The organism is Pedobacter duraquae, assembly GCF_004362245.1.
GTDB classification, from domain to species: Bacteria; Bacteroidota; Bacteroidia; order Sphingobacteriales; family Sphingobacteriaceae; genus Pedobacter; species Pedobacter duraquae.
The window spans coordinates 345,423-403,093 of record NZ_SNWM01000003.1 but is presented as its reverse complement, the minus strand read 5'-3'; the positions used below and the strand labels follow the sequence as shown (position 1 = coordinate 403,093).

Annotated in this window: 55 protein-coding genes (2 of these 55 cut by a window edge); 21 read left to right on the top strand and 34 right to left on the bottom strand. The window is 41.7% G+C overall.

The annotated features are described in order from the left end of the window. The 3 genes from CLV32_RS13240 to CLV32_RS13230 form a co-directional block, all read left to right on the top strand. Window positions 1–271 carry the end of a lipoprotein signal peptidase gene (locus CLV32_RS13240; protein WP_133556274.1) on the top strand. Its footprint begins 332 nt before the window's first position, so only the last 271 of its 603 coding nucleotides appear in the window; its start codon lies beyond the left edge, outside the window; it ends in the stop codon at window positions 269–271. A gap of 88 nt (window positions 272–359) precedes the next feature. After that, window positions 360–1,058 carry an SIMPL domain-containing protein gene (locus CLV32_RS13235; protein WP_133556272.1) on the top strand — a complete coding sequence of 233 codons (699 nt, stop codon included), beginning with the start codon at window positions 360–362 and terminating at the stop codon, window positions 1,056–1,058. Window positions 1,059–1,285: 227 nt separating this feature from the next. Next, window positions 1,286–1,600 (top strand): hypothetical protein, encoded by a 315-nt coding sequence (locus CLV32_RS13230; protein WP_133556270.1) that lies wholly within the window; start codon window positions 1,286–1,288, stop codon window positions 1,598–1,600. 67 nt (window positions 1,601–1,667) lie between these two features. On the opposite strand, the gene serS is transcribed toward CLV32_RS13230, so the two are convergent. Continuing rightward, complete coding sequence (gene serS / locus CLV32_RS13225; RefSeq protein WP_133556268.1) at window positions 1,668–2,939, bottom strand: serine--tRNA ligase; 1,272 nt, start codon at window positions 2,937–2,939, stop codon at window positions 1,668–1,670. A 32-nt stretch (window positions 2,940–2,971) separates the two neighbouring features. Between serS and rsmI the strand changes: the two genes are divergently transcribed. From rsmI to lnt, 3 genes are read left to right on the top strand one after another with little or no spacing between them, the layout of a single operon-like run. Next, window positions 2,972–3,697 (top strand): 16S rRNA (cytidine(1402)-2'-O)-methyltransferase, encoded by a 726-nt coding sequence (gene rsmI / locus CLV32_RS13220; RefSeq protein ID WP_262711521.1) that lies wholly within the window; start codon window positions 2,972–2,974, stop codon window positions 3,695–3,697. A 24-nt stretch (window positions 3,698–3,721) separates the two neighbouring features. Continuing rightward, on the top strand, window positions 3,722–4,369 hold the full coding sequence (locus CLV32_RS13215; protein WP_133556266.1) for a PH domain-containing protein: 648 nt from the start codon (window positions 3,722–3,724) through the stop codon (window positions 4,367–4,369). Between the two features lie 3 nt (window positions 4,370–4,372). Next, window positions 4,373–6,007 carry an apolipoprotein N-acyltransferase gene (gene lnt, locus CLV32_RS13210; protein WP_133556264.1) on the top strand — a complete coding sequence of 545 codons (1,635 nt, stop codon included), beginning with the start codon at window positions 4,373–4,375 and terminating at the stop codon, window positions 6,005–6,007. Here lnt and CLV32_RS13205 read toward each other — a convergent pair. Then, window positions 6,004–7,644, bottom strand: coding sequence for an NAD+ synthase (locus tag CLV32_RS13205; RefSeq protein WP_133556262.1), 1,641 nt, complete (start codon window positions 7,642–7,644; stop codon window positions 6,004–6,006). The two genes, lnt and CLV32_RS13205, sit on opposite strands and share 4 nt — an antisense overlap. Window positions 7,645–7,670: 26 nt before the next feature. Beyond that, window positions 7,671–8,336 (bottom strand): porin family protein, encoded by a 666-nt coding sequence (locus tag CLV32_RS13200; protein WP_133556260.1) that lies wholly within the window; start codon window positions 8,334–8,336, stop codon window positions 7,671–7,673. A gap of 52 nt (window positions 8,337–8,388) precedes the next feature. On the opposite strand from CLV32_RS13200, the gene gldB reads away from it, so the two are divergent. Next, the gene (gene gldB, locus CLV32_RS13195) at window positions 8,389–9,417 is read left to right on the top strand and encodes a gliding motility lipoprotein GldB (protein WP_133556258.1); all 1,029 of its coding nucleotides are present in this window, start codon (window positions 8,389–8,391) and stop codon (window positions 9,415–9,417) included. 5 nt (window positions 9,418–9,422) lie between these two features. Continuing rightward, window positions 9,423–10,220, top strand: a complete 798-nt coding sequence (locus tag CLV32_RS13190; protein WP_133556256.1) for a patatin-like phospholipase family protein — start codon at window positions 9,423–9,425, stop codon at window positions 10,218–10,220. Here CLV32_RS13190 and CLV32_RS13185 read toward each other — a convergent pair. The 7 genes from CLV32_RS13185 to CLV32_RS13155 form a co-directional block, all read right to left on the bottom strand. Then, window positions 10,213–10,926, bottom strand: a complete 714-nt coding sequence (locus CLV32_RS13185; protein WP_133556254.1) for a 2-phosphosulfolactate phosphatase — start codon at window positions 10,924–10,926, stop codon at window positions 10,213–10,215. The genes CLV32_RS13190 and CLV32_RS13185 overlap by 8 nt on opposite strands. A gap of 10 nt (window positions 10,927–10,936) precedes the next feature. Then, complete coding sequence (gene gcvT, locus CLV32_RS13180; RefSeq protein ID WP_133556252.1) at window positions 10,937–12,016, bottom strand: glycine cleavage system aminomethyltransferase GcvT; 1,080 nt, start codon at window positions 12,014–12,016, stop codon at window positions 10,937–10,939. 36 nt (window positions 12,017–12,052) lie between these two features. Next, window positions 12,053–13,144, bottom strand: a complete 1,092-nt coding sequence (locus CLV32_RS13175) for a glycosyltransferase family 4 protein (RefSeq protein ID WP_243732313.1) — start codon at window positions 13,142–13,144, stop codon at window positions 12,053–12,055. A 128-nt stretch (window positions 13,145–13,272) separates the two neighbouring features. Then, entirely contained in the window at window positions 13,273–13,884 is a 612-nt protein-coding gene (locus CLV32_RS13170) for a ribonuclease HII (protein WP_133556248.1), read from the bottom strand. Between the two features lie 48 nt (window positions 13,885–13,932). After that, a complete protein-coding gene (locus CLV32_RS13165; RefSeq protein WP_133556245.1) occupies window positions 13,933–15,081 on the bottom strand; it encodes an ABC transporter permease in 1,149 nt (382 codons plus the stop codon). Beyond that, window positions 15,081–16,217, bottom strand: a complete 1,137-nt coding sequence (locus CLV32_RS13160) for a glycosyltransferase family 2 protein (protein WP_133556243.1) — start codon at window positions 16,215–16,217, stop codon at window positions 15,081–15,083. The genes CLV32_RS13165 and CLV32_RS13160 overlap by 1 nt, the downstream gene beginning before the upstream one ends. After that, complete coding sequence (locus CLV32_RS13155) at window positions 16,195–17,172, bottom strand: hypothetical protein (RefSeq protein ID WP_243732312.1); 978 nt, start codon at window positions 17,170–17,172, stop codon at window positions 16,195–16,197. The genes CLV32_RS13160 and CLV32_RS13155 overlap by 23 nt, the downstream gene beginning before the upstream one ends. 43 nt (window positions 17,173–17,215) lie before the next feature. On the opposite strand from CLV32_RS13155, the gene ruvC reads away from it, so the two are divergent. Next, a complete protein-coding gene (ruvC, locus tag CLV32_RS13150) occupies window positions 17,216–17,779 on the top strand; it encodes a crossover junction endodeoxyribonuclease RuvC (protein WP_133556239.1) in 564 nt (187 codons plus the stop codon). Window position 17,780: 1 nt separating this feature from the next. On the opposite strand, the gene CLV32_RS13145 is transcribed toward ruvC, so the two are convergent. From CLV32_RS13145 to CLV32_RS13095, 11 genes are all read right to left on the bottom strand, one after another. Continuing rightward, on the bottom strand, window positions 17,781–18,629 hold the full coding sequence (locus CLV32_RS13145; protein WP_243732311.1) for a DUF4349 domain-containing protein: 849 nt from the start codon (window positions 18,627–18,629) through the stop codon (window positions 17,781–17,783). Between the two features lie 127 nt (window positions 18,630–18,756). After that, window positions 18,757–18,972, bottom strand: coding sequence for a hypothetical protein (locus tag CLV32_RS13140; RefSeq protein WP_133556237.1), 216 nt, complete (start codon window positions 18,970–18,972; stop codon window positions 18,757–18,759). Window positions 18,973–19,031: 59 nt separating this feature from the next. Then, entirely contained in the window at window positions 19,032–19,805 is a 774-nt protein-coding gene (locus CLV32_RS13135) for a 5'-nucleotidase, lipoprotein e(P4) family (protein WP_133556234.1), read from the bottom strand. A gap of 597 nt (window positions 19,806–20,402) precedes the next feature. Continuing rightward, window positions 20,403–21,281 carry an ATP synthase F1 subunit gamma gene (gene atpG, locus CLV32_RS13130; RefSeq protein WP_133556232.1) on the bottom strand — a complete coding sequence of 293 codons (879 nt, stop codon included), beginning with the start codon at window positions 21,279–21,281 and terminating at the stop codon, window positions 20,403–20,405. A gap of 27 nt (window positions 21,282–21,308) precedes the next feature. Continuing rightward, window positions 21,309–22,883, bottom strand: coding sequence for a F0F1 ATP synthase subunit alpha (atpA, locus tag CLV32_RS13125; protein WP_133556230.1), 1,575 nt, complete (start codon window positions 22,881–22,883; stop codon window positions 21,309–21,311). Window positions 22,884–22,931: 48 nt separating this feature from the next. Next, complete coding sequence (gene atpH, locus CLV32_RS13120) at window positions 22,932–23,480, bottom strand: ATP synthase F1 subunit delta (RefSeq protein ID WP_133556228.1); 549 nt, start codon at window positions 23,478–23,480, stop codon at window positions 22,932–22,934. A 25-nt stretch (window positions 23,481–23,505) separates the two neighbouring features. Next, window positions 23,506–24,000: a F0F1 ATP synthase subunit B gene (locus CLV32_RS13115; protein WP_133556226.1), complete on the bottom strand. Its 495-nt coding sequence runs from the start codon at window positions 23,998–24,000 to the stop codon at window positions 23,506–23,508. 88 nt (window positions 24,001–24,088) lie between these two features. Next, window positions 24,089–24,304 (bottom strand): ATP synthase F0 subunit C, encoded by a 216-nt coding sequence (gene atpE, locus CLV32_RS13110; RefSeq protein ID WP_113947677.1) that lies wholly within the window; start codon window positions 24,302–24,304, stop codon window positions 24,089–24,091. Between the two features lie 40 nt (window positions 24,305–24,344). Next, on the bottom strand, window positions 24,345–25,502 hold the full coding sequence (gene atpB / locus CLV32_RS13105) for a F0F1 ATP synthase subunit A (RefSeq protein ID WP_133556224.1): 1,158 nt from the start codon (window positions 25,500–25,502) through the stop codon (window positions 24,345–24,347). Window positions 25,503–25,519: 17 nt separating this feature from the next. Continuing rightward, window positions 25,520–25,954, bottom strand: a complete 435-nt coding sequence (locus CLV32_RS13100; protein WP_243732310.1) for a hypothetical protein — start codon at window positions 25,952–25,954, stop codon at window positions 25,520–25,522. A gap of 7 nt (window positions 25,955–25,961) precedes the next feature. After that, entirely contained in the window at window positions 25,962–26,186 is a 225-nt protein-coding gene (locus CLV32_RS13095) for an AtpZ/AtpI family protein (protein WP_133556222.1), read from the bottom strand. A gap of 111 nt (window positions 26,187–26,297) precedes the next feature. Here CLV32_RS13095 and porW point away from each other — a divergent pair, with 111 nt between their 5' ends. From porW to uvrC, 3 genes are read left to right on the top strand one after another with little or no spacing between them, the layout of a single operon-like run. Beyond that, window positions 26,298–29,141 (top strand): type IX secretion system periplasmic lipoprotein PorW/SprE, encoded by a 2,844-nt coding sequence (porW, locus tag CLV32_RS13090; RefSeq protein ID WP_449415930.1) that lies wholly within the window; start codon window positions 26,298–26,300, stop codon window positions 29,139–29,141. After that, complete coding sequence (locus CLV32_RS13085; RefSeq protein ID WP_133556218.1) at window positions 29,134–31,359, top strand: transglycosylase domain-containing protein; 2,226 nt, start codon at window positions 29,134–29,136, stop codon at window positions 31,357–31,359. The genes porW and CLV32_RS13085 overlap by 8 nt, the downstream gene beginning before the upstream one ends. 1 nt (window position 31,360) lies before the next feature. Further along, window positions 31,361–33,163, top strand: coding sequence for an excinuclease ABC subunit UvrC (gene uvrC, locus CLV32_RS13080; RefSeq protein WP_133556216.1), 1,803 nt, complete (start codon window positions 31,361–31,363; stop codon window positions 33,161–33,163). A gap of 32 nt (window positions 33,164–33,195) precedes the next feature. Here uvrC and porN read toward each other — a convergent pair whose 3' ends face one another. The 9 genes from porN to CLV32_RS13035 all read right to left on the bottom strand — a co-directional run bounded on the left by porN (window position 33,196) and on the right by CLV32_RS13035 (window position 43,498). Further along, window positions 33,196–34,080, bottom strand: a complete 885-nt coding sequence (gene porN, locus CLV32_RS13075) for a type IX secretion system ring subunit PorN/GldN (RefSeq protein WP_133556214.1) — start codon at window positions 34,078–34,080, stop codon at window positions 33,196–33,198. Window positions 34,081–34,087: 7 nt separating this feature from the next. Beyond that, window positions 34,088–35,626 carry a type IX secretion system motor protein PorM/GldM gene (gene porM, locus CLV32_RS13070; RefSeq protein WP_133556212.1) on the bottom strand — a complete coding sequence of 513 codons (1,539 nt, stop codon included), beginning with the start codon at window positions 35,624–35,626 and terminating at the stop codon, window positions 34,088–34,090. Window positions 35,627–35,667: 41 nt separating this feature from the next. Then, on the bottom strand, window positions 35,668–36,480 hold the full coding sequence (gene porL / locus CLV32_RS13065) for a type IX secretion system motor protein PorL/GldL (RefSeq protein ID WP_133556210.1): 813 nt from the start codon (window positions 36,478–36,480) through the stop codon (window positions 35,668–35,670). A gap of 45 nt (window positions 36,481–36,525) precedes the next feature. Continuing rightward, window positions 36,526–37,893 carry a T9SS ring complex lipoprotein PorK/GldK gene (gene porK, locus CLV32_RS13060; RefSeq protein WP_133556208.1) on the bottom strand — a complete coding sequence of 456 codons (1,368 nt, stop codon included), beginning with the start codon at window positions 37,891–37,893 and terminating at the stop codon, window positions 36,526–36,528. A 123-nt stretch (window positions 37,894–38,016) separates the two neighbouring features. Then, window positions 38,017–38,787 (bottom strand): uroporphyrinogen-III synthase, encoded by a 771-nt coding sequence (locus CLV32_RS13055; RefSeq protein WP_133556206.1) that lies wholly within the window; start codon window positions 38,785–38,787, stop codon window positions 38,017–38,019. A gap of 10 nt (window positions 38,788–38,797) precedes the next feature. Then, window positions 38,798–39,778 carry a DUF4271 domain-containing protein gene (locus CLV32_RS13050; protein ID WP_133556204.1) on the bottom strand — a complete coding sequence of 327 codons (981 nt, stop codon included), beginning with the start codon at window positions 39,776–39,778 and terminating at the stop codon, window positions 38,798–38,800. A 25-nt stretch (window positions 39,779–39,803) separates the two neighbouring features. Next, on the bottom strand, window positions 39,804–42,731 hold the full coding sequence (locus CLV32_RS13045; protein ID WP_133556202.1) for a DEAD/DEAH box helicase: 2,928 nt from the start codon (window positions 42,729–42,731) through the stop codon (window positions 39,804–39,806). Between the two features lie 303 nt (window positions 42,732–43,034). Then, window positions 43,035–43,307: a type II toxin-antitoxin system YoeB family toxin gene (locus CLV32_RS23475; protein ID WP_208111004.1), complete on the bottom strand. Its 273-nt coding sequence runs from the start codon at window positions 43,305–43,307 to the stop codon at window positions 43,035–43,037. Then, window positions 43,298–43,498: a DUF2683 family protein gene (locus CLV32_RS13035; RefSeq protein ID WP_133556200.1), complete on the bottom strand. Its 201-nt coding sequence runs from the start codon at window positions 43,496–43,498 to the stop codon at window positions 43,298–43,300. The genes CLV32_RS23475 and CLV32_RS13035 overlap by 10 nt, the downstream gene beginning before the upstream one ends. A gap of 169 nt (window positions 43,499–43,667) precedes the next feature. Here CLV32_RS13035 and hemW point away from each other — a divergent pair, with 169 nt between their 5' ends. The 6 genes from hemW (at window position 43,668) to CLV32_RS13005 (ending at window position 49,335) form a co-directional block, all read left to right on the top strand. Next, the gene (gene hemW, locus CLV32_RS13030) at window positions 43,668–44,810 is read left to right on the top strand and encodes a radical SAM family heme chaperone HemW (protein WP_133556198.1); all 1,143 of its coding nucleotides are present in this window, start codon (window positions 43,668–43,670) and stop codon (window positions 44,808–44,810) included. Window positions 44,811–44,843: 33 nt separating this feature from the next. After that, window positions 44,844–45,629: an SDR family oxidoreductase gene (locus tag CLV32_RS13025; protein WP_133556196.1), complete on the top strand. Its 786-nt coding sequence runs from the start codon at window positions 44,844–44,846 to the stop codon at window positions 45,627–45,629. Window positions 45,630–45,729: 100 nt separating this feature from the next. Beyond that, complete coding sequence (locus CLV32_RS13020) at window positions 45,730–46,635, top strand: helix-turn-helix domain-containing protein (protein ID WP_133556194.1); 906 nt, start codon at window positions 45,730–45,732, stop codon at window positions 46,633–46,635. 180 nt (window positions 46,636–46,815) lie between these two features. After that, the gene (locus CLV32_RS13015) at window positions 46,816–47,658 is read left to right on the top strand and encodes an SDR family NAD(P)-dependent oxidoreductase (RefSeq protein WP_133556192.1); all 843 of its coding nucleotides are present in this window, start codon (window positions 46,816–46,818) and stop codon (window positions 47,656–47,658) included. A gap of 114 nt (window positions 47,659–47,772) precedes the next feature. After that, entirely contained in the window at window positions 47,773–48,324 is a 552-nt protein-coding gene (locus tag CLV32_RS13010; RefSeq protein WP_133556190.1) for a fasciclin domain-containing protein, read from the top strand. A gap of 129 nt (window positions 48,325–48,453) precedes the next feature. Beyond that, window positions 48,454–49,335, top strand: coding sequence for a cupin-like domain-containing protein (locus tag CLV32_RS13005; RefSeq protein WP_133556188.1), 882 nt, complete (start codon window positions 48,454–48,456; stop codon window positions 49,333–49,335). Here CLV32_RS13005 and CLV32_RS13000 read toward each other — a convergent pair whose 3' ends face one another. Beyond that, window positions 49,336–49,767, bottom strand: coding sequence for a YybH family protein (locus CLV32_RS13000; protein WP_243732308.1), 432 nt, complete (start codon window positions 49,765–49,767; stop codon window positions 49,336–49,338). It abuts the gene before it with no gap. Window positions 49,768–49,938: 171 nt separating this feature from the next. Between CLV32_RS13000 and CLV32_RS12995 the strand changes: the two genes are divergently transcribed. From CLV32_RS12995 to CLV32_RS12985, 3 genes are read left to right on the top strand one after another with little or no spacing between them, the layout of a single operon-like run. Continuing rightward, window positions 49,939–51,036 carry a vWA domain-containing protein gene (locus CLV32_RS12995; RefSeq protein ID WP_133556187.1) on the top strand — a complete coding sequence of 366 codons (1,098 nt, stop codon included), beginning with the start codon at window positions 49,939–49,941 and terminating at the stop codon, window positions 51,034–51,036. A 47-nt stretch (window positions 51,037–51,083) separates the two neighbouring features. Continuing rightward, window positions 51,084–52,574: a sigma 54-interacting transcriptional regulator gene (locus tag CLV32_RS12990; RefSeq protein ID WP_133556185.1), complete on the top strand. Its 1,491-nt coding sequence runs from the start codon at window positions 51,084–51,086 to the stop codon at window positions 52,572–52,574. 3 nt (window positions 52,575–52,577) lie between these two features. Further along, window positions 52,578–53,819: a metallophosphoesterase gene (locus CLV32_RS12985; protein ID WP_208111003.1), complete on the top strand. Its 1,242-nt coding sequence runs from the start codon at window positions 52,578–52,580 to the stop codon at window positions 53,817–53,819. Here CLV32_RS12985 and CLV32_RS12980 read toward each other — a convergent pair. The 3 genes in view from CLV32_RS12980 to CLV32_RS12970 are tightly spaced (at most 9 nt apart) and all read right to left on the bottom strand, a layout consistent with a single transcriptional unit that may run on beyond the window. Beyond that, window positions 53,816–54,505 (bottom strand): response regulator transcription factor, encoded by a 690-nt coding sequence (locus CLV32_RS12980; protein ID WP_133556183.1) that lies wholly within the window; start codon window positions 54,503–54,505, stop codon window positions 53,816–53,818. The two genes, CLV32_RS12985 and CLV32_RS12980, sit on opposite strands and share 4 nt — an antisense overlap. A 3-nt stretch (window positions 54,506–54,508) precedes the next feature. After that, window positions 54,509–56,176, bottom strand: a complete 1,668-nt coding sequence (locus CLV32_RS12975) for a sensor histidine kinase (RefSeq protein WP_133556181.1) — start codon at window positions 56,174–56,176, stop codon at window positions 54,509–54,511. Window positions 56,177–56,185: 9 nt separating this feature from the next. Next, window positions 56,186–57,671: the 3' portion of a S9 family peptidase gene (locus CLV32_RS12970; RefSeq protein WP_243732307.1), read on the bottom strand. 407 nt of this gene lie beyond the right edge of the window; 1,486 of the gene's 1,893 nt are visible here — the last part of the coding sequence; its start codon lies beyond the right edge, outside the window — the gene reads right to left on this strand; it ends in the stop codon at window positions 56,186–56,188.

Genomic DNA, 57,671 nt, shown 5'->3' with positions numbered 1-57,671 from the left:
CTCGGTATTCTATGGTGTGATCTATGGTTATGCCGGCCTATTTCACGGCCGCGTGGTAGACATGCTCTATTTCCCATTACTTGAAGGCGTATTTCCAAAATGGCTGCCTATCTGGGGAGGCGAAGATTACATCTTCTTCCGTCCGGTATTTAATATTGCTGATGCAGCAATCTCTTTAGGCGTAATTCTGATCCTTGTTTTCCAAAAAAGCTATTTTAAGGAAGAAGTAAAAGACGAAATAGGGATTAATAATGAGATAGTTGAAGACTAATCTACAGTGATTAAAAATATATTTCATCTTGTTTATGGAATTGGTATGATATTTACATCAAGGGGGTAAATACACAAATCATACAATTATGAAAAGATTATTCACACTTGCTTTCGTTGCCTTACTAAGTGTAGGCGCCATGGCACAAACAGTAGATTTAAGAAAAAAGATCAGCGTAAGCGGTACCGCAGAACAAGAAGTAACACCAGATATTATTTATATCGGTATCTCTTTACAGGAGTATCTAAAAGATGGTAACAGCAAGAAAAGAGTAGATATTACTGAATTGGAAAATCAGTTGTATACCGCGGTTCAAAATGCAGGCATACCAAAAGAAAGCCTTACTGTCAACAGTCTGTCGAGCTACATGACCATAACTGAGAAAAAAAAGAATCCTGAATTTTTAGCGAGCAAGCAATATAAACTTAAGGTAACCGACCTGAATAAGTTCAACGCAATTATTGGCGCAATAGATCCTAAAGGAATTGCTTCTACAAATATCGACAGCTACGAGTATTCTAAAATCGAAGGTTTGAAAAAAGAACTTAAGGTTAAAGCATTATTGGCAGCAAAAGATAAAGCAACTTACCTGACTGCAGCGCTTGGCGACAAGCTTTGGCCTGCAATTGATATCCAGGAGGTAAGCAATGAGCAATATCCGCAGCCGATGTACCGTGTTAATATGATGATGAAATCTGCAAGTGCAGACGTTCAAAGTGCGCCGGAACTAGATTTCAAGAAGATAAAATTGAGCTACACCATGAATGTCGTTTTTGAAATTAAATAAGGTACTGTTCAAAAGACTATACAGTTTTTGCAACACAAAACCTTTTGTTTAACCATCAAAACCAAAGAAATAAAGTTGCTTAAATTAATACTCAGGAAAATAATCCTTATTTAAACACGTTTTAAGCGCCTTTTCAGCAATAGTCTTTCGAAACAACATTGAAACCTACCAGCGTTCTGGTAGGTTTTTTGTTATTTATGGGTGTATCAATAAAACTTAAAAATCATATGAAAAAATTACTTTACTCCCTGGCACTCGTATTCATGTTCAGTATCAGTGCAAGCAGCGTTATGGCAGCAGACAAAACTGACAAAAACAAAACTGAGCTTACTGTTGAACAACAAGCACAACTGACAAGAATCACCAATCGTGTGGAAGAAATCAGACATATGGATAAATCTCATTTATCTAGAGCTGAGAAAAAAGAATTGCGCAAAGAACTTAGAGAAATGAAAAGCCAGGCCCGTGCAATGGGTGGAGGTGTTTATCTTTCTGTAGGTGCTATTATCATCATCATCTTATTATTGATCCTAATCTTATAGTATCGGTCACAACATAAAAAAAGGCCTCTGAACAAATTCAGGGCCTTTTTTTATGTCTTCTATTTTATTAATCAATGTATTCGAAGCCGGTATATTTGACCAACGCCTCTGGAATTTTGATTCCTTTATCAGTCTGATAGTTTTCAAGTATCGAAGCTACTATACGTGGCAATGCCAAGGCACTTCCATTTAAGGTATGCGCCAATTGTGTTTTCCCGGTATTTCCTTTGAAACGCAGTTTCAGGCGGTTTGCTTGATAGGTTTCGAAATTGGAAACAGAAGAAACCTCCAGCCAGCGTTGTTGCGCAGCACTCCACACCTCCATATCATAAGTCATAGCCGACGTAAAGCCCATATCTCCGCCACATAAACGTAATACGCGATAATGTAGACCAAGTTCCTGCAACAAGGACTGCACGTAGCTGCTCATCTCTTCCAAAACCTGATAAGATTTCTCCGGATGAACGATCTGCACCACCTCAACTTTATCGAATTGATGCAATCGATTAAGTCCGCGTACATGTGCACCATAAGATCCAGCTTCACGGCGGAAGCAAGGTGTATAAGCAGTATTCTTAACTGGTAATTCGTCTTCTTTGAGAATAACATCCCTGTACAGGTTAGTTACCGGAACCTCTGCAGTAGGGATCAGGTATAAGTTATCTACCCCCGCATGATACATCTGTCCTTCTTTATCTGGAAGCTGACCGGTACCGAAGCCAGAGGCTTCATTAACCATATGTGGAACCTGCATTTCGCGGTAGCCTTGTGCCGTAGCGTGGTCCAGGAAAAAATTAATCAGTGCGCGCTGTAGCTTTGCACCTTTACCTTTATACACCGGGAAACCTGCCCCTGTAATTTTAACACCCAATTCAAAATCAATGATATCATATTTTGCTGCCAGTTCCCAATGCGGCAAAGCATGTTCGCCAAGTTGAGCCGGCTCACCATGGAGGTATACTTCTTCATTGTCTTCAGCACCAACACCAGGTTTCACCAGTTCGTTTGGAATATTAGGAACCTGAACGATCAGGCTAAATAACTTTTCTTCAAGTGCTGCAAGCTGTTCACCGTAACTCTTGATGGCTTCTTTATTTGATGTTGTCTCAGCTTTAAGCTTATCTGCAGCCTCTTTATTGCCAGTACGCATCAGCTCACCAATCTGTTTTGCACTGGAATTCGCGATAGCCGATAAATTATCTAAAGAAGTCTGGGATTGTTTGCGTTCTTCATCTAACTGAATGATCTGATCAATAATTTCAGTCTGTTTGAAATTACGAGCCCCTAAGCGTTCTAAAACTTTCTCTCTATTTTCGCGGATATAGTTAACTTGCAACATTATTTTATTTTTTCACCAAAGATAACAAGAGTTTGGAGAATAACACGAGCGGCAAGCTATTTCTGGTGCCCACACCCATTGGGAACCTGGAAGACATGACCTTCAGGGCAATACGGATTTTAAAGGAGGCAGATGTTATCCTGGCGGAGGATACGCGCACCAGCGCGCCCTTGCTGAAGCATTTTGGCATCGATAAAAAAGCGTATTCCCATCACCAGCATAATGAACATAAGGCAACATCAGAGATTATACGGTTTTTGTTGGCCGGGCAGAACGTCGCACTGATTTCTGATGCCGGAACACCCGCCATCTCAGACCCAGGTTTCTTTCTGGTACGGGAAGTGCTTAAGCACGATCTTGAAGTAGAGTGCCTGCCAGGCGCCACGGCATTTGTTCCCGCATTGGTAAATTCCGGTCTCCCTACAGACGCCTTTGTATTCGAGGGCTTTCTCCCCGTAAAAAAAGGAAGACAGACACGATTGAAAAAACTGGCCGAAGAGGAACGTACCATTATCCTTTATGAAAGCCCACACCGCCTGTTAAAAACACTGGAAGAATTTGAGACTTATTTCGGAGCCGATCGTCAGGCCTCAGTGAGCAGAGAACTAACAAAGCTCTATGAGGAAACCATTCGTGGCACAGTTAGTGAAATAAAATCATACTACACCAACAATATCTTAAAGGGAGAATTTGTAATTTGTGTTGCCGGAAGAGCGGAAGTTAAAAAATCCAGATCTGACGATGAAGGTTATAAATAACCCATAACTTATTAAAAACGAACGATGATTATACCAGATAAATTTTTGAGCGACGAACAGGAACCCAGAGCTGTAGAAAAAGTTGTGGGCAAACTGAATGATATGTTAAGCAGTAATGAAGAGCTGATCTATCTTGCTGTGCAGAAGAAGCCTGCGGTAAATCTTTTACCCGACTGTATTGCAGTGAGTAATAAAAGAATTTTTTATTGTGAGCCTGGCAACTTCGGGATTACCATGAACTTCAAGGATATCTCCTGGAAAAGTATTAAAGAGGTATCTTTTAAAGAAGAACTTTTCGGCTCTAAATTCATCTGCGTACCGCAGCATGGTGAAAATATAGTAACAGAGTTTATTCCTAAGGTACAGGCACGTAAGCTTTACCAGGCAGCATCAGAGCAACTCGAAAATTTCAGAGAACAGAACGAGAAAAAAGAAACCGAAGATAAAAAGGCACCATCACTGAATGCCGTCTTTGAAGATGCAATAGAAATTGAAGAATCCGTTATTGTTCCCGCTGCGGCAGAAACTCCAGCTGCTCCTTACATTCCTGTTGTTGAAGAAGAAGACGAGACTACACTTAAGCTAAGAAAATTAAAAACCTTGTATGATAAGCAACTGATCACACAGGATGAATATGAAGCCAAAAAAGCCAGTATACTGGATAGCTTTTAAGGCATGACAAAAAAACAAACGTATGGCCTCGCATTCCTCAGTGCTTTCGCACTGTGGCTGGCCTGGCCCCCGATCCCTTACACTACTCCCTTATTGCTGGTAGGTCTTGTTCCCTTGTTTATTGCATTAGCTGAAGTAAGGAAGACTATTGCTCCGAAACGAGGTAAAAGAATATTTCTAACGGCGGGCCTTACTTTTCTGGTATGGAATACCGCATGTATTTACTGGGTTTACAACGCAATCAGTTCTTATAACTCCCCTATAGTTTCATTACTGATCAGCCTGATCCCCTATGGACTGGGGGCCTTATTAATGACCTTTGCCTTCTGGCTATATTACCGGTTGAGCCTGTATACCAGTAAAGTCATAGCTTATGCCGGACTGATCAGTTTCTGGATCAGCATGGAATTCCTGCATCAAAGCTGGGATCTGGCATTTCCCTGGATGAACCTTGGTAATGGCCTGGCAGGGATGCACCAGCTTGCCCAGTGGTATGAATACACTGGAGTTTACGGTGGCTCTGTATGGATTCTCCTGAGTAATATTCTTGCTTATGAAGCCTGGGTAGCCTTTAAAACGCAGAAAGATTATTCCCGATTAAGGCCAGCAATAATCTGGATTGCCCTAATCATTATCCCGGCAGCTTATTCCCTGATCCGATATAATACCTATAAAGAAAAATCAGTCCCCCTAAATGTCGTTACGGTTCAGCCAAACATTGATCCTTATCAAAAATATGGCAGTCAAAGTTCACGCGAGCAACTGGACATCTTAACACATCTATCAGATTCGGTAGCGCAAGTCAACACCGAATATTTTATCTGGCCAGAAACTGCACTACCTACCTTTACAGACGAAGACAAAGTACGCAGTACTCCAGAATTTATTGCCGTTCAGCAATTCATTTCAAAATATAAAAACGGCGCTGTGTTAACGGGGATCGAGAGCATCCGCAAATACAACGAGAAAAAGACCATCAGTGCCAAGCAGGATCCTGCATCTGGCATCTGGTACGACAATTTCAACGCAGCGATGCAGGTAGAGAATTCTGCCAACGTACCCTTCTATCATAAATCGAAATTGGTCCCGGGTGTAGAGAAAATGCCTTTTCCCGAAACACTGGCCTTTCTGGCACCGGTATTTGATCAACTAGGTGGCAGCACCGGCGGTTGGGGCTGGCAGGAAGATCCTACAGTATTTTATGCACAGAGTGGCGTGGGGGTGGATCCCGTGATTTGTTACGAATCTATCTGGGGCGACTGGGTAAGGCGTTCGGTAAAAGATGGTGCCCAGTTTGTCGCTATTATCACCAATGATGGCTGGTGGGGAAATACATCCGGCAAAGATCAGCACATCCTCTATGCCAAGCTTAGGGCAATAGAAACACGGAGATGGGTAGTCCGCTCTGCCAATACCGGAATCTCAGGCTTTATCAACCAACGCGGCGATATTACCAAAGAAAGTAAATGGTGGACGCGTACCGCGTTGAAAGCTGATATCAACCTGAATGATGAGCTCACTTTTTATGTGAAAAATGGAGATATCATTCCCTGGTTACTTAGCCTGATCGCAATAGTACTAGCCCTAATCATCCCCTACAAAAGGTGGATCAAGAAAGAAAAACCGCAGACTATTTAAGCAAGGTATTTGCCTACAATTGGCATCCTTCTCCCCATACCGAAAGCTTTTGGAGAAACACGTAAAATTGGTGGTGTCTGGTAACGCTTAAATTCAGCATTGTTAACCAGCTTAATTACTCTTTTAACCAGTGTTTCTTCAAAACCCATGGCGATGATCGCTCTGGAACTTTTCTTTTGTTCGATATAATGCATCAAGACCTGATCCAGCGTATCGTAGTCTGGCAGAGAATCAGAATCTTTCTGATCGGGTCTTAACTCGGCTGAAGGTGGCTTAACAATCGTATTTTCAGGGATTACTGCTGCATCTTTATTGATGAACCTTGCCAGCTGGAAAATCTGGGTTTTGTACACATCTCCAATTACGCCGATTGCACCACACATATCACCATACAATGTCCCATAACCTACAGCACACTCACTTTTGTTTGACGTATTAAGTAAAATATACCCAAATTTATTGGACATAGCCATAAGCAGAATTCCGCGGCAACGGGCCTGGATATTCTCCTCCGTAAGATTAGCTGCAAGCCCTTCAAATACTGGAGCAAGCATGTTATCGAACGCATCTGCCGCTTCTCCAATCCTGATGATCTCATGTTTGCAGCCGATATTTTCAACCAGATCCAGCGCATCTTTAATGGAGTGGTCGCTCGAATATTTCGAAGGCATCAATACTGCCATCACGTTTTCAGGACCCAGGGCCCGGCACGCCAACGCACAGACGATAGCAGAGTCAATTCCCCCTGACAAGCCCAATACTGCTTTTTGGAATCCTGACTTCCTAAAATAATCCTGAATCCCCAGGATCAGGGCATCATGGATCTGCGCAATATCAGGAATAACCTGATGGGTGATTGGCTGCAGCCCTTTCAATTCGTTCTGTTCGAATGTATAAATCTTAAAATCTTCTTTGAAATAAGCCATCTCATCGATTAGGATTCCGTCCTTGTTAAAGGCCATAGAGCCACCGTCAAAGATAATCTCAGTTTGCGCACCTACCTGGTTTACATATAACAGCGGAAGATGATACTGACTCGCGTTTTTTGATAAAATTTCTACACGCTCATCATCGTGCAGATAAGAAAATGGAGATGCGGCAATATTAATCATCAGGTCTGGCTCCTGCTTAATCAATTCATCCATTGGATTATGGATATATAGCGGATTATTGTTTATATTCCATAAATCTTCACATATCGTTAACGCAATTTTTTTGCCCTTGAATTCAATGCATTCAAAGTTCATTGCAGGCTCGAAATAACGATACTCATCAAATACATCATAGTTAGGCAACAGTGCCTTTTTTACCACAGCTTTTACAGATCCATCTTCTATGAAGTACGCAGCATTATATAGGTCTTTTCCAGCAGGAAGCTCGTTTTTTACAGGGAGTCCAAAAATACAGGCTATACCTTGCGTATGCAGTGCAACTTCCTGCGCCGCCGCTTCACAAAGCTCGATAAACTCCTCAAATTCTAAAAAGTCGCGCGGCGGATAGCCGCAGATAGCCAATTCTGCAAATACCACGAGCTCTGCCCCTTCGGCTTTTGCTTTATGAATATGATCTATGATCTTTTTGGTATTGGATTCGAAATTCCCTATGTGGTAATTGAGTTGCGCCAGTGCAATTTTCATCTGCGTAATTTTTTCTGTAAGCGGTATTAAAAGAATACACCAAAGTTTAAGCCAACATAATGACTCCTAACCGTTCTATTTTTGTCACTGCTAATATCGGTAAAACCATTGTTATAGGTTAAGCCTAGTGTAAGACTCGTATGGTTATCTATATTAAATTCCGTACCACCACCAAGAATTAGTCCGGCACGGTAAAAATTGGTGATTTTCTTGATATCAGCATTATCCGCTATAGTTTGCCCACCCAGGCTTACATCTTGCTTTGCACCAATGTTAAAGTCATTTGACAGACCAAATTGCCCGTAATACCGTTGCTCTCCCACCTTTCCGGTTTTCAGTTTCAGCGTTAACGGCACCTCGATATATTGAAGTTTGTATTTTAAGTTATAGGCCAAAATATTAGTATTACCTGCAGCATGGTAAGGCGCGGGATTTATTTCAGTGCTTTTACCATTGATGGTCGTAATGGTTAACCCCGTAGAAAAACTATAATTTTCGGCAAAGTCAAAATCACCGATCAGACCATAAGAGAATCCCAGGCTGAGACCATCGCCCTTACCGTTTTCCGGTTTCAGCCAACCAAAAGTAGGGTGTGCCGTTAAGCCCAGTCTGAAATTATAGAAAGGTGTCTGTTGTGCAAAAAGGGAACTGCTTAACAATGTGAAGAGGAGTACGATAAATAATTTTTTCATGATGCGTTTGTATTTTACAGGTTTGACGCCCGATTCATTATATTTGCTTTACATGAGGTATAACGTTAAACATCTCCAAATCTATCTATTTTTTCTATGTATAGGGGCTTTTTTTTCCTGTAAACAGGGCCAGCGACCCGATGTTAGCGGAATTAATGTCGATATCAAAATACAGCGCTTTGATCGGGATCTGCTTTCATTACGCGGTGAAGGCCTGGAGAAGGCCGACCAGGAGCTCAGCAAAAAATACACAAACTTCTATGCCGATTACACGCAACGAATTGTAGGTAATGGTAGATTTAGCGGACCACAGATCTTGTCCTTGTTATACAATGATCAGGCGTATACAGATCTTAACCATGATGCAGACAGCGTTTTCAAAAGCTTTGTTCCCATTGAGAACGATTTAAATCAAACTTTTAAATACATCAAATACTACTACCCAAAAATCAAGGTTCCCCGATTCATTTCCTTTATATCTGGTTTTGAAGTGCAGACCCCTATTGGAGATAATTATATGGGCATCGGCATGGATATGTTTCTTGGTAAAGACAGTCGCTTTTACAAGGCTATAGTAAAAAATGTACCAATGTATTTGTCGCGCAGGTTTACACCAGACTATGTGGTGCCCCGGTTAACAGAGACCTTCATCCGCGAGGACATGTTTCCTGAACGCGATGAAGACAATACCTTACTGGCAAAAATGATCCATAATGGAAAAGCCTTATATTTTATGGATCAGGTGCTTGCAGAAAATGTTCCTGACACTATAAAAATAGGGTACACCACCAAACAATTGGGTTGGTGCCAGGCTTATGAAGATAAAATCTGGGCCTACTTTATGGAAAATGAGTTACTCTTCAGTACCGACTATCAGAAGATTCAGGTATACCTTAGCGAGGGACCCTTCACGCCCGGATTGGGAGAGAAAAACCAGTCAGCACCTAAACTTGGCGTTTGGGTAGGCTGGCAGATTGTACGCAAATACATGCAGGAGAATCCCAAAGTAACACTGCAGGAGCTGATGCAGGATCATGATGCAGAGAAAATATTACGTGCATCAGGGTACAGACCAAAATAAAAATTATGAAGAAAATTGGTATCGTATTGTCCGGTGGCGGAATCAGGGGTATTGCCCATTTGGGGGTACTCAAAGCATTCATCAATGCCGGCATTAAATTCAGCCATATCAGTGGCACCAGTGCCGGTTCTATTGCCGGCGCATTTTATGCCGCAGGTATTGATCCTGAAGAAGGTCTTAATATCTTCATGAAAACGAAGTTACTGCGATTTGTCAGGCCTTCTATCGGCGGACTGGGCCTGATCAATATTGAACATACCTCAGAATTATTGAAGGACTATTTTCCTGAAGACACATTTGAAAGTCTGAAGATACCTTTAACGATAGCTGCGACAAACTTTAGCGAGGGCAGGCTGGTATATTTCACCAAAGGTCCGCTCATCAGAACCATACAGGCATCAAGCTGTATTCCTGGAATTTTCAGACCAATTATGATTGATAACCAGATGTATGTTGATGGCGGCATCCTCAATAATTTTCCCGTGGAGCCGCTGATAGGAAATTGTGATTTTATTATCGGCTCGTCCTGCAATCACTTAAAATCCGTAGATCAAATTACAAACATCACCACCCTGATGGGCCGTGCAGGCATCATGTCGATCAATAAAGACATGGAACAGAAATCATCATTATGTGATGTACTGATCGAACCCAAAGGTATGGGTGGGATCAGCACATTTGATATGAAAAAGGCAGAAACCATTTATTGGCTGGCCTACGAGGAAACATTAAAAGCCATAAAGAACAACGAAAAGCTGAAGGCGTTGCTGCCAGGCAAAAAGGCAATAAGCAAGCCTATTTAAGTGCTACAAGTGCATCTCCCCGAAGTACTGGAATAGCCTCACAGATATTTAACTGGAGACAGAATTTAACATCCTCTTCAATGTTCAATGCTGCCAGCCGATGGCTGTGTGATGATTTCTGCATATAAGCACGCAGATCATGCTGAGCAAGCTGATACAGGTCTTCTGCGAGCACTGAAGAGTCATCAAACTCAGTAAAAGCAGTACGAACCATCTGAACTACCGCTCCGGCAAAGAGTGTATCTTCCAGGTTCACCTGATCTTTCCATCCGGCACATAACAGCAAAACATCTCTATTTTCTGATTTTAACCAGGTGCTCAGCGCCTCAAGATTCAGGAACGAACCAATCACAACTTCAGCAGCACGTGCACGTGCCATATGTAATGCTTTCGTACCGTTAGTAGTTGTAAGGACTACAGTTTTACCGCCCACTTTTTCCTTAGTATAAGAAAAGGGTGAATTGCCAAAATCATATCCTGCTACCACTTCACCATTTCTTTCTGCTGCAAGCAGAAAACCATGATCCTTATAGTTCAGGCACTCTTCTACTTGTGCAACAGGAATAATCGCTGTGGCGCCGTTATCTATGCCGTAAACCATCGACGAGGTTGCCCTCAGGATATCAATTACAACAACAATACTATTTTCTATCGCATAGGTTTCCAGCAATGCCGGACTTAAGCATACTTCAATCTTTCTTTTCATTTTCCTTTACCTATTTAGTAAAAGGAAACTTAACAACTTTAGCTTTGATCTTTTGGTTACGAATTAAGATAAAGATCTCTGAACCTTCTTTAGCAAAGGCTTTCGTCACATAACCCATCCCGATTGCTTTCTGTAAAGTAGGGCTTTGTGTACCAGAAGTTACTCTTCCGATTACATTCCCATCAGCATCAACAATTTCATAATCATGACGTGCAATACCACGGTCAATCATTTCAAAACCGATTAGCTTATTTACAATGCCAGCTTCTTTCTGCGCCAATAAGGCTTCGCTGTTGGTAAAAGTCTTACTGAATTTGGTGATCCATCCCAATCCGGCTTCAATTGGTGAAGTCGTATCATCAATATCATTTCCATATAAGCAGAAACCCATTTCCAGTCTTAAGGTATCTCTGGCACCCAAACCTATAGGTTTTATATTTAATGCTTTCCCTGCTTCAAAAATTGCGTCCCAGATTTGATCAGCATGGTCATTGTCAAAATAAATCTCAAAACCGCCCGCACCTGTATAACCCGTAGCAGAAACCACTACGTTGTCTACGCCGGCAAAAGTTCCTTTTTTGAACGTGTAGTATTCCATTGACGCCAAATCAATATCAGTAAGACTTTGCAGTGCCTCAGCAGCTTTAGGACCCTGGATGGCAAGTAAAGATGTTTTGTCAGAAATGTTGTGCATTTCTACCGACTCCGTATTATATTTCTGAATCCAGTTCCAATCTTTATCGATGTTGGAGGCATTTACCACCAGCATATATGTTTTTTCGTCAATTTTATAAACCAGTAGGTCATCTACGATTCCACCATCTTCATTGGGCAGACATGAATACTGTACCTTACCATCATATAACTTAGCTGCATCATTGCTCGTTACCCGTTGGATCAGGTTTAAAGCATTTTCACCCTTCAGGATAAATTCACCCATATGGGAAACATCGAACACCCCAACGGCATTTCTAACTGCTGCATGTTCTGCGTTGATACCTTCGTATTGAACAGGCATGTTGTATCCTGCAAATGGTACCATCTTGGCACCTAATGAAATGTGTTTGTCGGTTAAGGCGGTGTTCTTCATACTGTTCTTTAAATTGGTGGCAAAAGTACACAATTTTTAGGCATTCAGTAATTCATTATAGACCTTAAACATTCTTTCTGCGATAAATGAAATATCGTAGTTTTTTTCAACGGACTTTCGTGCATTGCTTCCGATTTCTTTCCATTTAGTGGGGTGCGTAATGCACTGCAAAATGGATCTGTAAAATTCATCCGGCGTATCCGCGATCAGGATATCTTTACCATGTTCGCACTCAATTCCTTCAGCAGCCATCGTTGTGGCAATAATGCATTTGCCCATCGCCATGCCCTCAAGTATCTTAACACGCATACCGCTTCCAGAAAGGATCGGCACAATCATAATGGCTTTAGAATTCATAAATTCCATGGCATCCAATACCTCTCCTTCCACAACCAGATTCTCGGAGTCATAGTCAAAAAAGTGTCTTGGCATATTTTTTCCGGCGATATAGAACCTAAGTTCGCCGGTTAGCTTCTCAATATCCGGCCATACCTCATCAAGAAACCATTCAAGTCCCTCTTTATTTGGACGCCAATCCATTGCCCCAAGATGAAACAGTGTAGGAAAACTCACCTTGGTAGGATCAGCCACATAGTTTTTAAAATCGAGCGCAACGGGAAATACATCCAGGGCTGTTTCACAGCCAAAACGGAGGATGCTATGCCTGTCGGGCTCGCTGATGGCAAATACCTGGTGGAAACGGTTAATTTGTTCCGTTTCGTAGGCTTTCAGGCGCCGGGCCAGGAATTGCAGGTACCGACGACGCGGTGTAAACATCTCTGTATTTGCTAGTCGCTCCCACACATCAAAAACTATATTATGTGCCCTATAAATCAATTTGGCCTTACTGTTTGCCTTAACAATATCCAGGTATGGCACAACAAAAAGACCCTCAAACTGGATGATGTCAAATTCATTTTCCCGGAGCAGGTTCTCCAGAAGTTTACCGGCATCTTCATCAAAGTACCGAGAAACGTTATAAGATTGATTGGAAAAGATATTGAACAAGGCGCCCCAAACATTTACACCTGTGTCAAGCTCATGTGAATAAAACTGAATGCTATCAAAAACTGGGTCGTAAATATCTTCTATATCAACCCAATCTTTAGCTGTGTTGATACTGAACAAAGTTATCTCAGCCCCCAGACCGAGTAATCCCCTTATTGTATTATATACAACGATAGGATAACCGCTTTTCGGAGGAAAAGGCACCCGATATGTCAAAAATAAGGTTCTCAATACTGTGAAAATACGAATTATAGTTCGAAATTTTCAAAAAGGCTGGCCTGAGGGTGCGTAATTGCAAAAGTTTTACGATGGTATGGGGTTAAGCCCAGCTCGAGTGAGGTAGTTCTATGTGAAATTGTAGGATATCCCTTATTCTGATGCCACTCATATTGAGGATATTCAAGTCCAATCTGCTCCATATAAGCATCACGATGTGTTTTCGCAAGAATGGACGCTGCGGCAATGTTAAGGTATTTACCGTCACCCTTAATGATACAACTGTGCGGCACATCAGCGTAAGCTTTGAATCTGTTTCCATCAATCACCAGATATTGTGGAATTACCTGTAACTGGTCTATCGCGCGGTGCATAGCAAGGAAAGAGGCATTGAGGATATTGATCTGGTCGATCTCCAGGTTATCAACAACGCCTACCGCCCAGCAAATCGCCTCCTCTTCAATAACAGCGCGAAGGCCTACCCGTTGCTTATGTGTAAGTTTTTTGGAATCTGTTAACTCTGAAGAACTGAATTTCTTTGGCAGAATTACGGCGGCGGCAAATACAGGCCCCGCCAGGCAACCTCTACCCGCTTCGTCGCAGCCAGCCTCAATCAACTCTTCCTGAAAACAGTTCAATAACATGGCACAAATTTAAACAATGGCGGATGAATGAACGATAAGAATTTAATTTTATACCGTCACGTTTTGTGATTTCACATCGAAGGCATCGCGCAAGCCAATCGCCAGCAGATTGAAGGCATATACAGTAAGCATAATTGCCAATCCTGGGAGCATGGCCAGGTAGGCGGCATCCATGATGATATATCCATAATGCTCCTTAATCATCGTACCCCAGCTTGGCATTGGCGGCTGTGCGCCGAAACCCAGAAAACTCAAGCCCGTCTCGAGCAAGATGGCAGAAGCGAAATTTGCAGAGGCAACCACCAGTATTGGTCCCGCGATATTCGGTAGAATATGTCTGGCTATCGTGCGTGTAGTAGAATAGCCAAGTGCCCGAGCAGCTTCCACAAACTCTACTTCTTTAAGCGCCATTACCTGCCCGCGCACGAGCCTGGCAACATCTACCCAGGTAGATAAACCTACGGCGATAAAGATCTGCCAGAAGCCCTTACCTAAAGCAAAGGAGATTGCAATAACGAGCAACAGTGAAGGCAAAGACCAGATCACATTTATGAACCAGCTGATAACTGCATCAACCCGCCCACCATAAAAGCCAGCCATGGCGCCCAGGGTAATACCAATAAATAAAGAAATTAACACGGCCATTAATCCTACCGAAAGAGACACCCGGATACCAAGCACAAGTCGGCTGAACAGATCACGCCCGTAAATATCCGTTCCAAGCAAAAATTTCTGCCGGTAGATATAGTTCTCACGGAACTCGTTGTTATTTACATTACCATTTTCACCAATAGCACATGTTTTACAAAGTGCTGTGATACTAAAAAGCTGTTCTTCTGCAAGCTCATCATCGCCGATGTAAGGCTTTACGATTACTTTATCTCCATCAAAACGATAGGAGGTAATGGGAATGCTTTTTATATCGGCTTCCTGCCCATAAAGCATTTTATCAAAGAAATTAACCTTTTTAACTGCCGTATTCCTACTCACAACAAGAAATTCAAAAGATCTTCCCGGCTTTTTATTACTAAGCTGCAGGTGCATGGTATTCGCCATCGGCGTATCATCGGGAATGATCAGGTAACCTAAAATGCCCATCAACATCAGGAGTGCAATAAAAATCAGTCCGCCCAGGGCAAACTTGTTCCTTCGGAACTTGATCCAGATTTTCTTTGAGGGACTATTATCTGTCGCCATTATTTAACCATTCTTCCTTTCCAGCTGTATTTGCCAGAGTTTCCGGCAATTGCTATAAATATAATATAAATGATATGCACAATGCTCAGTAATGGAACAAGCCAAAGCAATTCGCTCCTTTTAGCAAAGCGGGTAACGCCAATCAGGAAAATAAATTCTACAGCAAGCTTTACGATCAATTGCAGGCCTGCTGTTCCCAATAGCACAGGATTAAAAATCCCCATGATCAGATTAAGCACAATGCTCACATTGAAAAGCCAGATGAGTGCCCCCAGAACAATGATCGATTTATTCTTATAGCGTGTACTTTTTGATGCCCAACGCTTACGCTGTTGAATAAAGTCACGCAAGGTAGGCTTCGCCTGAGTATATACTATGGCGTCTCTATTTTTCAGGAACCCGATCTTCCCCGGATATCTCGCCGCCATCTTATGCAGCAGCAACTCATCATCACCTGAAGCCAGATCGTCTATCCCTTTGAAACCACCAACTTCATAAAAGGCATCCCGCTCATAAGTAAGGTTAGCACCATTACAGGTTGAAGGGTTTTGGTTGCCGATGGTAGAGGCCCCTAAACCAATGAGGTAAAGGAACTCCAAAGACTGACCACGCTCAAATAGCGTACGTTCGCCGGTATAGGCTACCGGAGAAGATATCATTTTATAATCGCCCGCCTGGTAATACGCAACAATAGTTTTTAACCAGTTTCTGCCCATGCTACAATCGGCATCGGTTGTAATAATGAGTTTACCTTTTGCCTGTCCTATTGCAGTTTGTATCGCTTTCTTTTTATAAGAATTGAGTGCTTTTTGCTCATTCAGGGTAATCAGCTTTACGCCTCTGTCTGCATAAGAATTAATAATCGCGCCAGTGTTGTCTGTAGAATGGTCGTCGATAAAAATAATCTCCAGCAAACTGGAATCATAATCCTGTGCCAGGAGATCTTCTATCGTTGCAGAAATACGTTCTGCTTCATTCCGGGCAGCTACAATCACCGATACAGGGATCTGTGACTGTGTATTAGTATACTTGAAAGGGACCAGCCTATGCCATCCACGAATAAAAGAGCAGACAACTATTGCATAGAGCAATGTTAAAAATAGTGCGCTATAGCTAGCTACGCTTAATATTTCCAAAAAAGTTAAGTTTAAAAACGAAATAAGATCCTAATATAGCAGGAATAATAATATTAATAAGCCAGATACTCGCCGTGCAGGCAACAACTGACGCATTTTGGTGTGTGACAAAATTAAAGAAGAACAGTGCAGTCATGCTCCTGATTCCGATATCAAAGAGATCCAGCGAAGGCAGGGCAGACTGGATAAAGAAAAGGATGCAGACCATCATAATGATATCGGCGTAATGCAGGTCTGGAATCAGCCAGTAAAACATAATGAAATACTGAGTACTGAACACCATATACCTTGCCAGACAAAAACAAAGGATCCTGAATAGCTCAGCTTTGCGATACCTGCCGAGCACAGTATAAAACTTCTTGTATTTACGTGTAAAACGCATGGACAACAATAGCCCGTTGAGCCACCTGATATTAAAATAGAAAATCAACAGGAACAGGCAGAATGCAAGGGCTACAATACAAAGTACAAGAAAGAAGAGGAAGTCCAGGTGCTTGAACCTATAGATGAAAATGCAGATAGCAACGGCACCAAATACATTGGTTAGCACAAGTTGGCCGATATTGCCCACAGCCATCGCCACTACTCCGATAACACGTCGCTTTGGCGACAAGAAGAACACCCGGCCGCCATATTCGCCAAGCCTGTTAGGTGTAAAAACTGCCCAGGTAAGGCCGCAGAAAACAGATTCAATGGCACGCCATAAACTTAAGCACTCTACATCCCTGATCAGGCGCTGCCACTTGAGGGCCTCCAATCCCCAGTTTACAAACATCATTATAGACACTGTAGTCAGAATAACCACAATTTCCAATCGGGGTATAGTCCTGATTAACGCCAGAAACCCCTTAATATCCTGATTAGCTGTAAGCTTAATATAAATGAAATAGAAGGCAAATAACACGACCGCTATTTTGATGATGGCCGAGCATGCGCTTTTAAACTTAGGTGTCAATTTTTTTGCTTTTACTCTGTGCAAATATGCTTAATATTGTTCTATGTTGGTTGAAAAAAAGGAAAGGGTGATTATGGGTATCGATCCGGGTACAGCAGTAATGGGGTACGGATTGATCCTGGAACGGGGAAGTAAAATTGAACTGATCAGCATGGGGGTTGTTAGAATGGAGCATCTGGACGACCATTTCCTGAAGCTACAACGTATTTTTGAAAAAACTGTCGGACTTATTGATCAATATAAGCCAGATGTGTTAGCCTTGGAAGCTCCTTTTTATGGCAAAAACATCCAAGTGATGCTCAAGTTGGGCAGAGCGCAGGGTGTAGCTATGGCTGCGGCACTATCCAGAAACATACCTGTGACAGAGTATGCACCTCGGAAGATCAAACAATCAATAACCGGAAATGGAAACGCTGGAAAGGAGCAGGTGGCAGCAATGCTGCAACGCCTGCTCGCTTTTAAGGAAACTCCGGAATTCCTGGATGCTACCGACGGACTCGCCGTAGCCGTATGTCATTCTTTCCAACGTGTTAGCAGTTCAGCTTCCGGGAAATCATATTCTGGTTGGGAAGCTTTTGCCAAAGACAATCAGAAGCGACTGAAATAGCTTACTTCTGTAATGCCTTTTTGGTTAACTGTCTGTACAGGAAATAACCGGCAATACCCAGTAAAATCCATACCCACAAATTAGCAAGCAGCAATATAAATTCCATAAAGATGCTCCAGCCATTTGCGATGTTCAACGTCATGCGGCTCCAGAAAGCCGGGCGGAAGTCAGACAGTTCGTCATTTTCAACAACAGACCTGCTCACGGTATTATCCTGATAAAAGCTTAAAGTAATGGTACTGTATTTTACAGCCTTATCGATGTACATGTTATGAATACGGCTGTCTACAGCAGCATCTTTGATATCCTGCGTAGTCGCAATGTCCTTACTCTTTTTTGCTGCGTTTGCATTCATCTGCCCTACTGCCGCTGCTTTATTTTGATTCTTGAGGTTATTAGATAGATATTGCAAACTCTGGTCATCGAGCTTCAAGGACTGCCTGTCAACGAATGCAGCAAGCTTTACTACCTTATCAGTAAACTCATCCAGTTGTGCAGAAGGAACCTGGGCGACTACTGTTCCTTCGCGAGTGTAAGATGTCAGCTGAAGTAAAGAATCTGCAGAATATTTAACTTTTTCTTCCCTGCGCACTACACTTTCCACGTTAAATTCCATCAACGTTCCACCTTCAGCACGTATGGCAGCACTAAGCTTTTCTTTAGTGGATTGAACATCCTTCACGCGAAAGCGCATGTCGGCAGTTTTTACAATTTTTGATGCTGCTGTATCAGCTGAGGTAACGGCAATTTCATTAGCGCTAACATCTGCGCTATCCATTTTTGATTCTTTATTCGAATTACAGGCAATGATGCTGACTGCGGCAAATGCACATAACAATAACTTTTTCATAGTGGTTGATATTAGGGTTTCCCCTTAATACAAGATTGGCGATAAGGTAACCTTATGAAAGTAATAGGCAAAAAAAATCCCCACTAACCATTAGGCTGTGGGGATATATGAGAAATGCGGTAAAGGATTAAGCTCCTAAGATCTTGAATACAGCTTTACAGCAAAGAAATGCACCGATAAACAGGATAACCCATGAAACGATAGATAAAGTAATCGAGTCAAATGCAAAGCGCAGATAAACACCCAGTATACTTACGACGATACCGACAACCAATAATTTATATATCCCTGTCTCATTAGCATTTTGCATGCTTTGTGTATTGTGAGTTGGTTTTTGATCCATGTTGTTTTTAAATTTACAGCACAAAAATAATATTTATTCGCTATAAAAGGTGATAATCCTTAATAACTTTTTAGTCCTTTTGCCCTTAATACCGATTTTTCCTGTTCGCTGAGCTTTCCCTCCGGATAAAACTGCTTTTCCCAGTCGCCATACATCGGATTCGGGAGCACAATATAGTGCGTTCCAAACTGTTGCTGGGCTTTATTTACCTGCTCCATGGTGTTCTTCCCTTCACGGTAAAACACATTAGAAAAATCGCTCAGGTTATCGCCGCAAAGCAGCAGGATATTGTATTTCTCAGAAACTTTCTGCCTTCTTGGCTCCTTGTCGGATGTACTGCTTTTTAGGATCAGGTGATCACGATCCGCATATGGAAAACCGAGATTTTTGAGGTTGCTCAGAGTTCCTTCATACTCCTCATCTCCCCTGTTGGTGATATAAAAAGTTTCCACCTGCTGTGTTGCGGCATATTTCAGAAACCCCAATGCTCCGGGTACGGTATCCGCCACTCCCTTGCTCGTCCACTTCACCCAGTCAGCCTGATTATAACTCATGTCTCTTTTAAGTTCGTAGCCCTGGTAAGGAGAATTATCGAGCACAGTCTCATCAACATCGACAACCACACAATTCTTTTTATCCTGCGGTACGTATTGCATTTTAATTGCTAAGGAAAGTCTTGCGAAGTTATACGCCTGAAAAGCAAGCGCGCGGTACTCACCTGATCGCTGCTGCCATAATACCGCCGTGGTGTAATCGCGGGCGCCCGAGTTGGTTTGTGCCACCAGCGTGGCAGAGCTAAGCATTAAGAGTATGCCTGAAATAAAATGTTTCATATTGTGTAATTATCCTTCAAATTAACGGAAAACCTTCGGCAAAGGTACAAATGTTTAAAAAACGTTGCAGAGCAGCTATTCAAATATACTAGGTAGCTTAACCTAAATTTATTAGGTACTTTTAATTGTCAGCTATTAACATTAAGGACGAGGAATCAGGGCAACCATCAGCCATCAAGCTATCAGCAGATACGTGTAATTTCTGAAGCAATCCTATAACCTCATTTTTTCGATTTTAATCGAACAAGGTACGAATCAGGTAGGCTATCCGAAGGGCATCAATTGGCTAATTCCTGTAGGGTCAGTGCAACTCTTTTTCGGCTCTTTTTTGGCACACTTACTTTACCACTTCGAAGCCGGCCGGGGCTGGGAACACACAATATTTTAAGGTTGTTACTTAACAGTAAATCCTAATTTTTTATAGGATAAAATGCCAGCCTTTTCCGTCTCAATTCCAATGCGTATCGTGCTTCAACACGCTTTAAAATAAACGCTCAGGCATATCGTAACATACCAAACCTAAAAAATGTTATTTTATACAACAAAAAAAGCTCCTGTTCGCAATGAACAGGAGCTCTCTTAGATTTATGTGCCAAATTATCCGTTCAGTGCGGCAGCTCCACTCACAATCTCGGTTAATTCCGTAGTAATTGCAGCCTGACGCGCCTGGTTGTAAGATAACTTTAATGCTTTCAATAACTCACCTGCATTCTCTGTGGCTTTATCCATTGAGGTCATACGTGCTCCGTGTTCTGAAGCGTGTGAATCAAGCACGGCTTTATATAACTGGATCTTGATCGATTTAGGAATTAATTGTTCCACGATCTCCTCTTGTGAAGGCTCCAGGATATAGTCTGTATTTGATGTTTTAACAGTTTCCTTTTCTGTTTTAGCAACAGGAAGTAATTGTTCCGTAGTTACAATCTGAACTGCAGCATTTTTAAAATGGTTATAGATCAGTTCTACTTTATCGTACTCACCCTTAACGAAACCATCCATGATGGCATCGGTAATTTTAGTTACGTTTTCGAAAGTCAACGCATTATAAACTTCGTTGTTATTTCCTACTACGTTATAATTACGTTTCTCGTAAAACTCCTGAGATTTCTTACCGATAGCTACAATATGCACATTGCCATTTTGGTATTGCGTACTGTACTTTTCAGCGATCAGGTTATTCGTTGCCTTGATCACGTTCATGTTGAAGGCTCCTGCCAAACCACGGTTTGATGATACCACTACAATCAATACCTTATTAGGCTCACGCTCCTGAATAAAAGGAGATGATGATCCTTCCAGGCTTGCTGAAAGATTAGCTAAAATATCTTTAAGCTTGGTAGCATACGGACGTAATTGTACAATTGCATTGGTAGCACGCTTCAGCTTTGCTGCCGAAACCATTTTCATGGCTTTGGTGATCTGCTGGGTAGACTGTACCGATGATATACGAATTCTTACTTCTTTTAAATTTGCCATTTTACTTTTTGTGGAGTTTGAAGGAAATTAGTATTTACCAGCAATCTCTTTCGCAACTGTTTCTAATACACCTGTAATCTCATCATCCAATTTACCTGCTTTTAAAGCAGCTAAAGTTTCCGGGTGACGCATTTCCAGTTGTTGTAAGTATTCTGCTTCAAATTCACGTACTCTGTTTACGGGAACTGAACGCATCAGGTTTTTAGTACCGATATAGATGATCGCAACTTGTTTCTCTACAGTCATAGGAGAGAACTGTCCTTGCTTAAGGATCTCTACGTTACGTGAACCTTTATCTAATACAGATTTTGTTGCTGCATCCAGGTCAGAACCGAATTTAGAGAAAGCCTCTAGCTCACGATATTGTGCCTGATCCAGTTTCAAGGTACCTGCAACTTTTTTCATTGATTTGATCTGCGCATTACCACCTACACGTGATACCGAAATACCTACGTTGATCGCCGGACGAACACCTGCGTTAAACAAGTTAGACTCCAGGAAGATCTGACCGTCAGTAATCGAAATTACGTTGGTCGGGATGTAAGCAGATACGTCACCAGCCTGAGTTTCGATAATCGGAAGTGCAGTTAATGAACCACCACCTTTTACGATACCTTTTAACGACTCTGGCAAATCGTTCATCGCCTGAGCGATCTCGTCATTCGCGTTAATTTTAGCCGCACGCTCTAATAAACGACTGTGCAGATAAAACACGTCACCAGGATAAGCCTCACGGCCCGGTGGACGACGTAATAACAGGGAAACCTCACGGTACGCTACAGCTTGTTTAGACAAATCATCATAAACGATTAATGCCGGGCGACCTGTATCACGGAAGAACTCACCAATTGCAGCACCAGAGAATGGAGCATAGAATTGAAGTGGAGCCGGATCAGCAGCAGAAGCAGCAACAACTACAGTGTAAGCCATTGCACCGTTCTCTTCTAAAGTACGAACAACGTTTGCTACTGTACTTGCTTTTTGTCCACAAGCAACATATATACATAAAACAGGGTTACCTGCTTCATAGAATTCTTTTTGGTTGATAATAGTATCAATACAAACGGCACTTTTACCAGTCTGACGATCGCCAATTACAAGCTCACGCTGACCACGTCCGATTGGAATCATCGCATCGATAGCTTTGATACCTGTTTGTAAAGGCTCATTTACCGGCTGACGATAAATTACACCTGGAGCTTTACGCTCAATAGGCATTTCATAGGTCTGGCCAAGGATTGGTCCTTTACCGTCGATAGGCTCGCCAAGTGTGTTTACCACACGACCCAACATACCTTCACCAACTTTAATAGAGGCAATTTTTTTAGTACGTTTAATCGTATCACCTTCTTTGATATTGTTAGATGGACCCAAAAGTACCACACCCACGTTATCTTCTTCAAGGTTCAATACAATACCCTGCAAACCGTTGTCAAACTCAACTAATTCACCTGACTGTACTTTAGTTAAACCATATACACGAGCAATACCATCACCCACTTGTAACACGGTACCAACTTCTTCCAGTTCAGCTTCTGATTTAAAGCCCGACAATTGTTGCCTGATAATTGCCGATACTTCGTCTGGTCTTACCTCTACCATAATTTTTATCTTATTTCTTTTGTAATCAGTAATCTATATAACTTCGAATTATGCTACGCCTTGTGCAAATTCTTTCTTTAACTTTTTTAAACTGCTGGAGATACTTGCATCAAACTGTTTGTCTCCAACCTTTAAAATAAAACCACCAATCAGTTTCTGATCAACTTTCTCTTTGATCAACACTTCATTGGCACCATTCTCTTTTTTTACCAGTGCAATGATTTCTGCTCTGTTCTCATCTGTCAGTGCTATCGCTGAAGTAACTTCGGCAGTAACGATACCTTTGATGAAATTATATTGTTCTATAAATGCTTTGGAGGCAGCAAACAAAATAGCTGAACGTCCTTTGCTCACTACCAGTTTAAAGAATGTACGGGTAATGTTGTGAACCTTAGTTCCAAAAATATTGTCCAGTATTCCTGCTTTCTTATCCAGAGGGATAATTGGATTATTTAGAATTGCTTCCAGTTCTGAATTGCCACCAATTACCTGCTCGATCAGCACCATATCCTGATACATATCCTGCAGTGCATTCTGCTCTGTAGACAGATCGATTAATGATTTCGCGTACCTTGAAGCTGCTTTATTTTCTGACATTTTATTTTAATTAGGCTAACAGCGATTAGTTTAATTCAACATCCTTTAATAGGCCGGCAACTAATTCTTCTTGTTTAGCTTTGTCCTGTAACTGGTTACGCAAAACACGTTCTGCAATATCAATAGACAAGGTAGAAACCTGGTTTTTCAATTCAGCCAAAGCTGCTTTCTTCTGGTTCTCGATTTCTATTCTCGCTTTCTCAATTAATTTGGCTCCTTCAGTATGTGCTGTAGTTTTTGCCTCATTAATGATTGAATCTTTTAAGGTTTTGGCTTCCTTCAGGATTGAATCCCGCTCAGCTCTCGCCTGTTTCATTAAATCTTCGTTCTGAGCAGTTAAACGCGCCATTTCTTTTTTGGCAAGCTCAGCTTTGTTCAGGGCTTCGTCAATAAACTGCTCACGGTCGTGAATGGCAGTCATAATTGGTTTCCATGCAAACTTCTTCAATAACAGCAGCAAGAACAAAAATGCGATTAATGTCCAGAAAACCAATCCTATACTTGGGGTAACTAACTCCATTTTATTTTATTTTTAAAGTCTAATTTCTTTGAATTAAGGCTGGAAAATAACCAATCGTTAATTTTCCAGCCTAATTTTTTGGTGGTGCTTACGCAGGATTGTTTCCTAAGAACGCTACTACCACACCGAACAAAGCAGCACCCTCGATAAGGGCAGCAGCGATGATCATTGCTGTTTGAATTTTAGAAGCAGCTTCTGGTTGACGAGCAATACCTTCCATTGCTTTACCACCTACTTGTCCGATACCGATACCGGCACCAATTACTGCTAAACCGGCACCTATTGCCGCGATTGAACCTACCATAACTAATTTAATTTATATTTAATGAATCTATAGTTTATTATTAATGATGCTCCTCAATGGCCATTCCTATGAACAGTGAGCTCAGCAAGGTAAAGATAAATGCCTGTAAGAACGCAACCAGCAATTCCAACACATCCATAAAGATCACAAAGGCAACCGATACCGGTGCAATGGAAACAGATTTAAAGATGAAGATCAGAGAGATTAAGCTCAATACAATGATGTGACCCGCAGTGATGTTTGCAAACAAACGGATCATCAAAGCGAAAGGCTTAGAAACAATACCGATCAGCTCCACAGGGATCATGATGATATACATCCATTTTGGTACATCAGGCGCAAAAATATGTTTCCAGTAATACTTGTTACCATTGATATTGATGATCACCATAGTGATGAGCGACAATACAAAGGTTACAGCGATATTTCCTGTTACGTTAGATGACCCCGGGAAGATTGGAATCAAACCAAGCAAATTGTTGATCAGAATAAAAAAGAATACCGTTAACAAATAAGGCATAAACTTAGCATAGTCATGGCCAATATTAGGACGGGCGATATCATCTCTCACGAAAATGATGATCGGCTCCAGGAAAGACTGCAAGCCTTTCGGAGATTTACCAACACGTGTTCTATATGCTGCTGCTACCGATGTAAAAATAACGATCAGTAAAAACACAGTAAGGAATAACGATGCTACGTTTTTAGTGATACTGAAGTCAAGCACACCAGCAGTAAGGGCATCATCAACTTTACCATCTGCACCTACTACCTTGATCTTTCTGTTGAAGAAATCCTGAGAGAATGCCTGCATACCTGGCTGCACCAAGCGATATGTATAGTATTTACCTTTGTAATCTTCTTCGCCATGATGAAAATGACCCGAAGAGAAGAATTCAATACCCTGAGGGGTATACAAAATCACGGGAAGTGGCATAGACAGATGACCCCAGATATGAAACACATGTGAATCGGAAACGTGCTCCATAATCACCTTGGTCGGGTCAAATTTCTCTTCTTCATGTCCTTCTCCGGCAGCGTGACTTTCCACGGCCGCTTCGGCATGTTGTTCAGCGGTTACAGCAACCGTGTCTGTTTGTGCATTTACAGCAGGAACAACACAGAAAAACGCTAAAAAAAGCGTAAAAGCAACAATTAACCTATTTACTTTAGAAACAAAAACGTGGCTACAATCCATTTACTCGCAGATTTTTACTATTTATTTTGGTGGCGCAAGTTACGCAACAAAGTGTATATTTCAAAGAAGCTGAATAATAAATATAAAGAAAAAAAGTTCCCGACAAATACGAGGCCCTTTTCGCCAGTTTTTATGCTGTAAATCAACACGAAAGCCATAGAGAAAAGCATTTTGACTGCAATAGAGGCCATGACGGCCATTATACCCACTTCCGGCTTCATTTTCATGCCCAGATCAGCCATAATATAGGCGATATAAGTAATGCCTGCGACAAATATAAAGAGGGGCCAGAATTTTGGAAGAGCAAGCAGGATTTCCGGAAATATAGCGTGTAATGCCAAAGAAATACCAGCCAGAACAAGCGCAAAAGAAAGATAGGAAATTGTAAATCGGGGAATGGTCAATACGGTTATATTTAGAAGACAAAAATACAAATTAAGACCGGATCCCATGAATCATTCAGGATTTATTCACCTCCCGCAAAATCTGATAGATGGCGATCACCACGCCTACTAAGCTCAGGCCTGCGGTAAACCATGCCTGATGGCTACCGCGGTATTGATCTATCTTATATCCCGCGAAGCAAAAGATCCCGATCACAAACAGCATCTGAAAAAACATGCCTGAATATTTTACGTAGTTGTTGACTTCCCTACGGTTTTTGGGATTATTGTTCAGTTCCATACAATCTGTTCATTTTAAATAAAAACGTTTGAATCTTTAAAAATAATCGCCGAATAAAATATTTTTGCATACATTTTGTATTAAAATTATAATTCATCCAAACGCGTATCCTTGAAAAAGAATTTGCAACGTAGTTCAAAGTTAGCATTAATTTGCCTCAGCATTTGTTTATTCTATGCTTGTAGTTCCCAAAAGGACACTGCAACAAGCAGGGCGATGCAAAATCTATCAGCCCGATATAATTATATATATAACTCCAATCTTATATTGGACAACTACATAGCGGATCTTCATGATACCTATGCGGATAATTATGCAGAAACATTACCGGTATATATTGCACCGGGTAAGTTCAATGCGGCATCTGCTGATCCGGTGCTTCCTCCGGTGGACAGCAAAGCGCTTGACAATATCATTTTCAAAGCTCAAACAATTATCGCTGATAAAAGTTACAGCAATTATATTGATGATGCCTATATGCTATTAGGCAAGGCTCATTATTTTAAGGGCAATTACTTCGTTGCGGCAGAATATTTTGACTACACAGCTAAAACCTATCGCAGTAATCTTAACATGTTTGTACAGGCGCTGAACTGGAAAGCGCGAAGCTACCTGCAATTAAACGACCTGAAAACTTCTGCCTCTATCATTGATACCATGGAAGCTTTTTTACCTGGTGTAAAAAAGAACCGGGCAGAACCTCTGGCAACCATGGGACAGATGGGCATCAATATCAACAGAACCAAAGATGCCATTACCTATTTGGAGGCCGCAGTTAAACAATCGCATAACAGTAGAAATACCATTCGATGGAATTATATTCTCGCCCAGCTTTACGATCAGCAAAAAAGTTATGAGCAAGCCTTACGTTATTATACCAAAGTACAGAAGAGTAACGCTGGCTTTGAGCTGTACTTTAACGCAAACTTGAACCGGATCAGACTACAGGCATTGATGAATGGCCAGAAAATCAACAGAAAACAGCAATTACTGGCCTTGCTGCGCGACGATAAGAACTCTGATTATATCGATCAGATTTATTACCAGATTGGAGAATATTTCTCAGAAACAGAATCTTACACCGAAGCCTCGGATTATTACAACCGCTCTGTGCAGGCAAGCACAAAAAACGCCTACCAGAAAGGTCTCTCGTATTTGAAACTTGCTGATGTGAATTTCAAGTATTTCAGGAATTATCTAAAGGCCAAAATTTACTATGACAGCACTGTTGCTGTGCTTCCCAAAAATTTTCAGGGTTATGATCTGATATTAAAGAAAGACCAGAACCTGGAGTACCTTACTAAACGGTATGAGGAGATTTCCCTGCAGGACACACTGCAGGCATTGGCTAAACTTCCAGAAGCCGAACGTCTTTCACGCGTAGCCTTAATGCTTACACCGGCAACTGTTGTACCCACTGCTGCTACGCCTGCTGGAGCAAACTTCGCCCCGGATCCATCCCTTCCGGCAACAAGTCTTTCTATGAATGCGGCACAACCTTCGGGCAGCACCTTTTATTTCAGCAACGCTACTGCGCTGAGCAAGGGACTGTCAGATTTCAGGAAAAAATGGGGTAACAGGAAATTGGAGGATAACTGGCGACAAAGTATCCGCGTGGCTACACAGACAAATACGCAAAACACATTAAGTCCGGGCAATGCCGGGCTCGCAGCCAACCCTGATGATCCCGCGCCAGCTGAAGTGGATAACAAAAGTAAAATCAATGCTTATATGGCTTCGATTCCTGTTAATCCGGTCCTGCTAAACAATTCCAACCAGAAAATTATCGACTCCTATTTTGAGATCGCCAGTTTTTATCAACAAGAGCTTAATGACGAGGAAGAGGCAATTCGTGTGTATGAAGAGTTACTGAGACGCTTTCCGGAAAACAAGTATCTCGCTGCCATCAACTACAGCTTATTCCTTGCCTATAAAACCAGGGATGCCGAAAAAGCGGCGTTCTATAGAAATGTGGTGCTGAGCAAATATGGCTCTTCAATTTATGCAAAAACCATTCTGGATCCTGGATTTAGCATTAAGCAAAATGAATTTGACGCTATCGTAAACAAAAAATACAATGATCTCTTTGAAATCTATACAGCAAAAGATTTCAGTAAGGTTATTTCTGAGGCCGACAGGTTGATTAAAGATTATCCCAATAACTTCCTTGCCCCGCAGTTCGCTTACCTGCGCGCCATAGCGATTGGCCGCACTAGCTATGTAGACGATCTGGTAACAGCCTTTAATCAAATCAAAAGCAGTTTCGCCGGCGACCTGCTAATCGTGCCTTTGGTAAATGAAAACCTTGCTTACATTGAACAGCATCTGGCGGAGTTCAAAAAAAGAAAAATAGCTTTATTAGATTTCGACCCTAATGAACCCCGGTTTATGGGGCAGATGCCAGCCCAGGTTATTGCGCAGCAACCAGCAAAGACACCGGAACAAAAACCAGCGCAGCCGGAGCCTCAGAAGCCAGTTGCCCCAGCAATTGCAGCGGTAACAAAACCCATTTTAACAGAAAAACCTGCAGCTAAACCTGCGGAGATCAGCACCACAACGGTGAAGCCTCCGGTAAAGAAAGATAATGTATTTAGTACCAGCCCAGCTACCGTATGGTATTATGTAATAGACGTAACTGATGCAAGTTTAACATTAAGTTCTTCGCGATTCGGCATCGGACAATTTAACCGCGGGAATTATCCTGATGAAAATTTACGCCATCAATTAACCGAATTTGACGATGATCAGCTGATATACGTTGGAAACTTTAGTAATTTTGAGGACGTGAAAACCTATGCTGCCGGAATAACCCCTCAGTTGAAGCAGATCATGAAGGTACCAGAAACGATCTATTCGACGTTTGTAATCAGTAAAGAGAACTTTGACAAACTAAAAAGCAGAGCACTCGTTATTCAGTACCTTGAATTTTATAAAAACAATTATCAAAATGAATAAACCCCTTTCCACTTCAGAGATCCAAAAATACAACCTTACGCTTTGGAAGGTCCTGATTGGTGGTATAATCCTATTTTCCCTTTTCATCATCGCGATCGGTTTTGGCGTTTTTGGTACACTTCCATCCTTCAGGGATATCGAGCACCCTAAAAGTAACCAGGCAACAGAAATCCTGAGTGAAGACGGTCGCCCTATCGGCAACTATTTTGTTCAGAACAGGTCGAATGTAAGTTATCCGGAGATTTCTCCAAATGTGATCAATGCATTAATTTCTACCGAAGATACCCGTTTCCTGGATCATTCGGGGATAGATTTTAAACGCACGTTTACCATATTTTTTTATAATGTGATTGGCAAGCGCCAGGGTGGTAGTACAATTACCCAGCAATTGGCACTAAACCTTTTTTCTGAAGAAGGCCGTCAGAAGAATTTCTTCAAAAGACTGATGCAGAAATTTCAGGAATGGGTAATTGCCGTTAAGCTGGAGCGGAACTATACCAAGGAGGAGATCATTACGATGTATCTGAATACTGTCGATTTCGGCAACCAGGCTTTTGGAATCAAATCTGCAGCCAGGGTATACTTCAATACTACTCCTGATAAGCTGACCGTTACGCAGGCCGCCACGCTTGTTGGTTTACAGAAAGGAATTACCCGGTATTCGCCAACACGAAACCCTGAGCGCTCGCTGGCCCGACGGAATACTGTCATGTCTTTAATGGTAAAAGCGGAAAAGCTAACCGAAGCTGAATACGAAGTTCAAAAGGCTAAGCCACTAGGCCTGATTTTTAACGGCGCAACTGTAAATGACGGTATTGCCCCTTATTTCAGGGCCGTGCTGAAGTCGGATATCAAAAGGATTTTCACCGAACGTTCTATACTGAGAGCTGATGGTACTCCATACGACCTCGACCGAGATGGATTGCGAGTGATTACCACGATCAACTACGACATGCAGGTATACGCTGAGCAGGCACAAAAAGAATATATGAAAACTTTGCAGGCGCAGTTTTCGAAAAGCTGGAAAGGCAGAGATCCTTTTAAGGGGAATGAAAAATTGCTGGTACAGGGTATGAAAAGATCGGATCGTTATAAAGCGCTCCAATTGGAAGGCAAGTCAGACGAGGAAATTGAAAAGGATTTCAACACGCGTACAGAGATGACGATCTTTACCTGGAAAGGCGATATTGATACCGTGATGAAGCCTATTGATTCCGTAAAATATTATAAAATGTTGTTACGGAATTCCATGATGGCCATGGATCCGCAAACGGGTTTCGTTAAAGCCTGGGTAGGTGGAATCAACTACGAACACTTTAAGTATGACCAGGTAAAGATGGGAACCAGACAGGTAGGTTCTACAGCTAAACCTTTCACCTATGCCGTAGCTATAGAAAACGGATATTCTCCTTGTTATACCGTTCCTAATGAGCCTGTAACTATTGATATTCCCGGCAGTCCGTCGTGGACGCCGAGATCTTCAGGCAATTTACCGGGATCTATCACCTTACAAACGGCGCTTGCTTTTTCGCAAAACTATATTGCAGCCTTTTTAATGAAGGCTGTAGGACCTACAGCGGTAGCTACACTTGCAAAGAAAATGGGTATTACTTCCGATGTGCCCGACTACCCTTCGATAGCCCTGGGCGTTTTTGATGCTTCTGTTTATGACATGGTTGGCGCCTATGGTGTATTCGCCAATAAAGGCGTGTGGACAGAACCTACCTATATCACCAGGATTGAGGATCGAAATGGCGTAGTGCTGTACAGCAAGTCGCCACAAGTAAAAGTAGTGATGAATGAAGAGGTTGCTTATGTTATGACGCGCATGCTGGAAGGTGTAATCAAAAACGGAACAGGATCCAGACTGGGCTACCGTTATGGTATCCGCACACCTGTTGGCGGCAAGACCGGAACTACCCAGAACAACTCTGACGGGTGGTTTATGGCTATTACACCGCAACTTGTTGCCGGTGTATGGACAGGCTGCGAAGACAGGGCATTCCACTTTACGAGCACCGGACAGGGCGAGGGCGCCAATACCGCGCTGCCTATTTTTGCGGGTTTTATGAAGAGGGTCTATGCCAATCCAAACATAAAGATCAGCAGAGGAGATTTCGAAGCTCCTAAAACTGCCAGAACAATCGAATTTGATTGTAACCAATACCAGCCGACAGATTCGGCAAAAACAGAATTAGACGAGAAGTTAGGGTTTTAACATGGCTGCTTTTGACTATAAACAGGCCCTGACCGATGTACCGCACCGGCCAGGGGTTTACCAGTTCTGGGATGCTGAAGATACACTGATCTATATCGGCAAGGCCAAAGATCTGCGCAATCGTGTTGGCTCTTATTTCAACTCCGACAGTCAGATGAATGGTAAAACGCGGGTGCTCGTTTCCAGAATCCGCAAAATAACTTTCACCATCGTAAATACCGAGATTGATGCCTGGCTCCTGGAAAATAGCCTGATCAAAAAGCATCAGCCGCGTTATAATATCATGTTGAAGGATGATAAGACCTATCCATGGATCATCATCAAAAAAGAAGCCTATCCCAGAGTATTCTGGACACGCAAAATGGTTAAGGATGGTTCCACCTATTTCGGTCCCTATGCCTCTGTAGGCATGATGCACACCATTCTGGATCTGATCAAAGAAACTTATCCCCTGCGTACATGCAATCTGGCGTTAACGCGTGAGAACATTGAAGCCGGGAAGTTCAAGGTCTGTCTCGAATATCAGATCGGGAACTGCAAAGGGCCATGTCAGGACTATCAGCCTGCAGATGACTATGAGAAAAACATTGAAGAAATAAAAGATATTCTTAACGGAAAGATTGGTAATGTAATTCGCGATGTAAAGCAGATCATTAAAAATGCTGTGGCAGACCTCAACTTTGAATATGCGCATCAGTACCAGCGCAAACTGGTAGTATTGGAGAAATACCAGAGCAAATCTACCGTCGTAAATAGTTCAATTACGAATGTTGATGTGGTGAGCATCGCATCCGACGAACGCTATGCCTTTGTGAATTACTTAAAAATCATGAACGGCAGCATCATCCAGACACAGACGATTGAAATCAAGAAGCGTCTCGATGAAAGTGATGAAGAACTCCTTACGATAGCAATCAGCGAGTTCCGTTCCAAATTCCACAGTACCTCCCGGGAGATCATCGTTCCTTTCGAAATATCATTGGACGATGCTTCGCTCAAGTTTACAGTACCTAAACTTGGCGAGAAGAAAAGTTTACTGGAACTATCGCAAAAAAATGTGCTTTTCTTTAAGCGGGAGAAACTAAACCAGTATGAAAAACTAAATCCAGACCTGAGGTCAGAACGTATCCTTACACAGATGCAGAGTGACTTGCGCCTTACCCGGTTGCCTGTACATATCGAATGTTTTGATAACTCCAATTTCCAGGGGAAATACCCAGTCTCCGCTATTGTGGTGTTCAGAGATGCTAAACCCTCTAAAAAAGACTACAGGCATTTCAACGTAAAAACCGTGGAAGGGCCTAACGACTTTGCTACAATGGAGGAAGCCGTTTACAGACGCTACAAGCGAATGTTGGACGAGAACGAGCCATTGCCCCAATTGATCATTATTGATGGCGGTAAAGGGCAGCTATCTTCTGCTGTGACGAGTTTAAAAAAACTTGGTATTGATAAGATGGTCACAGTGATCGGAATTGCCAAAAGACTTGAGGAGCTTTATTATCCTGGCGACAGTTACCCATTATACCTGGATAAGAAATCTGAGACGCTAAAAGTAATTCAACAGCTCAGAGATGAAGCACACAGGTTTGGCATTACCTTCCACAGAAAGAAAAGGGATCAGGGTACTTTGAAAACCGAACTGGAGGCTATTGCAGGGATTGGTAAAACTTCTGCCGATAAACTACTACGCCAGTTTAAGTCTGTTAAAAAAATAAAAGAAGCAACAGAGGATGAGCTGTCGGCCGTATTAAATAAAACCCAGGTTAAGACGTTGATTGAATATTTTAACCAGCAGGCATAAAAAAACCCGGTAATTGCTTACCGGGTTTTTTGTTAGTATTCCCACAAACTTTGCTCGTAGTCTGAAATAGATTTCTTGATTCTTTCAGACTCGTATAATTTCCGGGGATCTTTAGGATCAAGCACCCCAAGCATGTCAACAATTGATTTATTGGCCGGGTTAGTTTCTTTAACCACATAGCTATTGAATAACCTTCTTACAAAGAAGTCATCATATGTAAGCACTGATGCATCATTAGCTGGATTTACTAAACGTTTTTTGCTCAATAACTCTCTTGCGTCATCATAATAAACCCAGAATACCGGCTGCCAATATCCTTCAACAAGTTTCATAGGTGCGATACCTACAATCCGTGGTTCAAATACAGAGCGTTTAACATCGAGAATCCAGTCTTCTTTAATTCTGTATTTCAGGAATTCATCAGGTCTGAATCTCTTTAACGTAGGCTCTGCCAGTTTACCTGTTGACGCATCCGGCGTTCCTTCAGTATACCCTCTGGCAGACTGCAAAGCTTCTTTAGCCGTTAGCGCAATCTTAAATGAATCGTTATCATTCAAGAGTTTTCCTGCGGCGGTATCCTTTGGAGAATAAACTGTCAGTTCTTCATTCCCTACCGCATCCATCAGAATGTCAATTAGCTTAGAACTCTCGGCCTTCAAAACTGAATTGATGGTATCTCTCAGATCGATCTCTCTCCAGATCCGTTTAGAATAATATACATCCTCTTCCCTTACATCTGCATACGGAACAAGAACACTACTGTCTACATCCTTACGAACAGAAAAGCCATCTTTAGGTGGAGTTTTAAGTTTTGATTTCGCAGGCTTAGGTGCTGCTACCACAGGTGGCGTAGCTGTTTGTGCAAATACTGCACTGCTTAACAGCATTAAAACAACGATATATACAATCTTTTTCATCCGGTATCTATTTAGCTGTAAACGTAATTCCATCTAATACTTTTTGTCTTCCATCCGGTCCTTCCACAACAATATCCCTGAAGATTACCGTTGCGCCCGGCTGAATAGAATTTAATGCCCCTTTAGTTTGTCCGCTAAAGCCGCCACCACTATTTTGCACCGTTAAAGCAGCAGATCTTGGATTAATAAAGGTAGTCGAGAAACGGATCACCTTGTATTTAATGTCAAATACAAAATCTTCCAGTTCCGTCTCAATCTGTCCGGAAGCAGCAAGCCACTCCAGGTCTACGTTACCACCAGATTTACCCTTAACGAAGGCTTTCGGTGTTGGCAATGCTTTAACCCTAAATTTCTGTGCACCTAAATTAAGTGTTTTACCACCTGATGCAGCAGACACATTGATATTTAATTCTTTTCCGATCTGGTCGCCACCAACGTTGACCATGAACTTACCGTTGCTTCCGCTAATTGATCCGGCAGAGATACTTGCTTTAACACTCTCCAAAGGGAAACCTGCTGCCGATACCGAGAATGGATTCGGAATGCCCGCATAGATTACGTTCATCTTATCAGGAGACACCGTAGCAGAAGGCTTGGCCACCTGATACGTTTGTTCTGGCGTGCGATATTCCTTAATCTGACCGTCTGTTTGTTTAACGCGAATTGTTCCTACCCATTTGAAAACACCAACGCTTCCGGTGCTTCCAGTATAAGAACCTTTGCCGTCCTTAACCGATAACTTGCCACCTCCAACTGAAATATCTGGATTTGACTTGGAATCGCTCGCGGTAAGAAATACCTCAGCCACATAGGGCTGTCCCTGGATCACATAGGAACTTGGTGCTACAGCTACTGCTGCAAACTGATCCAGGTTTACCAGTGACTTATCCATATTTCCAAACAGTTTTTTTACTACTTCCGCCTCAGCGTTTTTAGTATCCGTCTGAATCTTGGTCAAAATGGTATTGGCTGCAGTCAGGGGAGTTCCCTCACCGAAGTTGATTTCTTCCCACTTCTTTTTACCATTAACGTTTTTATCAGCATCTTTTGCCTCCAGGGAGAACGTCACTGAAGCACGATCTTCAGGATTTAACAGTCCGATCAATTTCTCACGGGTACTGTTGATCTTCGCTTTCAGCTCTTCGCCTTTTTTCTGGTTGATCATGATGCCCTGAGCGATATCCTGGTTAGCGCGCTCTACAAGATCACCTGTTTCAGGATCTATGCCATTACCAGCAGTAGAGAAATCAGTTTTAATTTTTTGGATATAAGCATTTAGCTCTTCTGCGTATGCCTTAGCTTGATTGGCTTTATCCCAAATGGGCTGTGCACGGGCAGGTTCATCTTTAAGTTTTGTATTTTGGAAAGCTGAAAAAAGCTGCTCAATGCTGACATTTACGTTGCCTTTTGAAGTCTCCAAACTGTCGTTTATATTTTTAAATGCATTCAGAATAGTATCTGATACGTTTAGCGCAAGCATAGCTAACAATACCAAATACATGATATTGATCATCTTCTGTCTTGTCGTTTCTCTTCCTCCGGCCATGTTTAAATAGGTTCTTTAGTAATTAACAGATCACTAATAAATTATACACGTGGCTGATTCATTGCAGACAGCATATTACCATAAATGGCATTCAATGAAGACAAGTTTTTGGCAAGCTTACCAACTTCTTCCTTGAACTGTTTAGAATCTTCCATAGACTCATTAAAGTTGTTCATGGTAAGGGAAAGATTCTGATAAAATTTATTCATAGATTTCAGGTGAGCGCTGGAATCCTGAAGTTCAAGTTCATAAACTGCATTTAAGGCTGATAGGTTTTTCGCCAGGTTATTTACCTGATCATGGTAGGCTTCTGCCTGTCCAGAGCTATTGCCCATTTCAACTAACTGCGATGTTGCTTTATCAAAAGCATTGTTCAGGCTGTCGAAACTTGCTGTAGCACTTTTAATTTTACCAGTAAATTCATTTGTTGCAGTAGAAGCATCAGCTATTGTTGAGATAGCAGCTACTTTGTCGCCGAATGTCCGTAGACCTTGTCCGAGACTTTCAATTAATTCAGGGCCGATTTTGGCATCGCTCAACATATTGTCTAACGCAGCCGTAGAAGAGAATCCTGAAGATATATTTACTGATGGTCTTGCAGATGCTTTTGGCAATTCGCCAGTAAAACTATCGCTAAGTTCTGGATATACGCGTTCCCAAGCTGGTTCAGGTGTTGGTGGGAAGAATGCGGTAATAGCGAATAAAAATGCCTCCACGCCTAATCCTATACCAATCGCGTAGTTACCAAGTATACCGCCGATATGAAGGATTTTAAATAATGCTCCAACGATTACGATACTAGCCCCTAAGGATATTGCTGTGTGTAACCAATCAAATTTTTGCTTTGCTGCCATGTCTTTTAGTGTGTGTTTAACGAATAGGTATGTGTTTTGTATAGATTAGTTTCTGTAATTGATGTCTGTTCCAGGATAAGAAACAACGCATCTAAAACCAATATAAGACCTTGACTGATCCTGATATTCATAGGTACCAACAGAATTCTGCAGGAAGAAACCTATGTCTTTCCATGATCCACCACGAACAACTTTACGTTTCAGGTATTTGTTGTCAGTTGGTCTGGCAACGTAAGTAAAGTTAGGGTTGAAATCCAACAGCAGTGGTGCTGCAGATTGATTGTAAGCTGTTACTGTCCATTCCGCAACGTTACCTGCCATGTTATACAAGCCGTAATCGTTAGGGAAGTAAGAATGTACATTTACGGTATATAGACCACCATCATCTGAATAGTTACCTCTACCCACTTTAAAGTTCGCCTGCATACATCCTTTTGTATTGCGAATGTATGGACCTCCCCAAGGATACTTGGTTTTGGTGTTACCACCTCTTGCAGCGTATTCAAACTGAGCATCCGTTGGCAATCTGTATTCAGGTCTGGAGTTTAAAGGCAGTTTTCTACGTGCCGCTACTGATTGGTATAGTTTAGTACGCCAATCGCAAAAAGCATTTGCCTGCTCCCAGGATACACCTACAACAGGATAGTTATCGTAAGAAGGGTGATTGAAATAATTTTTCACCATTGGATCATTCTGAGAATAAGAATAATCCATTTTCCATACCAGTGTATCAGGATAAACACTTACTGAAGGAAATTCATTTGGTTTATTGGGATCCGGAGCATCGATGTAGCTCTCGATATAATCTTTACGTTTACTATTTGGATCGTTCCTGCCTTTAGCAGCAAGATCAAGGTTTACATAACTGTAAGCATATCTGAACTTACGTACGTCCAATTCGTTTCTACCTGGCAGTGCATCATCCCCAGAATAGTACATATCAGCTAATTTGGCAGCATAACCGCCATTTTTATTTCTCCAAAGCACAGAACCATTACCTACTTTTCTCCAGTCGATAAAACGTTGCGACGTAAGGCTTGCGCCACCCTGAGTTGCCTGAGGTGCGGGAAGGTATAAGTTTGGTGCAGCTGTAGGGCCAAGCATTGTAATTGCCACAGAGTCTCTCACATAGTTTACAAACTGCCTGTATTCGGCATTTGAAATTTCCGTTTGGTCCATGTAAAATGCACTGAATGATGTCATTCTACTTGGAGAGCTCTGGGTATTATTGATGTCTTCATCGGATTGCCCAATCAGCGTACGCCCTGGTGGAATATATACCATGCCAAGAGGAATTCTGTTATTCTTGAACTTCCTATTATACACACCTGTTAGCTCTCCCTGACCACCTTTACCACAGCTCGCAAATAGCGCAGATATAATAATGAAACCAAAAAAATATAGTTTTCTCATAAGTTACTGATGCAATTTTATAACAATTTTATTAAAAGCGTTTGATATAAACAACTATTAGCGCATAAAAAGCGAGCATTCAGCAAAAATGAACAAGAAAAACAGAAACTGAATAAAGGCCTTTTATTTATTCGACTTTTTAATATAGTTTTCAATAGCCATGATCATTGACGGCGCTTCCGGTGAAGGAGCTGCAATATCTACAATTAACCCGGCGTCTGTCACAGCTTTATGTGTATTCACGCCGAACGCAGCAATCCTTGTATTGTTTTGTGCGAAATCAGGGAAATTTGTAAAAAGTGACTGGATACTTGACGGACTAAAAAACCCGATTACATCATAAAAAACTTCAGCAAGGTCTGATAAATCACTCACTACGGTTCTGAATAGTACTGCAGGGGTAAAATCATATCCATTTTTTTGAAGAAATTTCATGGTGTCTTCAGTTGCCATATCGGAACAAGGGTACAGGAATTTCTCCGCAGCGTGCTTTTTAAGCACTTCAGCAAGATCTGCAGCGGTCTGTTTACCAAAGAAGATCTTACGTTTTCTGTACTGGATATATTTCTGAAGATAAAGTGCCGTAGATTCCGAGATACAGAAATACTTAAGGTCGGCAGGAACTTCATACCTCATTTCTTCACAAATTCTGAAAAAATGGTCTACTGCATTTCTGCTGGTAAATACCACCGCCGTAAAATCAGCTAAATTGATTTTATCTTTTCTAAAATCTCTGGCAGGTACGCCTTCAACGTGAATGAAAGACCTAAAATCAATCTTCAAATTGTATTTTTTGGCCAAGTCAAAATAAGGAGACTTTTCTGTTTCTGGTTTCGGTAAAGTTATCAGAATGCTTTTGACCTTTCGTAACCTATCTACTTTGTTTTCTTGCATCTTTATTATCCTAAAATCCTATAGCCTTGATTAATATCAAAATAGGGCAAATTTCGAGGGCACAAAAGTACAAAAATAAATACACTTTTGAAAACCGATTGTTAGATAAAATGTTGACTCCTGCCCTTATAAATTGAAACGCAAATATTATTGCGAGTAAGATAAAAGATATAACTATATAGTACAGACCATACTTCAACGGCGATAATGCAAACGCAACGACCAGTGGAATAAAAATGAGTGAGCTATTAAAATAACTTAAATATAATATCGATATGTACTCATGCACAGGCTTCTGTACATTAAAAATATGACCGATAACCCTGAGCAGAACGATTTTAAGAGCGTATAAAACGACGATAATTACTGATATCGTAATAAAAAACTGGAAGCCGCCGGCGCCATATGAAACCTGATAATACTGGGCAACGAGATAGAGAAAAAGTCCGATAGTGAATCCAAACTGGATAAAAAGCAACAGAAATGGCCACGATGTAAACAGGTTGTCTTCCTTATTTAGGTTGTTCAGGATTCTGTTGCTATAGAAGGCATGGATAATAGTTTCGAGTTGCCTGTTAAAGGCATACCTGAGGATCGCAAAGATTAACAGCAGTCCACCAAGAAAACTCAATACCCAGAATTCTCCTTTAGGCAATGCTTTTCCTGTCCGGTAAGGACTTGTTTTTTTCTTGATGCCGTGTATCACATACCAAGGTTCGCCGGCAGGCCTGTCATAAACATTAGCTTTTAAGATGCTATCTATGATGATAGATTTACTGAGTAAACTATCAGGAATGATCCAGGTGTGCGTTGTAATGGAATCTGTAATGCGCTTGGATTGCGCCATGAAAGCTGAATCCCGAATCCGTTTAGGAATATATACCGTAGTTCTCACTGCAGTATCTACAGGTGGAATAATTATCTTCTGCTGAGCACTGGCAGTAAAAAAAAACGCCAGTAAAATAAAAGTGTTCAGAAGGCATTTAAGCATAGACAAATTTACGTTATTATTTGATTTAACTGAACAAGTCAAGCAATTCAGTTTTAGAAAGTGTTTTCAGCATGTTGCCATCTGTTTTGATGAGATCTTCTACAAGACTGCGCTTTGCGTCCTGCAGGATCATCATCTTTTCTTCTATTGTTCCGGGGCAGATCAGCCTTACAGCAACTACATGTTTATCCTGGCCAATTCGGTAACACCGGTCGATCGCCTGGTTTTCTACCGCTGGGTTCCACCATGGATCTATGAGATATACATAGTCGGCCTCGACCAAATTCAACCCTGTACCCCCCACTTTCAGACTAATCAGAAATACCCTGGTCTCTTCATTTTCTCTGAATCCGGCAACCTCTTCCGCCCGCTTACGCGTTTGTCCGGTCAAGTATTGAAATGGAATCTCTCTGCGTTCCAGTTCCGTCCGAATGAGGTCAAGCATGGTCACAAACTGAGAAAATACCAATATTTTATGCGTTGCAGACCGATTTTCTATTTCCTCCAGCAGCACATCAATCTTTGATGAACTCTCGCCATAAAAAACATCGTCTTTTACCAACGCTGGAGAATTGCAGATCTGCCGCAAAATAGTCATCCCTTTAAGAATGTGCATACTCTGCCGGGAGAGATCTTCTTCCCGTTGGCCCATCAGGAAGTTGCGGTACTCAAGTTTATAGGCATCATATACCTTTCGCTGCTCTGCTCCCATCTCACAGTATAAGATCATTTCTGTTTTATCAGGCAACTCTGAAGCGACCTGAGTTTTTGTTCTGCGCAGGATAAAAGGAGCTATCTTTTTTTGCAGTTCCTGTGCCTTCCGGGTATCTTTAAATCGATCGATTGGCATTACATATTGTTCTTTGAAGAATTGTTTTGTGCCGAGCAATCCCGGGCATGCTAACGATAGCTGGCCATATAAGTCGAATGTATTGTTTTCTATAGGCGTCCCCGTCAGCACAATCTTGCGTACGGACTTCAACAAAGCCGCAGCTTTGTAGCGCTGGGTTAAAGGGTTCTTGAGCACCTGAGATTCGTCAAAAAACACGTAATTAAACTTATATGTTTTCAACATGCCAATTTCAGAAAGCAGCGTACCATAAGTAGTTAGTACAACATCAAACTGATCAAAAGAAATGTCTTTTTTGTTACGCTCGGTACCGTAAAACTCAAAAATCCGGAGTGAGGGAGCAAATTTTGCGAGTTCTGCCTGCCAGTTAAACAGCAAGGTCGAAGGCACTACAACCAGGTTGGCATTCGGTTTCGCCTGTTCTTTTTGCAAAAGTATAAATGCAATGATCTGGATAGTCTTACCTAAACCCATATCATCGGCAAGACAGCCACCAAAACCAAATTCATCCAGGAAATTAAGCCAATCGAGCCCTTGTTTTTGGTAGTCGCGCAGCTGCCCGATAAACGCCTGAGGTACTTCGACGGAGATAATCTGACTGAAGTCATTTATTCTGGCTTTGAATGCTTCCAGTTCCAGCTGCAGCTCTTTGCTCAGCATCTCTGCTTCATAGAGCTCCGCTACTGTCGCAAAATTTGCCTTGCTGGTTAGGATTTTTTCATCCTGAAGTTCGCCTGCACTAAAATATGCATTAAACTTCCTGATCCATTCTTCTGGGAGAATCCCCTGCGTACCGTCCCCAAGTTCTACAAATTTACTTTTGTTACGCAAAGCCTTGTGGAGGTACTTGAGCGTCACCTTCTGCTTGCCAAATTTAAGGTCTATATCCGTTTCAAACCAATCGAGCCCACTTAACACCGCTATTGAAATCTTTGCTTTATTGGGATTCAGCTTATTGTTTGTAAGCTGGTTAAAGCCCAGGATACTGATCCCATTTTTCTGCCAGATGTCAAATGCTTCCAGGAACCAACCTGATTCCAGAAACCGCTTTCTATGGAGATAGAAAAACTCCTGATCAAGCTGTTCTTCAAAAAAAGGATGCTGACGTAAGATAAGCCCGGTAAAAGCATATTCTTCCTGTTCATCCCGATGTACCGTAAATGGTTTTCCTGATGCGTCTATTGCATAGATTTGTTGTTGCGACATTACAGGCACCTCAACATTCCCATAACGTAATACAGGAGTAATCAAGATATAATCACCCGAATCCGAGAGATAAAGCAACTTGGCATTTAACGAATCAAAGTTGTTTTCTTTAAGTTGCCGCGCTGTTGCGCGCTTCAAAAAACTATAATTGATTCTGATACTATTGCCAATTTTGGATAAAGTAGTCCGCTGAAAATCATCGAACTCCATGGTTGGGATGATGATCCGGTTATTATGCTTTTTAAAAAAAAGGATAACTTTAATAAAATCAGGATCAGCAATAAGTTGCATCACCCCATTATAGAGGACAAAATAATGAAACTTGATGTTCAGCAAATCCAGGTCATACCCCTTTTCATTAATATATAACTTGCCGGTAAGCTCGTAAAATTCTTCCTTCTGATCTACATTGAGCTTCAGCTCCTGTTTAAGAAATTTTAATTCAACAGGCACCAGGGCCTTAGGACCGATGGTGGAAGATATTTCAGGATCATGATAATAAGCTTCTAAGCGTAATGGATTCTTCACCAGTGCCGCAAGGCTTTCCTGATCGGAATCGGCATGGTCTGCATCGTAGCTATTCCGGAACCTGGCCAGTGCGGTATAAAACTTAAGCACATCGGGGTCATCAATTTTCCAGATGAAACTAAGTGGGTCAATCAGCACCAGTGGGCTTTTCAATTTCCCTGCAGCGGTTTCTTCCGCTTCATAAAGCTCTGCATAGAAATGTGTGTAATACCTATGCTTTCTGATCACTATAATACGCTTGCGACCTTCTTCAGCGCCGCTACTTACCGGAGCCTTCCATGCATTAACATCCGAAACGCGCGATGCCCCAACCGACAGGCCGCTGCCCAGCTCTTTAATTTCCCTGATGATATTGTTGATTTCCGACATCTGTTTGTTGAATCAAAACTATTGAAATTAATTTATTGTGATTCATTAATCAGGAGAATAAACCTCCGGTTCCCTATAATCTTAATTTATAAAGCGCCGGAATTAGCTAAACAAATATAATTACAAGTCGAATAAGCTACCTTAAAGTCCAGAAATCTTATTTATCATGAACCCAGGCATCATCGGGCAAAAGAATTGGAGCTTTCGCAATGATAACTTATTAGCAAATTGTTTTGGACAGATTTATGGGATTGCATTTATTATAAGGAGACATATGTAAGCATTCAATGACCTGCTTAATATTTATTTATCTTCATAGTGTCCCCATATAGATAATACTTCAATTATGTTTTCAGTTAAGGGCAGAGAATAAATGAATCGGTTTTTTTTGTCAATTTTCCTGCTAAAGGTGCGGATTTTATAACGTTTAAGCTGTTCCGGATGACCAGTCCCTCCGTAAGGATTGTCTACTATTTCCTGTAGAAATTTGGATATCTTCTTCTGAGCGGATAAGTCTCCGCTCTTTTTAATAAGATCCCTTTGTTTTAAAGCTAATTCAGAAAATCTTATTTCCACAGATCTTCACCTTCTACAACAGTATACAAGCCTTCTCTGTGGCCATTGTAAGCTTTGTCTATATCTGTTTTAGTTACCTTAGGCAAAGAAACCTCTTCTTGAGACTCATAAGGAACTTTGAGTACTTTTAGAATAGCCTTAATAGCTGTTAGTTGATCCGAATTTTCAGGATGTATTACTAGAGGTTGCATATCACAAATTTAACAATTATTTCCTACAATAACTATACCGCGTAATTTGGCAGTTACTCTTGATTAACACGAAAAAATGCAGAATTGCGGAAACAATAAAAGAAGTTGACAATTAATTAGACGACCTAAGTCACAAACGAGAGTTAATCATAATCCTTACCTTTGCAGCATGGCAGGCATTTACATCCACGTCCCATTCTGTAAAAAAGCGTGCACCTATTGCGATTTTCATTTTTCTACGTCCTTACAGTATGTTGATGAAATGACTGACGCTATCTGTGCGGAGCTTCTTTTAAAAAAAGAAAGACTTAACGGGCAACAAATTGGCAGCATTTACTTTGGCGGTGGTACGCCATCGGTGTTGCCAATCGCTTCGCTTCAAAAAATATTTGATACGCTGACGCAGCACTTCTCTATCGATCAGGATGCGGAGATTACGCTTGAAGCCAATCCCGATGACCTGGATGCAAAAAAAATTGGCGGTCTGCGTGCACTTCCCGTAAACCGCTTTAGTATCGGAATTCAATCTTTTTTCAATGAAGACCTGGTTTGGATGAATCGCGCGCATACCGCTACCGAAGCGGAGAGTTGCGTAAAACGCAGTCAGGACGCGGGATTTGAAAACCTGAGCCTTGATCTGATCTATGGATATCCTCTGCTCACAAATGAAAAATGGCTGCAAAACATCCAAAAAGTGATCAGTCTGGAAACACCACATCTGTCAGCATACTCGCTTACCGTAGAACCTAAAACGGCACTTGCGCATGCCATAAAGCGCGGCAAGCAGATTCCTTTAAACGATGAACAGAGCGCCGACCAGTTTGAAACACTGATATCAAAAACCGGCGCAGCTGGCTTCGAACATTATGAGATCTCCAACTTCAGCAAGCCTGGTAAATATGCATTACATAACACCAACTACTGGCGGGGCGTTCCCTATTTGGGCATAGGCCCTTCTGCGCATGGATTTGATGGCACCAATAGATACCATAATGTTGCTAATAATGCAGTATATATCAAGCAACTGCTGAATGGGAAATTAGCTGAAACAGTAGAAGAGTTAGATCAATATGATCGTTTTAATGAGTATATGATGACCTCCCTGCGTACAATGTGGGGTGCAAATCTTGAGCAGGTTAAATCGATATACGGGAAACATTACTATGCCGATACATTAAAAAATATGCAGCCATTTATAGAAAGTAACTGGCTTGAGCGCGATCTTGATACCATCAGACTTACACCCGACGGGAAATTCTTTGCAGATTATATTGCTTCAGAGTTTTTCCTCAGCGAAGATGACCACAGATAAGGATCACAGGATATAGAAAAAATACAATTAGTCATGAAAAACAAAGTAGTCTGGATTACAGGTGCATCTTCGGGAATTGGTGAGGCATTGGTCTACTCCTATAACAAACAGGGTGCAAAACTGATTCTATCTTCACGCAACCGGGATGAGCTGTACCGTGTAAAATCAAATTGCGCAAGCCCCGTAACCGTCCATGTACTGCCATTGGACCTTGAGGATACAGCAAGTCTTGAACAGAAAGCGGCAGATGCTATGCGAATCTTCGGGATTATAGACCTGGTGATTCACTCTGGCGGAGTAAGTCAGCGCGCCCTGGCATTAGAAACCCCACTGAGTGTCGAGCAAAAGATCATGAACATTAATTTCTGGGGAACAGTGACCTTAAGCAAGGCAGTACTTCCTATGATGATTAAACAGGGTGGCGGCCAGATCGTGGTAATCAGTAGCCTTGTTGGCAAGTTCGGCACCAGGCTAAGATCTGCCTATGCAGCATCGAAGCATGCATTACATGGCTACTTCGACTCTTTAAGGGCAGAGGTATTTGATCAGAATATCAGCCTCACAATTATTTGCCCCGGTTTTATCAAGACCAATATTACAATAAACGCGCTTAACGCTACAGGTGCAAAACAAGGCACGATGGACGAGGCGCAGGGAAATGGCATGACTCCTGAAGCCTGCGCGGCGGAAATTGTTCGTGCTGTGGCAGCAAAGAGAGAAGAAGTATATATCGGCGGAAAAGAAACAAAGGGCGTCTTGTTCAAAAGACTCTTCCCAATCCGGTTTTCGAAGTTTATGAGAAAGGCAAAGGTAACTTAGACAGGTTTGAATTTCGCAATTCATATGTATTTCGATAACTTTGCACCGGCTGATGCATACCCCCCAACGAGATCGCGTAGAAGATTAGCACAACAAGAAGATGTCGATAAAAACAGAAACACTCGAAGAATTCTACAGTCACAAGTTTGACCACCTCCCGCTAAACATGCAGGATGACATTGGACATTTTAATGTATTTAGAATGGAAGACTGCATAGGCCCGGGTTCAACCCCTATACAGTATAGCCGAAGGGATTTTTATAAGATCGCACTCACACGAGGTACGATCATTTATCATTATGCAGACAAAAGCATTGAGGTATCCGGACCCACTCTCATGTTTTTTAATCCTAAGGTGCCTTACACCTGGGAATCTATATCAGAAGATAAGACAGGTTTTTTCTGCATCTTTTCTAAATCTTTTTTTAACGAAAAAATCAGGGGTGGTATTGAAGAACTCCCAATGTATATCCCTGGAGGCCGGCCTGCTTACATATTAACTGATATACAGCATCAGGAGGTTAACCTCCTCTTTAATAAAATGCTTACTGAAATAGATTCATCCTATGCTTATAAATATGACCAGCTCAGGAATTATGTTGCGGAGCTGATTCATCTCGCTTTAAAATCGCAACCTAATGAAAATCTGTATCAACATCCCGATGCTAAGTCCAGGATTACGGCAGTTTTCACAGAACTACTGGAAAGGCAGTTTCCTATAGAGAACGTTACCCAACGTTTTGGGATGCGTTCGGCTAAAGATTATGCCAACCAACTTGCGGTACACGTTAACCACCTGAATCGTGCGATCAAGGAAACAACAGGTAAAACCACAACGGATCTGATTGCTGAACGCATCGTTACCGAGGCTAAATCTTTGCTTAGGCATACACGATGGAATATTGCTGAGATCGGTTATACGCTGGGCTTTGAGGAGTCTGCCCACTTCAATAATTTCTTTAAAAAGCAGACCCAACATACTCCTTCTGCTTTCAGAAACTTATAGTCGGCAGCGAAAACCAACCCAACCATACATTCTGTTTGAATTTTGCAATAAACGCATTGAATTACGCAATCCTGCCTTTCCCCATCTGTCTACTTTTGTATTGTTAAATTCAAATAGCAGAAGCCATCATCATCTATTTGGATCAACGAGATCATAATGGCTTCTTAAACAAAAAGACAGATGGAAAACAAAAAAGTATGGTTCGTTACAGGAGCCTCAAAAGGACTGGGCTTAAGCCTGGTAAAACAATTATTAAACAATGGATATGATGTTGCAGCGACATCACGGAATGCTCAGGATTTAACTGATGCATTAGGAGATCTGGCTACATCGGCATTCCTGCCCCTGGCCATGAACCTACAATCAGAGGACAGTGTTGGGGAGGCTATTGAAAAGGCAGTTGACTACTTCGGTCACATCGACATCGTGGTAAATAATGCTGGTTATGGACTGGCAGGTGGACTTGAGGAACTTAGCGACAAAGAAGCAAGAGCAAATTTTGACGTGAATGTTTTTGGAATGCTACACGTAATCCGCAAGGTGATGCCACACCTGCGCAAACAGGAAAGCGGTCACATTTTCAATATTTCATCCGTTGGTGGTTTTACGGGTAACTTCCCTGGCTTCGGCATTTACTGCGCAACAAAATTTGCGGTTCACGGATTGACGGAGTCACTGGCAGCAGAGGTTCGTGATTTCAAGATATGGGCTACTGTTGTATATCCCGGATATTTCCGTACAAACTTCCTGACTGAAGGTTCACTACAGGTACCACAACATCCGATAGATGCCTATAAATCTGTTCGTGATTCACAGCAAATGCACCAGGACGACATCAATGGAAACCAACCGGGAGACCCAGAAAAAGCTGCAGCGGCAATGATCAAAGTAGCAGAATCCGGACAACCTCCTGTACACCTGTTTTTGGGTCAGGACGCCTATGAATTTGCGAAAGCGAAAATCGAGATTATCGAGAACGATCTTGAGCAATGGAAAGAAACAACTGTGAATACTGGTTTTTAAAATTTAAAATTGTGCCTTTAGAACGCTCTAAGAGCTATTTTTAAAAATAGTATGTCTATTCCCACATCCAAGGATTTGTAAACGCCGTATCTGCCTTTACAAAAAACACCTACTATGAAAAACATTATTTTATCTGCTTTTGCCTTAGTAACTATGGCATTTTCTACCCAGGTTTACGCACAGAAAAACCCAATGGTTGGCGGTGCGGCGATGTATGCCAACAAAGACATTGTTGACAACGCCGTAAATTCCAAAGACCACACCACACTAGTTGCTGCAGTAAAAGCTGCCGGCCTGGTAGAAACTTTAAAGAGCGCAGGACCTTTTACTGTATTTGCACCAACAAATGCGGCTTTTGACAAGTTGCCAGCTGGCACAGTGGATGCTGTATTAAAACCAGAAAACAAAGCACTTTTAACCAAAATTCTTACCTATCATGTTGTGGCAGGAAAGATGACTGGTAAGGATATCGCCGCAGCAATCAAAGCCGGTGGTGGTAAAGCTGAGTTGACCACTGTTGCCGGAGGTAAGTTGTGGGCTTCTATGAGTGGCAAAGATCTGATCCTTACGGATGAGAAAGGCGGTATGGCTAAAGTAACCATCGCCAACGTAATGCAGAGCAACGGTGTCATCCACGTGATTGATACTGTGTTAATGCCAAATTAGACCCTACAAGATACCTATAAAAACATGCCTCTATGGCAAAGGAAAGGCGCTCAAATGGCGCCTTTTTTTGTAATTAATAAAAAGAATATTTTATCTACATTTGCTCATTACCAGCTAGACCCCTATTCTATGAGCTTTATCTTGAAGCCGGTTGACACCGTTGAAAACATTACTCCCGCTGATTTTAAAAAAAATTATCTGGATAAGAGAAAACCGTTGATCATCAAAGGCCTGACCAAGTCGTGGCCCGCCCGTGAAAAATGGACGACGGACTATCTCAAACAAATCGGTGGAGACCTAAACGTAAGTTTAATGGACAACTCGAAGGCAGATCCTTCAAAGCCCATCAATGCATCTGTAGCTGAAATGCGATTTGGTGATTATCTTGACCTGATCAAGTCAAAGCCGACCGAACTCCGGATTTTCTTTTTCAACCTGTTCAAACATGTGCCGAGTCTGGTAGACGATATTGTTATTCCTAAAGACCTGATGGGTGGATTTATCGAAAGTATGCCGGCAATGTTTTTTGGAGGATCAAACTCAGTAACGTTCCTGCATTATGATATCGACCTGCCTCATCTTTTCCATACACACTTTGGCGGAAGAAAACATATCATCCTGTTTGATAATAAATGGAAAGAAAGACTGTATTGCATCCCTAATGCCACGTATGCGCTGGAAGATTACGATGTAGCCAATCCTGATATCAAAAAGTTCCCGGCGTTAGACGGTGTAGAAGGTTATGAAGTGTTTCTGGAACACGGCGACACGCTGTTTATGCCTACGGGCATGTGGCACTGGATGAAATATCTGGATGGCTCGTTCTCACTAACCCTTAGGGCCTGGGATAAATCCATTGTTAGAAAAATCCAGAGTCTGGGCAATCTGGCAATTAAAGGCGGCGTTGATAGCGTACTTAAAATGGTATTTAAAGCCCCTTATGCCAAGTGGAGGGAAAAGCTTGCTATAAAACGTGCTGAGCGCGCATTAGCCAAAGGTTTGCCTAAATAGCTAACTGCTGTGATCAGCAATGATTTTCCAGCCCGTCTTAAACTTTTTAAAGATTAGTGTAAAATATCCTTGTGGCTCATCTTTCTGACGCTTCAGATGCCATGCGCCCAATACAAATGCTGTATCACCGGAGATTAATTGAACCTTTTTAATATCGAAAGTCAGAAAACCCATGGCTTGTTTATCCGGATAATTCTTCTGGTAATTTGCCAGTGTTTGTTTCCAGCCGTAGGTGGGGCCGCTTCTACCTACAAACAACAGACTGTCACTTTGCTGGTATCCCTGCATATATCCTACAAGATCCCCCTTGTTCCAGGCACTACTCTGCGCATTCAGCACATTGACAATTCCCTGCTGATCCTGGGCATAACTCACCGCAGACAAGGCTACTACCAATAATAGAGAAAGAAAAGCACGTTTCATGATGTTCATAAATGATGACGATTAAGTTGAATCTTTTGCATAGCAATATACTTAAATTGACGAATACTACATCTAAAAACGTGCTTTCTCCATAAGCAAGGTCTTAACAGTAATATGACACCTTGCTTAAAATTATACGACATCAAACTTTTACCTTAGATAATTCGTTAATCAACACACATGAGAGGTTTTCATTTTTCCGACTTTACACCTGATGACCTGCCTAAGGGTGGTTTTGATGAACTGCTGAAATTATTCACCCAACTGTTAAATTATACCGCCGGTGATGCCGGGGAAACTTTAGCCTGGATGAATGAGCTGGACAAGAAATACAAGCTTACGAATAATGAATACGGCATGGGCGACTTCATTGACGAGCTTAAAGAAAAAGGCTATATCAGCGAAGATAAACGCGACGGCAACCTAAAGATCACCTCTAAAACGGAGCAAACGATCAGGCAATCGGCCCTGGAGGAAATCTTCGGAAAGTTAAAAAAAGCGGGAAAGGGAAATCACAACTCCAATATCTCCGGACTGGGGGAAGAAAAAAATGCTGATCGTCGCGAATATTCATTCGGCGACAGCCTTGATCAGATCGACATGACTGCATCGATACAAAATGCACAGATCAATCATGGTATCGGCAATTTTACGCTTACAGAAAGAGACCTGGAAGTTGAGGAAAAGGACTACAAAACCCTCACCTCTACAGTGCTTATGATCGACATTTCACATTCCATGATCCTTTACGGTGAAGACCGGATTACTCCTGCCAAAAAGGTGGCCATGGCACTTGCAGAACTTATTCGCACCCGCTATCCGAAAGATACGCTTGATATTGTTGTTTTTGGCAATGACGCCTGGCCCATTACGGTCAAGGATCTTCCTTATTTACAAGTTGGCCCTTACCACACCAATACCTTTGCCGGTTTGGAGCTAGCTACAGATTTATTGAGGAGACGCAAAACACATAACAAGCAGATTTTTATGATCACCGATGGTAAGCCTACCTGTTTGAAAGAAAACGGACGGTATTACAAAAACAGCATGGGTCTGGATAGAAAGGTGATCAACAAAACATTAAATATGGCTGCGCAGTGCAAGCGGCTTAATATTCCTATTACCACCTTTATGATTGCCAAAGATCCATACCTGCAGCAGTTTGTACGCGAATTTACCGAAATCAACGGCGGCCGCGCATTTTATAGCTCACTAAACGGACTTGGTGAATACATATTTGAAGACTACATTAAAAACAGAAAAAAGACCGTACGTTAATACATACCAATTCCTGCTGCTTCAGCGGCAATAATTTTAACTAAGAAATGGATTATACCTCGATATCGACCCTCGGTGAGCTTAAAGCTTCCGGCTATGTTTCCCTAAGTGTTAAAGATGAATTACGCAAAAACCTGATCACCCAACTGCAGAATAAAGATGCAGGCTTTGAGGGCATTCTGGGTTATGATGAAACCGTGATTCCGGAATTACAGACTGCAATCCTTTCCAGACATAACATTTTATTGCTGGGTCTGCGCGGACAGGCCAAGACACGTATTGCCAGACTGATGGTTAATTTGCTCGATGAGTATATTCCTTATGTTGGCGGCAGCGAGATTTTTGACGACCCACTCAATCCAATATCATGGTATGCGATGGATATGATCAAAACACACGGTGATGATACCCCTGTATTATGGCAACACCGCTCAGAGCGCTACACAGAGAAACTTGCCACACCAGATGTTACTGTTGCAGATTTAATTGGTGATGTTGATCCAATTAAGGCAGCTACGCTAAAACTGACCTATAATGATGAGCGCGTGATCCACTTTGGCCTTATTCCACGTGCACACAGAAGTATCTTCGTGATCAATGAACTTCCCGATCTACAGGCAAGAATTCAGGTGGCATTGTTTAATATGCTGCAGGAAAAAGATATTCAAATTCGTGGCTTTAAGCTGAGACTTCCGCTTGATGTTCAATTTGTATTTACTGCAAATCCCGAAGATTATACCAACAGGGGCTCTATTGTTACGCCATTGAAAGACCGCATTGAAAGTCAGATTCTGACCCACTACCCTAAAACGATCAGCATCTCCAGAAAAATCACCTTCCAGGAGGCCAGATTGACCGAAGAGCAGAAATTAATAGAGGTTGACGGACTGGTAAAAGACCTTGTTGAACAGGTTGCTTTTGAAGCCAGAAAAAGCGAATTCATTGACCAGAAATCAGGCGTCTCTGCCAGGTTAACAATCTCAGCATATGAGAATCTGGTAAGTACGGCAGAAAGAAGGATGCTGATCAACCGGGAGAAGTCTACCTTTGTCCGTTTATCCGACTTAACCGGGATCATTCCTGCAGTAACGGGTAAAATTGAGTTGGTTTACGAAGGTGAACTTGAAGGTCCCGCAAAAGTAGCCAACACCTTAATTGGAAAAGCGATCAAGACTTTATTCTCACGCTATTTCCCAGATCCTGAATTAGCTAAGAAAAGCAAAAAAGGCAATCCTTACCAATTGATTACCGACTGGTTTACTGATGGAAATACGCTCGACCTATCAGATTCGCTCACTGCTGCCCAATATAAAAAAGAACTCATGCTGGTTTCTGGCTTATATGATCTTGTGAAGAAATTCCATCCTAAGCTCAGCGCCAATCAAACACTATTACTAATGGAATTTGTTTTACATGGATTAGCTGAATACAGTCAGCTAAACAAAAATTTCCTGGAAGGTGGCTTTGGATTTTCAGACATGTTCGACAGTCTATTTAATGTAGACCTGGATGACGAAGATGACATAGATTATAAATAAGCGATGGGTAGAATTTCCATACTGATACCATTATGCCTGTTGTTAATAGCGTTTGACTATTATTTCTACAAGGCTGTATTGTCTGTTTTCAAAAAATGGCAGCCAAGTACAAAAAAGGCTTTTACCGTTTTATGGTGGACGTATAACCTGGCTCTGATCTTCGGTGTGTTTGCAGGCATCTATCTAAATCTATTCCTCACTTTGAGAGCTATAATTTTAGTCGCTTTCTTCCTGACCTGCGGCTGCAAGCTGGTTATGCTTCCATTCCTGCTTATTGACGATCTAAGAAGACTTATTATAAGCATTTTCAGAAAGAAAAAAGACGCGATGGCAGTAGATACCGTAGCAGAACCGATCAGCAGGTCAGAATTCCTCATTAAAGCAGGTATTGTTGCAGCGGCAGTGCCGCTTACCTCGTTGAGCTGGGGCGTTATTTCGGGGGCGTACGACTATCAGATCAGACATGTCGACCTTATTCTACCCAATTTACCCAAAGCGTTCAACGGTATCCGCATGGGCCAGATTTCAGATATTCACTCTGGAAGCTTTTATAACCCTAAAGCGGTAAAAGGCGGCGTAGAAATGCTGCTCGCCCAGAAGCCTGATTTTATTTTCTTTACCGGCGATCTGGTGAACGATATGGCAACTGAGATGCGCGATTATCAGGATATTTTCACGAAGGTTAAGGCTCCACTCGGCGTATATTCGACATTAGGAAACCATGATTATGGGGATTATCATTTTGGAAAAGGTAATTCTCCTGCCAAGGCAAAGAACTTGAAAGATGTTATCGCTACACACAAAGTGATGGGCTACGATTTGTTGATGAACGAGAATCGGAGACTTAAGGTTGATGGAGAAGAGATTGGGATTCTAGGCATTGAAAACTGGGGCATGGGTCGTTTTCCAAAATATGGACGGATGGATCTCGCTGTTCAAAACACCGATGATCTCCCTGTTAAACTCCTGCTCTCCCATGACCCTTCACACTGGCGTGCAGAGGTATTGCCAAAATATCCTCAGATCGATGCTATGTTTAGTGGGCATACCCATGGGATGCAATTTGGTGTGCGCACAGAAAAGTACCAATGGAGTCCTGTAGAATATATCTACAAGGAGTGGGCAGGTATGTATACCGAACAGAAACAACAGCTCTATGTGAACGTTGGATATGGATTTCTGGGATACCCTGGCAGAGTTGGAATACTGCCAGAGATCACCATATTTACCCTAAAAAATGCTTAACCTGCATTAAAACGATAACCTACACCACGCACGGTCTGCAACAGTTGCGGATTATCAGGATTAAGCTCTATTTTTTTACGCAGCCGTACAATATGCATGTCAAGTGTACGCGTGTTCACATCTGAATTATAACCCCATACCACCAGCATAAGCTCATCTCTGTTGATCACCTTATTAGGGTTACGCAGGAAATATAAAAGAATTCTGTTTTCAAGAATCGTGAGCTCAATCTTTCTACCCTGTCTGTATAAGGTATGAATATTGGGGTGGTGCTCCATATCACCAAAACGGTGAATCTCGGAACGGTCATTATTCAGCAAAAATTTAACCTTGCTGTCAAGCATCGCAACAAGTACATCCATGTTGAAAGGCTTGGTCACATAATCAGATGCACCAAAGTTATAAGCATCAATTTTATCAACGTCCTGTGCTTTTGCAGTCATCATGATCACCAGACCTTCATAACCTTGTTTGCGCACATCTTCGCATACCTCAGCTCCCTGCTTACCGGGAAGCATCCAGTCTAATAACACAATATCAGGCTTTTCAGACAGGATTGTTTTCTCTGCCAATTCTCCGTCGCCCACTTCAAGTACGTCATAGCCTTCAGCCTTTAAACGGTGTACGACCAAAAACCTCAGGTTTTCATCATCTTCAACTATCAGTATTTTAATCCCTTTAGACATGTTTTAATCGTTATATGGTAATACTATTTTAAATTCCGTTCCCTGGTTTACTTTACTCTTAACAGTTATTTCACCTTTCATAAAGTTAACCAGTTCTTTACAAAAAGCCAATCCAAGCCCCACACTTCCATTTTGGTTGTATTGGTTCTGAATCCTGTAAAACTTTTTAAAGATATTATTTATTTCTGGAGCAGGAATACCTATTCCACGGTCTGTAAATCTAAATACAATTTTTCCTTTAATCAACTTCGCCGTAACGTGCAGGAATTTATGCGATACGGGAGAGTACTTATAGGCGTTTTCGGCCAAATTATCGAACAGACTACCCAGCAACACAGGATCGGTTACAAAACTCGTAAAGCCATTAACCTCGTAAGTGAAATTGAAATCAGGATATTTTAGCTGATGAGACTCAATGGTACTTTCGATGAAATCTACGATATTGATCTCGTCCTGATTTAGTTGTATCGCCTTATTCTCAATTTGTGTAAACGCCAAAAGCTTATTCATCAAGCCATTGAGCTTATCTGCCTCCTCATCCAGGATACGTCCATACATTTGCTGTTCTCTTTCTGTAAGGGAGGCAGCACTCTTGATATTGTTTCCCGCGATCTTAATTACGCTAACCGGCGTCTTGAACTCGTGGGTGAGGTTGTTTACAAAATCATATTGCAGCTTAAACATCCTATGGTTGATATTTAAGTTCCTATAAATCAGGAAGGCGATGAGTACCAAAATGGCATAAAAGAATAACACGATCAGTGCAATAGGCAGGAAATACTCAAAAACAGCCTTATCAACAAAGGAATTAGCCGAACTAAAATAAAGCTTATAGTCAGAGAAAGGACCTGGTAAGGTAATCTCAGTAGTACTGTAATCAGACGAAGTATCCAGAGGATCATAGGTTAAAGGTTCTATCCGGATAGTCTCATACAGTTTAGGTTTTGTATTAATGATCTTAATTTTATACGGGTCCAGGAAAAAAGATAACATATCCTGCTGATATACAGGAGAAGTCTTCAGCTTTGTACGCATCATCTGCTTGTAGACTTTCAGATCTTCAAAGCGTGGAATATTCAGGTAAGTGATTTTGTTGGATCTGACAATACTGAAATTACTAAACAACTCATCCGCATTGGGAGCTTTTGTGGTGTCGAGTGTTTCGATGTAAGAGATCAGCTTAAAGCCCAGGGTCATAAAATCATCGCCCCTGCTAAATTTACCTGGTTTGCTTTTGGAAAAGATCTTGACTGAATCTGCAGGAACCAAACTGCCGAACTGATAGATATATTTTGGCCCGAAAGAAAAATGCCCGGTGTTTAGCCCATTCGTTACCGGTGTACTGCCTACCTCCGCATCGTAGAAGTTAACCTGCGATACAAATGGATACTGCAGTAAAAGCGTATCTACAAACCTTGATGTAGTAGCCGAATCCAGATATCCGTTATAATAGGACACCTCAGGTAGTTTATTCTGGAAAAAGTCATTGTAAGGCTTTATGCTGCTTTCAAGTACTTTAACTTTTTCTGAGACAAACTCATTCTCAATGAACTTCTTACTGAAGTTATAAGCCAGAAAGAGTGATAAAATAAAAAGTACAGAGATCAGGATCAGAAACAGTACGATCAAGGAGAAGTTTTTTCGGTAACCGCTGTTCTTAACTGAGGTCATTAGGTTGAGCTATTTCTTTTTCAGGTTGACGTCCAGAAATTGTTCTAAAGCTACGTATAAATGTTGACGGCTTTCCTCATTCGGAATAGGAAAAGACTCCTTATCCTTTTCAAAATAGGTGACGTTGACATTTTTCTTCTTTAATTCCTTTACAAACTGAATAACTTCTCCTGAATTCACCCATTGATCCTTTGGACTCTGAGCAATAAATACCGGAACATCTATTTTATCTGAATGAAAGACGGGTGATGCCTGGCGCATGTAATCTACTTCAGTATCGGGATTACCGATAATGGTATAGTACATCTGTAAATTAGTTTTCAAAAATGGCGGTACAGCTTTCAGATAACTAAATAAGTTGATTACACCAGAATTTGATGCTGCACAATTATACAAACCCGGACTTGAGTAGACACTGTTCAATGCCAGATAACCACCCAGGCCTACCCCATAAATCCCAATTCTCTTTGGATTAGCAATATGTTGTTTAATCAGCCAATTTACGCCGTCGTTGATATCATTATTGATCTTTCCTCCCCACTGCTTAAAGCCTGCGGCCATAAACTCCTTGCCATAGCCAGATGATCCTCTGAAATTAACCTGAAACACCGCATAACCCCTGCTCGCCAGAAATTGAACTTCGGCATTATAGCCCCAGGTATTTCTGTTTCCAGGGCCATTGTGTGGTAATACAACAACAGGTAAGTTTTTCGTTGGCCTGTTAATCGGCATTGTTAGATAGCCGTTAATTTTAAGCCCATCTCTGGAGATGAAGGAAATTGGTTTCATTTCACTCATCTGCTCTTCGCGAATAGCGGAATTGAAATCACTGAGTTTCCTGATTACGCCTTTATCGGCAAAATACAGGTAGTAAGACCCCGGGTTTTTGTCCGTAAATGTCCGCACGATAAACACGTTCTCTGCCTTATCGCGGTCAATGATTCGAGACTCTGTTTTTGGCAGCAGCTTATCTAGCTTAGCATAAAAAGCTTTTACTGTATCATCAAGATAGAATTTCTCTTTTTTCCATGTTTCACATACAACGAAGGCCATTCGTTTCTTATTTCTGGAGTACTGTGCGTCTACAACGTTGAGTGTATCGTTAGCAAAAAGCACACGCGTTTCTTTACCCGTATTACAATCCAGCTCCACCAATGCATTTTTATCCCTGTTTACACTGGATATTGCATAAATCGTATGTGGCCGTGTTTCAGCAAAGGCAATTGGCTTTAACGTGGTCTTGAAGTTATTAGTCAGAATAGGCGTAAAAGCCATGTTTTCATTCTCGCGGTAAAGTAGTGTTTCATTCACCCCATCACTGGATGTAGCCAACCTGAGTTTACCTTTTGAATCCGTAATCCAGTCCGTAATATTCCCTGGATTTCTGGCTGCCATCTCCATCTTACCGTCCCTCACGTTAAGCCTGTACACATCGAATACCGTAGAATCGCGCTTATTTGATGATACGAGCAGATATTTATTATCGATCAGCTGA

Excerpts from the sequence above, each read along its gene's own strand:
- CLV32_RS13235 (WP_133556272.1), top strand. The coding sequence starts at position 360 with ATGAAAAGATTATTCACACTTGCTTTCGTTGCCTTACTAAGTGTAGGC.
- CLV32_RS13230 (WP_133556270.1), top strand. The coding sequence starts at position 1,286 with ATGAAAAAATTACTTTACTCCCTGGCACTCGTATTCATGTTCAGTATC.
- serS (WP_133556268.1), bottom strand. The coding sequence starts at position 2,939 with ATGTTGCAAGTTAACTATATCCGCGAAAATAGAGAGAAAGTTTTAGAA.
- CLV32_RS13215 (WP_133556266.1), top strand. The coding sequence starts at position 3,722 with ATGATTATACCAGATAAATTTTTGAGCGACGAACAGGAACCCAGAGCT.
- lnt (WP_133556264.1), top strand. The coding sequence starts at position 4,373 with ATGACAAAAAAACAAACGTATGGCCTCGCATTCCTCAGTGCTTTCGCA.
- CLV32_RS13205 (WP_133556262.1), bottom strand. The coding sequence starts at position 7,644 with ATGAAAATTGCACTGGCGCAACTCAATTACCACATAGGGAATTTCGAA.
- CLV32_RS13200 (WP_133556260.1), bottom strand. The coding sequence starts at position 8,336 with ATGAAAAAATTATTTATCGTACTCCTCTTCACATTGTTAAGCAGTTCC.
- gldB (WP_133556258.1), top strand. The coding sequence starts at position 8,389 with ATGAGGTATAACGTTAAACATCTCCAAATCTATCTATTTTTTCTATGT.
- CLV32_RS13190 (WP_133556256.1), top strand. The coding sequence starts at position 9,423 with ATGAAGAAAATTGGTATCGTATTGTCCGGTGGCGGAATCAGGGGTATT.
- CLV32_RS13185 (WP_133556254.1), bottom strand. The coding sequence starts at position 10,926 with ATGAAAAGAAAGATTGAAGTATGCTTAAGTCCGGCATTGCTGGAAACC.
- gcvT (WP_133556252.1), bottom strand. The coding sequence starts at position 12,016 with ATGAAGAACACCGCCTTAACCGACAAACACATTTCATTAGGTGCCAAG.
- CLV32_RS13170 (WP_133556248.1), bottom strand. The coding sequence starts at position 13,884 with ATGTTATTGAACTGTTTTCAGGAAGAGTTGATTGAGGCTGGCTGCGAC.
- CLV32_RS13165 (WP_133556245.1), bottom strand. The coding sequence starts at position 15,081 with ATGGCGACAGATAATAGTCCCTCAAAGAAAATCTGGATCAAGTTCCGA.
- ruvC (WP_133556239.1), top strand. The coding sequence starts at position 17,216 with ATGTTGGTTGAAAAAAAGGAAAGGGTGATTATGGGTATCGATCCGGGT.
- CLV32_RS13145 (WP_243732311.1), bottom strand. The coding sequence starts at position 18,629 with ATGAAAAAGTTATTGTTATGTGCATTTGCCGCAGTCAGCATCATTGCC.
- CLV32_RS13140 (WP_133556237.1), bottom strand. The coding sequence starts at position 18,972 with ATGGATCAAAAACCAACTCACAATACACAAAGCATGCAAAATGCTAAT.
- CLV32_RS13135 (WP_133556234.1), bottom strand. The coding sequence starts at position 19,805 with ATGAAACATTTTATTTCAGGCATACTCTTAATGCTTAGCTCTGCCACG.
- atpG (WP_133556232.1), bottom strand. The coding sequence starts at position 21,281 with ATGGCAAATTTAAAAGAAGTAAGAATTCGTATATCATCGGTACAGTCT.
- atpA (WP_133556230.1), bottom strand. The coding sequence starts at position 22,883 with ATGGTAGAGGTAAGACCAGACGAAGTATCGGCAATTATCAGGCAACAA.
- atpH (WP_133556228.1), bottom strand. The coding sequence starts at position 23,480 with ATGTCAGAAAATAAAGCAGCTTCAAGGTACGCGAAATCATTAATCGAT.
- CLV32_RS13115 (WP_133556226.1), bottom strand. The coding sequence starts at position 24,000 with ATGGAGTTAGTTACCCCAAGTATAGGATTGGTTTTCTGGACATTAATC.
- atpE (WP_113947677.1), bottom strand. The coding sequence starts at position 24,304 with ATGGTAGGTTCAATCGCGGCAATAGGTGCCGGTTTAGCAGTAATTGGT.
- atpB (WP_133556224.1), bottom strand. The coding sequence starts at position 25,502 with ATGGATTGTAGCCACGTTTTTGTTTCTAAAGTAAATAGGTTAATTGTT.
- CLV32_RS13100 (WP_243732310.1), bottom strand. The coding sequence starts at position 25,954 with ATGGGATCCGGTCTTAATTTGTATTTTTGTCTTCTAAATATAACCGTA.
- CLV32_RS13095 (WP_133556222.1), bottom strand. The coding sequence starts at position 26,186 with ATGGAACTGAACAATAATCCCAAAAACCGTAGGGAAGTCAACAACTAC.
- CLV32_RS13085 (WP_133556218.1), top strand. The coding sequence starts at position 29,134 with ATGAATAAACCCCTTTCCACTTCAGAGATCCAAAAATACAACCTTACG.
- uvrC (WP_133556216.1), top strand. The coding sequence starts at position 31,361 with ATGGCTGCTTTTGACTATAAACAGGCCCTGACCGATGTACCGCACCGG.
- porN (WP_133556214.1), bottom strand. The coding sequence starts at position 34,080 with ATGAAAAAGATTGTATATATCGTTGTTTTAATGCTGTTAAGCAGTGCA.
- porM (WP_133556212.1), bottom strand. The coding sequence starts at position 35,626 with ATGGCCGGAGGAAGAGAAACGACAAGACAGAAGATGATCAATATCATG.
- porL (WP_133556210.1), bottom strand. The coding sequence starts at position 36,480 with ATGGCAGCAAAGCAAAAATTTGATTGGTTACACACAGCAATATCCTTA.
- porK (WP_133556208.1), bottom strand. The coding sequence starts at position 37,893 with ATGAGAAAACTATATTTTTTTGGTTTCATTATTATATCTGCGCTATTT.
- CLV32_RS13055 (WP_133556206.1), bottom strand. The coding sequence starts at position 38,787 with ATGCAAGAAAACAAAGTAGATAGGTTACGAAAGGTCAAAAGCATTCTG.
- CLV32_RS13050 (WP_133556204.1), bottom strand. The coding sequence starts at position 39,778 with ATGCTTAAATGCCTTCTGAACACTTTTATTTTACTGGCGTTTTTTTTT.
- CLV32_RS13045 (WP_133556202.1), bottom strand. The coding sequence starts at position 42,731 with ATGTCGGAAATCAACAATATCATCAGGGAAATTAAAGAGCTGGGCAGC.
- CLV32_RS13035 (WP_133556200.1), bottom strand. The coding sequence starts at position 43,498 with ATGCAACCTCTAGTAATACATCCTGAAAATTCGGATCAACTAACAGCT.
- hemW (WP_133556198.1), top strand. The coding sequence starts at position 43,668 with ATGGCAGGCATTTACATCCACGTCCCATTCTGTAAAAAAGCGTGCACC.
- CLV32_RS13025 (WP_133556196.1), top strand. The coding sequence starts at position 44,844 with ATGAAAAACAAAGTAGTCTGGATTACAGGTGCATCTTCGGGAATTGGT.
- CLV32_RS13020 (WP_133556194.1), top strand. The coding sequence starts at position 45,730 with ATGTCGATAAAAACAGAAACACTCGAAGAATTCTACAGTCACAAGTTT.
- CLV32_RS13015 (WP_133556192.1), top strand. The coding sequence starts at position 46,816 with ATGGAAAACAAAAAAGTATGGTTCGTTACAGGAGCCTCAAAAGGACTG.
- CLV32_RS13010 (WP_133556190.1), top strand. The coding sequence starts at position 47,773 with ATGAAAAACATTATTTTATCTGCTTTTGCCTTAGTAACTATGGCATTT.
- CLV32_RS13005 (WP_133556188.1), top strand. The coding sequence starts at position 48,454 with ATGAGCTTTATCTTGAAGCCGGTTGACACCGTTGAAAACATTACTCCC.
- CLV32_RS13000 (WP_243732308.1), bottom strand. The coding sequence starts at position 49,767 with ATGAACATCATGAAACGTGCTTTTCTTTCTCTATTATTGGTAGTAGCC.
- CLV32_RS12995 (WP_133556187.1), top strand. The coding sequence starts at position 49,939 with ATGAGAGGTTTTCATTTTTCCGACTTTACACCTGATGACCTGCCTAAG.
- CLV32_RS12990 (WP_133556185.1), top strand. The coding sequence starts at position 51,084 with ATGGATTATACCTCGATATCGACCCTCGGTGAGCTTAAAGCTTCCGGC.
- CLV32_RS12985 (WP_208111003.1), top strand. The coding sequence starts at position 52,578 with ATGGGTAGAATTTCCATACTGATACCATTATGCCTGTTGTTAATAGCG.
- CLV32_RS12980 (WP_133556183.1), bottom strand. The coding sequence starts at position 54,505 with ATGTCTAAAGGGATTAAAATACTGATAGTTGAAGATGATGAAAACCTG.
- CLV32_RS12975 (WP_133556181.1), bottom strand. The coding sequence starts at position 56,176 with ATGACCTCAGTTAAGAACAGCGGTTACCGAAAAAACTTCTCCTTGATC.